Source organism: Micromonospora cabrerizensis (genome assembly GCF_022230955.1).
GTDB classification, from domain to species: Bacteria; Actinomycetota; Actinomycetes; order Mycobacteriales; family Micromonosporaceae; genus Micromonospora; species Micromonospora cabrerizensis.
On record NZ_JAKKFI010000069.1, the window covers coordinates 1 to 56805 of the forward strand.

Below are 56805 nucleotides of genomic sequence, written 5' to 3' on the forward strand. Positions count from 1 at the left end.
CAACTCGCCGACTACCGCAACGTCGACCCGATGTTCGGCACCCTCGCCGACTTCGACGCCATGAGCACCGACGCGCACGCCCTGGGCCTGCGGATCATCGTCGACCTGGTGCCCAACCACACCTCCAGCGCGCACCGCTGGTTCACCGCCGCCCTCGCCGCCGGCCCCGGCTCCCCGGAACGGGCCCGCTACCTCTTCGCCGACGGCCAGGGCCCGCACGGCGAGCTGCCCCCGAACGACTGGGAGAGCATCTTCGGCGGCGCGGCCTGGACCCGGATCGCCGACGGTCAGTGGTACCTGCACCTGTTCGACCCGTCGCAACCGGACCTGAACTGGCGCCACCCGGAGGTCCGCGCCGAGTTCGAGGACGTGCTGCGGTTCTGGCTGGACCGGGGCGTGGACGGGTTCCGCGTCGACGTCGCACACGGCATGATCAAGGCCGACGGGCTGCCGGACGTCGGCTTCAGCACGATCACCACCGGCCAGCGGCAGGTCGAACTGCTCGGCAAGGGCCGGCTGCCCTACTTCGACCAGGACGAGGTGCACGAGATCTACCGTGCCTGGCGGCCCATCCTGGACAGCTACCCCGGCGGTCGGATGGCGGTCGCCGAGGCGTGGGCCGAGACCCCGCAGCGGCTCGCCCGCTACGTCGGCCCGGACGAGCTGCACCAGGCGTTCAGCTTCGACTTCCTCGACGCCACCTGGACGGCCGACTCGTTCCGCAAGGTGATCGACACCGCGTTGAGCGAGTCCACGGTGGTCGGCGCACCGACCACCTGGGTGCTGTCCAACCACGACAAGCAACGACACGTCACCCGCTACGGCGACGGCGTCGAGGGGTTGCGCCGGGCCCGCGCCGCCAGCCTGCTGATGCTCGCCCTGCCCGGCAGCGCCTACCTCTATCAGGGTGAGGAGCTGGGTCTGCCCGAGGTCCTCGACCTTCCCGACGAGCTGCGCCAGGACCCGGCGTTCCTGCGCACCGGCGAGAGCCGCGACGGCTGCCGGGTGCCACTCCCGTGGAGCGGCGAGCTGGCCCCGTACGGCTTCGGGCCGGCCGGCAGCGAGTCGAGCTGGCTGCCCGCCCCCGCCACCTGGCGGGCCCTCTCCGTCGACGCGCAGAGCGGCGTACCCGGCTCGACGCTGGAGCTGTACCGGGCCGCGCTGCGAATCCGCCACGACCACCCGGCGCTGGCGCTCGACGCCGGTGGGGTCACCTGGCTGGAGAGCGGGCCGGACGTGCTGGCCTTCTCCCGCACCGCCGGCGAAACCGTGCTGACCTGCGTGGTCAACCTCAGCGGCGCGCCCGTCCTGATCGACGGGTACGGCCAGCCGCTCGTCGCCAGCGACACGCTCACCGGGCAGGGCTCCGGCCACCTGCTGCCGGTCGACGCAGCCGCCTGGTTGGAACGGCGCTGAGCGGGTAACTCGTTTTCGACCTGGTCGTCCGTCGTGCCCCGCGCCAACGGGCGACTGGGCTACCAGCCCCTTGTGGTGGGGGGTGAGGTGGCGCTGGCGCCACGCGGAGCACGCTCCGCGTGGCGCCGGTGTCCGTTCCTGCCCGGTGTGTTTACTGCCGCCGCCGTGGGTACCGAAAACCCATGGGCGTACGGATTGCGCAGTGCACACTCGACGTCGAGGATATCGACCTGATGGTGTCGTTCTGGTCGGCGGCCCTCGGCTACGGCATCGAGCAGGGCGACGACGGCAGCGCCAAGCTGTGGCCGCCGGGCGGACCGTCCGCCACGGCACCCACCCTCTGGTTGCAGGGCTCCGGCACTGCCAAGCGGGGCAAGAACCGTCTGCACCTCGACCTGGTCGCCGACACAGACCCGCAGACCGAGGTACGACGGCTGATCGACCTCGGCGCGCGGCATGTGGACGTCGGTCAGACCGGCACCGAACAGTTCACGGTGCTCGCCGACCCCGAGGGCAACGAGTTCTGCGTGCTGGACTCGGCACCGACCCGCTGACCGTCTCCCGGGGTCGCCGCGACCCGCTGACCGTCTCCCGGGGTCGCCGCGATCCGCTGACCGTTCCCGGGTCACTTCGCGGTGAGCAGCGCCGCGATCCGGGTGAACCCGGCGCGTACCTCGGCCTCGTCCGGCGGCTCGGCCGGTTCACCGTGCCCAGCCTCGTCGGCGGCGGCGTCCAGCTCCTCGTCGATCACGTCCTCGAAGTCACCGTAGAGGTCGGCCCCCTCCACCTGGCGGGCCTCGTCCTCGGCGGCGACCTGCGCGGCGGCGATCTCACTGCGGATCTCGTCGGCCGACAGCGCGGGCAGCAACGGTTCCACCACCGCCATCAGCTGCTCCTCGGCCACCACCGCCTCGGCCAGTGCCAACGCGTGCGGCCGCTCGTACGGCCCGCAGACCACCGGCTCCCACTCGTCGAGGTCACCGAGCGGACCGAAGGTGATGATCCACGGCAGGCCGAGAAGCGGTGAGTCCGCCGGCAGGTCCAGTGTCATGAGTGCGCCCACCGGCTCATCATGGTCCGCAAACGCGAGCCACGACGCCTTTCGGCTCAGTTACCGCCCATCCGGCGGGCGATCAGCGGCCGGTCAGCCGGGGCGGGCGGCGTCCAGGGCGGCACGCACCAGGGCGAGCGCGGTGGCCGGTGCCACGCCGAGCCGAGCCGCCTCGGCCGCGTACCCGGCCGCCGCCCGCTGCAACCGGTCGACGGCGTCGTCCCGGCCGGGGGCGACGAAGGTGCCGTTGCGCCCCCGGGTCTCCAGCAGCCCGGCAAGCTCCAACTCCCGGTACGCCCGGGCCACCGTGTTCGCGGCCAGGCGCAGGTCGGCGGCGAGCTGCCGGACGGTGGGCAGTCGGCTGCCCACCGGCAACCGGCCGTCGCCGATCAGCTCGGCGAGCTGCCCGCGCACCTGCTCGTACGGGGGTACCGACGAGTCCGCGTCGACCGAGATCAGCACCTGGGCACCTTCCGTCATCAGCCCGCACCGCCCGGCGTACCGGGGTCGGTGTCCTCGTCGGCCAGTCCGGGCGGGGCGGGGGTCTCCGCCAGGTCCACCACCCGCCCGTTCGAACTGGTCGCGAGCAGCGCCGCACCGAACAACACCAGCTGGTTGAGCAGGTAGAGGTAGAGCAGCAGACCGACGGCGCCAGCCACCACGGTGTACGCCGGATTCCGCTCGGTACGCACCACGTAGTAGCGCCCGACCGTGTTCAACAACGTGATGCCGACCGCGACCAGCAGCACCACCGGACGGAGCCGGGAACGGCTCATCCGCAGCCGGGGCACCGCGAGGAGCAACGCGGTGGCGAGCACGGCGTTGACCAGCACACTGAGCACCGCACTGATCGTGGTCAGGCCGACCGACCCGGTGCTGCGCAGCAGGAACCGCAGCAGCGACTCCAACGCGTCCACCGCCGCGACCGAGACGCCGAGCAGCACGAAGACGCCGATCATCACACCCAGGTCGACCAGCCGCCGGATCACCAGGTTGCCCGGCTGCTGGTTGAGGGAGTACATCAACCGCTGCGAGGACCGGATCGCCTCCACCCAGCCGATCCCGGTGAAGACCAGGATGACCAGGCCGACCACCCCGACCGTGCCGCTGGAGTTGGCGATCTGCTGTGCGTCCAGGAACGGCAGGTTCTCCTTGAGGAAGTCGGCCGCCGCCGCGCTGACGTCGTCGTTGTCCTCGAGGATCGCGCCGAAGATGGAGTACGCGACCAGGGCGAGAGCGAACACCGCGAAGAAGCCGTAGTAGGCGATCGCGGCGGCCAACCGCCCGGCCAGCACCTCGGCATACAGGGCACCGGCCCGCCAGACATGGTCGAAGAGCCCCGAACGGTGGCGCGCGGCGCTCACCCAGCGGTCGATGCCCGCCTCGATGCGGCCGATCACGTTCACGCGATCATCCTCGCCGATCTCCCACCGCCGTCGTGGCAACCGGCTCCCGAAGCTCACCGAACGGCGCGTCGCCGACGGCTCAGTCGCCGAGGCGGAAGTCCCGACGCGGCTGCCACCGGGCCTCCCCGCTGTGCGAGAAGAGGGTGAACGCGTCGACCTCGAACATCGCGGAGAAGTCCGCCAGATCCTCGTACACCTTGTCCAGGGCCTCCGGCGCCACGTCCTGCGCCACGGTGACGTGCGGATGGTACGGGAAGCGCGTCTGACGGTGCAGACCCGGCGCGGCGGCGATCGCGGCGGCCAACAATTCACACTCGCTGATCCCGGCGGCCACCGCGACGAACACCACCTGGGTGACCGGACGGAACGTACCGGTGCCCCGCAGGTGCAGCGCGAACGGCAGGTGCCCGGCGGCGACGGCCGCCAGGTGCCGCTCGACAGCGGGCAGGTTGGCCGTCTGGATCTCGGTGGGCCCGAGCAACGTCACGTGCGCCGGCACCGCGAGCGGGTCGCCGGCCTCGATCCGCCGCCGGGTGAGCTGAGCACCCCACGGCTCGGGAATGTCCACCGCGATGCCGATCTGGATGGTGTCGCCGGCCGGCGACACCCCGCCACTGCGATCCACGCTGCGCGCCGCCCCTCCGGCCACCGACCCGTCCACCTGTCCCGCGAGCTACTCGCCGCGGACGGGCGGGAAGAACCCGACCCGCTCGTACGCGGACCGCAGGGTCGTCGCGGCCACCGCGCGGGCCTTCTCCGCGCCGCTGGCAAGCAGCTTGTCCAACTGCGCCGGGTCGTCGAGGTAGCCGCGGGTGCGCTCCTGGATGGGGCGGACGAAGTCCGTGACGACCTCGGCCAGCTCCTTCTTCAGGTCGCCGTAGCCGCGGCCCGCGAAAGCGGCCACCAGCTCGTCGATGCTCCGACCGCTCAGCGCCGAGTGGATGGTCAGCAGGTTGGACACACCCGGCTTGGTCTCGGCGTCGAAGACGATCTCGCGACCGGTGTCGGTGACCGCCGACCGGATCTTCTTCGCCGACCGGGCCGGGTCCTCCAGGAGGTCGATGATGCCGGCCGGCGAGGACGACGACTTGGACATCTTCGCCGTCGGGTCCTGAAGGTCGGTGATCTTGGCAGTGTCCTTCACGATGTGCGGCGCCGGGACCGTGAACGTCGCGCCGAACAGCGAGTTGAACCGCTGGGCCAGGTCCCGGGAGAGCTCCAGGTGCTGCCGCTGGTCCTCACCGACCGGCACCGCGTTGGCCTGGTAGAGCAGGATGTCGGCCGCCTGCAGGATCGGGTAGGTGAACAGCCCGACGCTGGACCGGTCGTTGCCGTGCTTCTGCGACTTGTCCTTGAACTGGGTCATCCGGCTGGCCTCACCGAAGCCGGTGATGCAGCCGAGCACCCAGGCCAGCTGCGGGTGCTCGGGCACCTGCGACTGCACGAACAGGGTGCTGCGATCCGGGTCGAGCCCGACCGCGAAGAGCTGGGCAGCGGCCACCCGGGTGCGTTGACGCAGCAGCGCCGGGTCGTGCCCCGCGGTGATGGCGTGCAGGTCAACCACGCAGTAGAACGCGTCGTGGGTCTCCTGGAGCGCCACCCAGTGCCGTACCGCGCCCAGGTAGTTGCCGAGGTGGAACGAGTCGGCCGTCGGCTGGATACCGGAGAAGACGCGGGGGCGGGCGGGAACGTCGGACATGGCGATAATTCTGTCAGCAAGCAACCCGGTCCGTCATGACGGGCCGGCGGGTCGGCCGCGGCCCGCCGATGTCGGGCTGCTGACCTCGCGTGGTTCACCCGTGCCGACCCGGCGCGTCGGCCCGACAGCGACCCGGCGGTGCTGTCCGCCCACGGCCTCCCGCGCCGACCCGGGGCCGCCGACCCCAGCCGCCACGCCGTCCGGCTCGTGGCGCAGCCCGGGGTCCGGCTCGTGGCGCTGCCCGCTGTCCGGGCGGGCGGCGGAGACCGCGAGCCGGGCCACCCTGCGACCGTCCAGCGCGAGCACCCGCAGCAGGCAGCCGCCCGGCGTGCCGACCGGGTCGGGCAGCTCGGCCCCGCCGGGTCCACCGGGCACCGGCACCTCGTCGCCGTCCACCGGAAGCCGGCCCAGCGCCGCCATCACGAACCCACCAACCGTCTCGTACGGGCCGGCGGGTAACGCCACCCCGGTGCGTTCCGCGAAGTCGGCGAGGTTGAGGCGACCGTCCACCACGGCGGGCAGGCCGGCACGCACCGGGTCCGGGGCGGCGTCGTACTCGTCGTGGATCTCGCCGATCAGCTCCTCGATGAGGTCCTCCAGGGTGACGATCCCTGCGGTGCCGCCGTACTCGTCGACCACCACGGCCAGGTGCTGGCCCTCCCGACGCATCTCGGTCAGCGCGGGCAGCACCCGCTTGCTGCCCGGCAGCCGCTTCACCTCCCGGGCCAGCTCACCGACGGTGACGCACGGTTCGGCGTCCGGCCGCAGCAGCACGTCGCGGAGGTGCACGAAGCCGATCACGTCGTCGTGGGTGCCGTCGGTGACCGGGTAACGGGTGTGCGTTTCGGCGCGGACCAACCGGGCGGCCTCGGCGATGGTCAGCCGCGCCGGAAGGAAGACCACCTCGGTACGCGGCATCATCACCTCGCGGATCAGGCTGGCACCCGCGACCAGGACCTCGTCGATGATGTGCCGCTCGTCCGGGTCGAGCACCGTGTTCGCCGCGACCAGGTCCCGCAGGTCGGCCTCGGAGATGCGCTCCCGGCCAGCTGCCGGGCCCGCCCCGAGCAGATCGGTGACGAGTCGGGTGGCACCATCGGCGGCGCGGACCAGCACCCGGGCGACGGCCCGGGCGAGCGGACCCGGATCGCGGCGGGACGGCACCCGCACGCGTCGCCGGAGCCCGGTACGGGCCGCTTCCCGCATGACAGAGATGGTAGACACCGTTGGCCCGTCGCACCGGGGATCGCGCGGCGCGGACCACAGATGTTCGGCTCTGTTTAATCGTGAGAGATTATGATGGAATAAGGATGGCGGCGGCGTCGGCGGGAGTGCCGGCCGCCGCCTTAGGGTGATCACCGAAGGGCCACGTCCCGGGCGGGCCAGGCAGGAGGCAACGACGTGAAACTGCTCGTCACCGGGGGCGCCGGCTTCATCGGCAGCGTGGTGACCCGGATGCTGCTCGACGCGGGCCACCAGGTCGTCGTCCTGGACGACCTGCGCACCGGTCACCGCGAGGCGCTCGCGCCGGACGCGACCCACGTGCAGGCGTCCATCCACGACGCCGCCCGCATCGTCACCCCGGACGCCGGCTTCGACGGGGTGCTGCACTTCGCCGCCCTGATCGCCGCCGGGGAGTCGATGGTCAAGCCGGAGCTGTACTGGCAGAACAACACCGTCGGCACGCTCGCCCTGATCGACGCGGTCCGGGCCGCCGGGGTGCCCCGGATGGTCTTCTCCTCCACCGCCGCCGTCTACGGCAACCCCACCGAGCTGCCCATTGGCGAGACCGCGGTCAAGGCGCCCACCAACACGTACGGCGCCACCAAGCTCGCCGCCGACATGGCGCTCACCTCCGAGGCCATCGCACACGGGCTGGCCGCCGTCTCGCTGCGCTACTTCAACGTGGCCGGCGCCCACCTCGACGGTGACGTTGCGCTCGGCGAACGGCACGACCCGGAGACACACCTCATCCCGATCGCGTTGGACGTCGCCGCCGGCCGGCGGGAAAAGCTCCAGCTCTTCGGCGACGACTACCCCACCGTCGACGGCACCTGCGTCCGCGACTACATCCACGTCGCCGACCTCGCCCGGGCACACCTGCTGGCGTTGGGCGCCGCCACCGCGGGCCAGCACCGCATCTACAACCTCGGCAACGGCAACGGCTTCAGCAACCGCCAGGTGGTCGACGTGGTCCGCGAGGTCACCGGGCAACCCGTGCCGGTCGAGGTCGCGCCGCGCCGCGAGGGCGACCCCGCCGAGCTGGTCGCCTCCTCGGCGCTGGCCCGCGACGAGCTGGGCTGGGTGCCCGAGAAGCCGACCCTGCACGACATGGTCGGCGACGCCTGGGCGTTCTACCGCGCACACGTCCTGGAGCAGTCATGACCGACCCCACCGGCGACGTCGCCGAGCGGGCCGCCGAGGGTTTCACCAACCAGTACGGCGGCAGGGCCACCGGCCGCTGGGCGGCTCCCGGCCGGGTCAACCTGATCGGTGAGCACACCGACTACAACGAAGGTTTCGTGCTGCCCTTCGCACTGCCGCTGCGGACCGTGGTCGCCGCCGACCGACAGGACGGCGACCAGTGGACCGTCTGGTCCGAGCTGTCCGGCGAGACGATCACCTTCGGCGCGGACGACGTCGCCGAGCCGGGTCGGGTCACCGGCTGGGGCGCGTACGTCGCCGGGGTGGTCTGGGCGCTGCGCGAGGCCGGCCACCCGGTGCCGGGCGCCCGCCTGGCGATCGCCTCCGACGTGCCGCTGGGCTCCGGTCTCTCCTCCTCCGCCGCGCTGGAGTCGGCCGTGCTGGCCGCCCTGCTCGACCTCGGAGGGCTGGAGCTGTCCCCGGAGCTGCAACCCCGGCTGGCCCAGCGGGCGGAGAACGTCTACGTGGGCGCGCCGACCGGCATCATGGACCAGTCGGCGGTGATCCGCTGCCGCGCCGGGCACGCCCTCTTCCTGGACTGCCGCGACGAGTCGGTCGAGCAGATCCCCTTCGACCTGGACGCGGCCGGGCTGGCAGTGCTGGTCATCGACAGTCGAGCGCCGCACCGGCACGCCGACGGTGAGTACGCTGCCCGCCGCCGCTCCTGCGAGGCGGGAGCCAGCGCACTCGGGGTGACCGCACTGCGGGACGTCGGTGTCGACCAGCTCGACACCGCGCTGGCCCAGCTCGACGACGAGGAGACCCGGCGACGGGTCCGGCACGTGGTCACCGAGGACCAACGCGTACTGGACACGGTGGCGCTGCTCCGCGCCGCCCGGGTCCGCGACATCGGCCCGCTGCTCACGGCCTCACACGTCTCGATGCGCGAGGACTTCGAGATCACCGTTCCGGAGATCGACACCGCGGTCGAGGCCGCGTTGGCGGCCGGCGCGCTGGGTGCCCGGATGACCGGCGGCGGCTTCGGCGGCTGCGTTCTCGCCCTGGTCGAGGCCGACCGCGCCGACGAGGTCGCCGCCGCCGTCACGGCCGCGTACGCCGAGCGCGGTTTCACCGCCCCCGGCACCGTAACGGTCGTCCCCGCCCCCGGCGCAACCCGCCTCCCCTAACCCCACCCCAACCCCACCCGACCCACCCCCACCCGACCCACCCCCACCTCCGACCCCGCCCACCCGGGTTGATCAAGAGGTTTGCGTCAAGATTCCGGCTCGAACTGACGCAAACCTCTTGATCACCGGGCAAGGAGCAGGGCAAGGGGTGGCGGGCGGGCGGGCGGGCGGCCGGGGAGATCGTGCTCTTACATGGAAGTAGTGGCCTCACCCGGTGGGTGAGGCCACTACTTCGTGGATCTGGCGTGATCTTGGGGGACGCCCGGGTCGGGGCCGGGCTTGGGTCAGCTGGCTTCGACGATCATGGCGGCGCCCACCGTGCGGTTGGTGGTCTCGTCGATGATGACGAAGCCCCCGGTGGTGCGGTTGCGCCGGTATTCGTCGGCCAGCAGCGGCACCGTCGTCCGCAGCCGCACCCGGCCGATCTCGTTGAGCCGCAGCTCGTCGGCCGACTCGTCACGGTGCAGCGAGTTGATGTCCAACCGGTAGTGCAGCCCGCGCACGATGGCCCGTGCCGACCGGGTGGTGTGCTTGATCGCGTACCGGGCGCCGACGCGCAGCGGGGCCGTCTCGTCCATCCAGCAGACCATCGCCTCGATGTCCTGGGCCACCGCCGGCGCGTTGTTCGGGCGGCAGATCAGGTCACCCCGCGAGATGTCGATCTCGTCGGCCAGTCGTACGGTCACCGACATCGGCGGGAAGGCCTCCGCGACCGGCCCGTCGGCGGTCTCCACGGCGGCGATCCGGCTGGTGAAGCCGGACGGCAGCACCATCACCTCGTCACCCGGCTTGAGCACGCCGGAGGCGACCTGACCGGCGTAGCCGCGGTAGTCGGTGACCGTGGTCGACTGCGGGCGGATCACGTACTGCACGGGGAACCGGACGTCGACCAGGTTGCGGTCGCTCGCGATGTGCACCCGCTCCAAGTGGTGCAGCAGCGAGGGGCCTTCGTACCAGGGCATGTTCTCCGAGCGGGCGACGATGTTGTCGCCGCGCAGCGCGGAGATCGGCACCACGGTCAGGTCCGGTACGTCGAGCTTCGCGGCGAACGCGGTGAACTCGTCGGCGATCTGCTCGTAGACCTCCTGCGACCAGTCCACCAGGTCCATCTTGTTGACACAGAGGACCAGGTGCGGCACCCGCAGCAGCGAGCACAGGAACGCGTGACGCCGGGACTGCTCGACCAGGCCCTTGCGCGCGTCCACCAGGATCAACGCCAGGTCGGCGGTGGACGCCCCGGTGACCATGTTGCGGGTGTACTGGATGTGCCCCGGGGTGTCGGCGATGATGAACTTGCGGCGCGGGGTGGCGAAGTAGCGGTACGCCACGTCGATCGTGATGCCCTGCTCCCGCTCGGCGCGCAGGCCGTCGGTGAGCAGGGCCAGGTTGGTGTATTCGTCACCGCGGGCCGCGCTGACCGCCTCCACCGCCGCCAGCTGGTCGGTGAAGAGCGACTTGGTGTCGTAGAGCAGCCGGCCGATCAGGGTCGACTTCCCGTCGTCCACGCTGCCGGCGGTGGCGAACCGCAGCAGGTCCATAGGCCGGGCCTCCGGCCCGGCCCCGGCAACAGCCCGGGCCTCCGCATTCGCGGACGCCATGATCTCGGTGCTCATCAGAAGTAGCCCTCCCGCTTGCGGTCCTCCATGGCGGCCTCGCTGACCCGGTCGTCACCACGGGTCGCGCCGCGCTCGGTGATCCGGGTGGCCGCCACCTCCTCGATGACCTTCTCCACGGTGTCCGCGTCGGACCGGACCGCGGCGGTGCAGGAGGCGTCGCCCACCGTGCGGTAGCGCACCTGCGCCTTGAACCGCTCCTCGCCCGCCCGGGGACGGAAGAACTCGTTGACCGCGTAGAACATGCCGTCCCGCTCGATCACCTCACGCTCGTGCGCGTAGTAGATCGACGGCAACGGGATGCGTTCCCGGGCGATGTAGTGCCAGACGTCCAGCTCGGTCCAGTTGGACAGCGGGAAGATCCGGATCGACTCGCCGGGGTGGTGGCGGCCGTTGTACAGCGACCACAGCTCCGGTCGCTGGTTCTTCGGGTCCCACTGGCCGAACTCGTCGCGGAAGCTGAAGACCCGCTCCTTCGCGCGGGCCTTCTCCTCGTCGCGGCGGGCGCCACCGAACAGCGCGTCGAAGCGGTGCTTCTCCACAGCGTCGAGCAGCACCGGCGTCTGGATCCGGTTGCGTGTGCCGTCGCTGGCCTCACGGACCATGCCGTTGGCCAGGGCCTCCGGCACGCTCGCGACGACGAGCTGCAACCCCAGCTCGGCGACCCGCTGGTCGCGGTATTCGAGGACCTCGGGAAAGTTGTGCCCGGTGTCGACGTGCATGACGGGGAAGGGGATGTTGGCCGGGGCGAACGCCTTCTGCGCCAGCCGCAGCATGACTATCGAGTCCTTGCCGCCGGAGAAGAGCAGCACCGGGCGTTCCATCTCGGCGACGACCTCACGCATCACGAAGATGCTCTCCGCCTCCAGGGCGTCCAGGTGGGAGACCCGGTACGCCGCGGGGGTGGTCATGACGCCGGCTCGATTCGCTCGCTCATCCGATTTCCAGACCTTTCCGGTCGGGCATGTCAAGAAAGTGGGCTCAGGCTACCCGGAATGTCTCTGCAGCGCTGCAAGCAACCGGTCGGCGAGATCCTTGCGGCAGACCAACAGGTCCGGCAGGCGTGGATCCGCCTCGTTGTATCTCAGCGCAGATCCGTCGATCCGGGAAGCGTGCAGTCCGGTGGTCGTCGCCACAGCCACCGGGGCGGCCGAGTCCCACTCGTACTGCCCACCGGCGTGGATGTACGCGTCCACCTCGCCGGTGACCACGGCGGCGATCTTCGCTCCGGCCGAGCCCATCGGCACCAGGTGCGCCCCGACGTCCTCGGCCAGGTCGGTGAGGAAGACCGGCGGCCGGCTCCGACTCGCCGCGAGGCGGATCTTCCGCTCGCCGGCGGTCGCCGCCTCCACCGTCATCGGCGGGTACGCGGGCGGGTAGTCGGTGCCCAGCACCCGCTGCTGCGCCGGCAGCCCCACCGCCCCGGCGACCAGCCCGTGCGGGCTCGGCGCGCTGCGCGCCCAGAGCGCCACGTGCACCGCCCAGTCCGAGCGGCCCTCCTCGGAGAACTCCCGGGTGCCGTCCAACGGGTCGATGATCCACACCCGATCCGCGGTCAGCCGCGACACCGCGCCGGTGTTCACCTCCGCCGCCCAGGCCAACCGCGAGCCCTCGTCCTCCTCGGAGAGCACCGCGTCGCCCGGCCGCCACTTCGCCAACTCCGTGCGGATCAGGTCGTGCGACACCTTGTCCCCGGCCGACTTGAGCGCGCCGCCGTCGGCGAAACCCATCTCCGTCCGCAGGTCGAGCAACGCCTGTCCGGCCCGGGACGCCAACCATCGGGCGAACGCGCCATCGATCATCGGAGGACTGCTCATCTGTCCGCTCCCGTCGCCTCGCCGCGACCCGTGCCCGCACGGACCGATTCGCCGCGACCCGCGTCGCCGGTCGCGGCACGCCGAAAGGCGCAGACTACCGGCCCGCCGTTTCCGATCCGGTACGCCCCGCCCGGCCAGAGACTGTCGGGAAGCCTCTAACTGCCGTGGTAGAGGTTCTGCGTCGGCTCCACGCCCTTGACGATCACCGACTCCACCACGTCGGCGGCCCGGTCCACCAGGAAATCCAGTTCCTTGCGCTCTGCCGCGCCAAAATCCGACAGTACGTAATCCGCCGGGTCCTGCCGCCCGGGCGGTCGGCCGACGCCGAACCGCACCCGGGCGTAGTCCTTCGTGCCCAACGACTTCGACATCGACCGCAGGCCGTTGTGCCCGCCCTCGCCACCGCCGAACTTGATCCGTACCTGACCGAACTCGATGTCCAGCTCGTCGTGCACGGCGATCACCTGCGTCGTCGGCACCTTGTAGAACTGGGCCAGAGCCGCCACCGGTCCACCAGAGAGGTTCATGTACGTCAGTGGCTTGACCAGCACCAGCTTCGGTCCACCGAACCCCAGCCGCGCCTCGGCCACCTCGGCCACGGCCCGCTTGTGCCGCCCGAACCGCGCCCCGACCCGACCGGCCAGCAGGTCAGCCACCATGAACCCGACGTTGTGCCGGTTACCGGCGTACTCCCGACCGGGGTTGCCCAGGCCGACCACCAACCACGGCCATGCCTCGTCCGTCACGACCTGTCCCTTCCGACGTCCATCACAGCGACTCCCGATACGCCGACAGGCGCCCCCGAACATTCGGGGACGCCTGTCGCACAGTACGAATACGAACCGATCAGGCCTCGGTGCGCGCCTCGGCGGTCTCGCCCTCGGCGGCGGCGGTGTCCGCGCCCTCGGAGCCCTCGGTGGTCTCGCCGACCTCGGCCTCGGCCTCGTCGGTGGCCACCTCGACCTCGGGCAGCGTCGCCTCGAGCTGCTCGGCGGTGGGGGCAGCGGTGATCGACGCGACGGTCAGGTCCGAGTCGACGGCCAGCTCGACGCCGGTCGGCAGCTCGACGTCACCGGCGGTCACCAGGGTGCCCGCCTCCATGCCCTCGATCGACGCGTCGAGGTGGTCCGGAACCTTGGTGGCGTCGGCGGTCACCGAGAGGGTGTCGTGGTCGTGCACGATCAGGGTGTCGCGTGCGGCCTCGCCGGTCAGCTGGACCGGGACGTCGACGGTGACCTTCTCGCCCCGGCGAACCAGGATCAGGTCGACGTGCTCGAAGGTGTCCCGGATCGGGTCCCGCTGGATCGCCTTCGGCAGCGCGAGCACCTGGGTGCCGTCGGTGATGTCGATCGCGAAGAGCTGGTTGGCACCGCCCTTGCGGATCGCCGCGGCGAACTCCCGGGACGGCAGCGCGATGTGCTTGGGCTTCTCGCCGTGGCCGTACAGCACGGCGGGCACCTTGCCGGCCCGGCGGGTACGGCGGGCACCACCCTTGCCGAACTCGGTGCGGGGCTCGGCGCTGATCTTTACCTCGGACACGGGGAAACTCCTGATGCTTTTCGCTGCGGCGGCTTGTCGTCTGGCGGTGCTGGGGCGAGGGGCTCGCTGGGGCTCATGCGTCATGAACGACTGCCCGGAGCACCGCGTCGATGACGGTGCCTCCGTGCGGCGCTTTTCAGCGGCCCGCCGGGCACCCTCGCCGTGGCAACCGCACCAGTCTACCCGAGCTGTTTCCAGGGTTTCCGGCAGTCCCCGTTCACGGCTCCAGACCGGCGCGTCGGTGGTGCTCCCACCAGCGTGCCGGCCCCGTTTCCACCAGTTTGCCAGCCCCGCCCCCGCCAGCGTGTCGAGTGGCGGAAACGGGGCTCAGGCTCAGCTCAGGCCACCGAAGAGGGTGGTCACCGAGCCGTCGTCGAAGACCTCCCGGATCGCGCGCGCCAGCAGCGGCGCGATCGACAGCACGGTCAGCTTGTCCAACTGCTTCTCCGGCGGGAGCGGCAGGGTGTTGGTCACCACGATCTCGCTGATCGAGCTGTTCTTCAGCCGCTCCGTCGCCGGGTCGGACAGCAGCGCGTGGGTGGACGCGACCACGATCTCCGCCGCCCCCGACTCCTTGAGGATGTCAGCGGCCTTGGCGATCGTGCCACCGGTGTCGATCATGTCGTCGACGATCAGGCAGACCCGGCCCTCCACCTCGCCGACCACCCGGTTCGCCACGACCTGGTTCGGCTTCATCGGGTCACGGGTCTTGTGGATGAACGCCAGCGGGCAACCGCCCAGCCGGTCGGTCCACCGCTCGGCCACCCGCACCCGGCCCGAGTCGGGGGCCACCACGGTCATCGGCCGGCCGGCGTACTTGCGCTCCACGTACTCGGCCAGGATGTCCATGGCGAAGAGGTGGTCCACCGGGCCGTCGAAGAAGCCCTGGATCTGCGCGGTGTGCAGGTCGACGGTGAGGATGCGGTTCGCACCCGCGGTCTTCAGCAGGTCCGCCACCAGCCGGGCCGAGATCGGCTCCCGGCCCCGGTGCTTCTTGTCCTGCCGCGCGTACGGGTAGAACGGCAGCACGACGGTGATCCGCTTGGCCGACCCCCGCTTCAGCGCGTCAACCATGATCAGGGTCTCCATGACCCAGGTGTTCACCCCGTGCGTGACGGACTGCACCACGAAGGCGTCCGAACCACGTACCGAGTCCTTGAACCGTACGAAGATCTCGCCGTTGGCGAACTCGTACGCGTCGGCCGGGGTCGGCGCGACGCCGAGCACCTCGCCGATCTCCTTGGCCAACTCCGGAAAGCCACGTCCGGAAAAGAGCATCAGGCTTTTGCGGTTTTCGGCGACGATGCTGCCCATGGGCCCGTCTGCTCCCGTTATGTCGGCGGTACCCGACCCGGTGGTGGTGGGTCGGGGACTATTCGGTTGCAGTATCTCCCGTGCCGGATGCGCCGCCCACCGTCTCGGTCGCCCCGTGGATTGCCTCACTGTCGCTTGCGGTCGCGGGCAACACCGACGCACCCTTCGCGTCCTGCGCACGCTGTGCCGCCTCGGCCGCGGCCGTGCCGGCGCGACGCTTCACGACCCAGCCCTCGATGTTGCGCTGACGTGCGCGGGCTACACCCATCGCGCCGGCCGGTACGTCGTCGACGATCACCGAGCCGGCAGCGGTGTACGCCCCGTCACCCACCTCGACCGGCGCCACGAACATGTTGTCGGCACCGGTGCGCGCGTGGCTGCCGATGACCGTGCGGTACTTGTTGACCCCGTCGTAGTTCACGAAGACCGACGCGGCACCGATGTTGGTCTGCTCGCCGATCGTCGCGTCGCCGACGTAGGTCAGGTGCGGCACCTTCGAGCCGGTGCCGATCTGCGAGTTCTTCACCTCGACGAACGTGCCGACCTTCGCCTTCTCGGCCAGCCGGGCCGCCGGCCGCAGATACGCGTACGGGCCGACGCTGGCGCCCGCGCCGATCTCGGCGCCGACGGCGTGGCTGCGGACCACCGACGCGTCGGGACCCACGATCGTGTCGACCAGCGTGACGTCCGGACCGATCAACGCGCCCGTGCCGACGACCGTGCCACCACGCAGCTGGGTGTTCTGGTCGACCACCGCGTCGCGGTCCAGCGCCACCGTCACGTCGATCCAGGTGGTCGCGGGGTCGAGGAGGCTCACCCCGGTGCGCATCCACGCCTCGTTGACCCGGTCGCGCAGCAGCCGGCGCAGCGTCGCCAGCTCCACCCGGTCGTTGCAGCCCAACGTCTCCACGTGGTCGACGGCCATGTGCACCGCGACCGGCTCACCGGCCGAGCGGAGCAGGCCGAAGACGTCGGTCAGGTACTCCTCGCCCTGGTCGTTGTCGGTGGAGAGCTTGCTCAGGGCCTCGCGCAGCCGTACCGCGTCGAACGCGTAGATGCCGGCGTTGATCTCCCGGATCGCGCGCTGCGTCGCGTCGGCGTCGCGCTCCTCGACGATCTGCTCCAGGCGACCGTCGGCGTCCCGGACGATGCGACCGAGCCCGGTCGGGTCGGGCACCTCGGCGGCCAGCACGGTGGCCGCCGCAGCGGCCTGCTCGTGCGCGGTCACCAGCGCGCCCACCGTCTCGGGGCGCAGCAGTGGCACGTCCCCGTTGATCACCACGACGGTGCCGGCGCCGTCCGGGACGGCGTCCAGGGCGATCCGCACGGCGTGCCCGGTGCCGAGCTGCTCGGCCTGGAGCACGGGCGTGGCGTCCGGGGCGACCTCGGTCAGGTGGGCCCGGACCTGGTCGGCACCGTGCCCCACCACGACGACGGTGCGGTCCGCGGCCAGCGGTGCGGCGGCGCTCAGGACGTGACCGAGCAGCGTCCGACCGAGCAGCGGGTGCAGCACCTTGGGCAGGGTCGACTTCATCCGCTTGCCCTCACCGGCGGCGAGCACGACGACGGTACGAAGGTGGGGCTGGGGCACGACGTGGCTCCCGTCGGGACGGCGGACACTCTCGCGGTCATGCTAACCGCGAGGCCCTACCTGTCTTCCTCTTACCCCCACCGGGCCCTAAAACGGACGTAGATGGGCAGCTCGGCCGCCAGGGTTCGAACCTGAAATACGGGTACCAAAGACCCGGGTGTTGCCAATTACACCACGGCCGATCAACGACACGAGCGCGTCGCGTCAGGGGGATGAACATCCCGCCGCTACACCTTAGCGTCCCCGCCGTCGTACGCCATCGCTCATCCCGCCGCAGAGCGGAAGCGGGGCGACAGCGCGAGGTGAGAGCGCCAACCCGAGTCGATCAGTCGACCACGCTGCCCAGCCCCGACGCGGCACCTGACCTGCGGCTACGAGCGGTTATGTGAGGGCCTTTCGAAACTTCCCCGTGCGATCTACGGTGCCGTAAGTTACGGTGACGTAGGCGTAGCTTCGTGATCGTAACCATCCCCCTGCGAGGTCCCATGTCCACCGCTCTGCTCGATCCCAACACCGCCGGACCCGGCCCCAAGCCACTCACCGACGGCAGCCAGTCCCCCGGCATCCTGGCCGCCCTCTGGGCCTTCGTGGTGATCCCCTTCGTCGCCCTGCTGGTCGCCGTGCCGGTGGCCTGGGGCGGCTGGCTGGGCTGGACCGACGTCATCATCGGCCTGGTCTGGTATGTCGTCTCCGGGCTCGGCATCACCGTCGGCTTCCACCGCTACTTCACGCACGGCTCGTTCAAGGCCAAGCGGTGGCTGCGGGTGACCCTGGCGGTCGCGGGCTCCCTGGCGGTGCAGGGCGAGATCATCCAGTGGGTCGCCGACCACCGCCGCCACCACGCGTTCTCCGACCTGGAGGGCGACCCGCACTCGCCGTGGCGCTTCGGCACCAGTTTCTGGGCGTTGACCCGAGGCCTGTTCCACGCGCACGTGGGCTGGCTGTTCCGCCGGGAGCTGTCCAACCGTGCGCGCTTCGCGCCGGACCTCATCGCCGACCGCGACATCAGCCGGGTCGACCGGCTCTTCCCCGCACTGGTGGCCGTCTCGCTGCTCGGCCCCGCGCTGATCGGCGGCCTGGTGACCTGGTCGTGGCAGGGCGCGCTGACCGCGTTCTTCTGGGCCGGGCTGGTCCGGATCGGTCTGCTGCACCACGTCACGTGGGCGATCAACTCGGTCTGCCACGTCTACGGCGAGCGACCGTTCGCGATGCGCCAGGGCGACCGCGCGTCCAACTTCTGGCCGCTGGCGATCCTGTCGTTCGGCGAGAGCTGGCACAACCTGCACCACGCCGACCCGACCAGCGCCCGGCACGGCGTCCTGCGCGGTCAGGTGGACATCTCCGCCCGGGTGATCTGGCTGTTCGAGAAGATCGGCGCGGCGACGCAGGTGCGCTGGCCAAAGCCGGAGCGCCTCGCCGCGAAGCTGGTGAAGCCGGTCGCACCCCGATAAAACCGGGCGGTGCGCCGAGATGCCGCCTGGCAGGATGGCCGGGTGACCGAGCCACGCGGGGGGACCGGACGGCTCGGCAGACCGGGAGCCGGGCCCGATCCGGGTACGGTCGGACGGCGCGGCAGGGCGGTCGCACCGCCCAACAGTGAGGCGACGACGTGAACGGGCACAGCGGAGGCACCATTCCACGGCAGGGCGTCACCGAGCGCCAGCGAGGCGGCGACATGCCCGAGGTCAGTGACGGCGACGCTGCCGGCGTCGGCGGCCGACGGGTGACACCGCCCGCCCCGGCCCCGGTGCCGAAGGCCAAACCCGCCTCCCGGGTTCGCATGTCGGCGGCCCAACGCCGGGAGCAGTTGATCGCGACCGGCCGGCAGCTCTTCGCCGAGCGCGGTTTCGACGCCACCTCGATCGAGGAGGTGGCGGCCCGCGCCAAGGTCTCCAAGCCCGTGGTGTACGAGCACTTCGGTGGCAAGGAAGGGCTCTACGCGGTGGTCGTGGACCGGGAGGTCCGAGCCCTGCTGGACCGGATCACCACGGCGTTGACCGCCGGCCATCCGCGGGAGCTGCTGGAACAGGCGGCGCTCGCCCTGCTGACCTACATCGAGGAGGAGACCAGCGGTTTCCGGGTGCTGGTCCGCGAGTCGCCGCTGATGTCCGGCACGGCCAACTTCAGCAGCGTCATGAACGACGTGGCGCACCAGGTCGAGCACATCCTGGGCGCCGAGTACAAGAGCCGCGGGTACGACCCGAAGCTCGCCGAGCTGTACTCGCAGGCGCTGGTCGGCATGGTGGCGCTGACCGGGCGCTGGTGGCTGGAGGTCCGCAAGCCGCGCAAGGAGACGGTGGCGGCGCACCTGGTCAACCTGGCCTGGAACGGGTTGTCGCACCTGGAGGCGAAGCCGACGCTGATCACCGGCCGGCGCCGCTGAGCCCGATGAACGGCCGGCGCCGCTGAGCCCGATCAGCGGCGGTGCGCGTCGGCCACCGGGTGTTTACGGCGCTCCAACTCCTGCTCCGCGTGCTCCGGTGGGCCGACCTTGTCGTAGAGACCGGTGCCGAGCAGGATCAGGCCGAACAACATCGACACCACCACTGTCGACATCGAGAAGTTGAGGAAGTTCGCCTCGGTCTGCAGCACGGACATCATCAGGATGCTGGTCACCAGGAACACCACACCGGCGATGAGGTTCATGTAGTGGCCGAGGTTGCTGCGCCGGGACGCCCCGATGATCAGGACGATTCCGAAGATCACCGAGGCGAGTGAGAAGGCCAGGTTGGTCCGGAGCCCGAGGGCCCAGGTGCTGCTCCGGTCGAAGAGCGGGTCACCGATCGTCTCGGCGACGCCCCAGACGCCGAAGACCAGGATGTAGACGCCGATCAGACCGGACAGGACCCGGTAGAGCGGCCGTGCCGGATGGTTCACCGGAAAGTGCGGCATGCCGAGACCCCCTGAATCAACCGCTTCAGGAGGATTGTCACCCCAGGCAGAGCCAACTGTCCGAAGAACCACAAAGCCGGAAAGGGTCCGCCGCAGGCTGGACCAGGTCGGGTTTTCGCCGGAGCCCGAGCTGCGCAGGGATCAAGCCTGACCGCCCGGAGCAGCTCGGGCTCCGGCGAAAACCACCACCGCAACAACCAAGAAAAGCTCAGAGAATCAGACGAGCCTTGTGGAAGGCCTCCGCCTCCTCCTCGGACCCGACCTTGCCGTACATGCCGACCATCAGCAGCACCAGGGACGCCGACAGCACCACGACCACGGTGGTGATGCTGAAGTTGAAGATGTTGGCGTCGGTCCGGATGAACGCGAGACCCGCCAGGCCGATCACCATCAGGGCGTACGCCAGCCACTGGTTGATCGCCACGTCGATGTTGCGACCGAGGGCCGTGCCGACCAGCACGACGATCCCGAGCAACACGCTGAGCAGCGAGAAGCCGAGGTTGGTGCCCTGACCGAGGACCCGCGTGTCGTCCTGGGCGAGGATCTCGTTGCCGGTGCTCGCGATGATGCCGAGCACCCCGAAGACCACCAGGTACAGACCGGTCAGCCCGCCGATCGCCCGGTAGATCGGCCGCGCGGGGTGGTTGACGGGGGTGTGTGCCATGTCTGTGTCTCCAACGCCGTGGGGTGAGGTGTCACCGACGATTGTCTCGCATGTGGCGGTGTGACGCCGCACACGGTCCTCGCCGGGCGTGCCTGGCCCGGTCAGCTCTCGGGCAGGTCCTCGGCGAGGGTCATCCAGCTCTCCTCGATCCGCTCCCGCTCGGCGCGCAGATCCTTGAGCTGGGTGTCCAACTCGGCCACCCGGGCGTAGTCGGTGGCGTCCGCCGCGAGCTGACCGAGCAGCGTGGTCTCGCGCTGGTCGAGTTTGCCGAGTTGCCGTTCCAGCCGACTCAGCTCCTTACGGGCCTGCCGGACCTCGGCCGCGGACATGCCACCCGCGCTCGGGCCGGTGGGCGCGGCGGTCGGGTTCGCGCCGCCGACCCGGGGGGCGAACCCGGCCCGCTCCGCGGTGCGGGCAAGGTACTCGTCCACCCCGCCCGGCAGGTGCACCAGGCGACCGTCGCCGAACATCCCGTACGCCGTGTCGGTGACCCGCTCGATCAGGTAACGGTCGTGGCTCGCCACGATGATCGTGCCGGGCCACGAGTCGAGCAGGTCCTCCAGCGAGGCGAGGGTGTCGGTGTCCAGGTCGTTGGTGGGCTCGTCGAAGAGCAGCACGTTGGGCTCGCCGGCGAGCAGCCGCAGCATCTGCAACCGGCGGCGTTCCCCACCGGAGAGGTCACTGACCGGGGTCCAGAGCCGGCGGTCGTCGAAGCCGAACACCTCGGCGAGCTGCGCGGCGGAGACCTCCCGGTCGCCGAGCTGGACGCGGCGGGCGACCTCCTCGACGGCTTCCAGCACCCGCAGGTGCCCGGGCAGCTCGGTGAGTTCTTGGGAGAGGAACGCGGGTCGCACGGTGGAGCCGGTGCCGAGGCGGCCACCGTCGGGTCGGGTGATGCCGGCGAGCATCCGCAACAGCGTGGTCTTGCCAGCCCCGTTGGCACCGAGGATGGCGATCCGGTCACCGGGGCCGACCAGCCAGGTGACGTCGCGGAGGATCTCCTTGGGGCCGGCGTGCAGCTCGACGTTCTCCAGGTCGTACACCTGCTTGCCGAGCCGGGAGGTGGCCATGCGTTGCAGGGACATGGTGTCCCGCGCCGGCGGCACGTCGGCGATCAACGCGTTCGCGGCGTCGATGCGGAACTGGGGCTTGGACGTCCGGGCCGGCGGCCCACGGCGCAGCCAGGCGATCTCCTTGCGGAGCAGGTTCTGCCGGCGGGCCTCGGTGGCGGCGGCGACGCGCTCACGCTCGGCGCGGGCGAGGGTCCAGGCGGCGAACCCACCCTCGTAGGCGCGAACGGTCTGGTCGGCGACCTCCCAGGTGGTGGTGCAGACCGCGTCGAGGAACCACCGGTCGTGGGTGACCACGACCAGGGCGCCCCTGCGGCCGACCAGGTGCCGGGCCAGCCAGTCGACACCGCCGACGTCGAGGTGGTTGGTGGGCTCGTCGAGGATGAGCAGGTCGCACTCGCGGACGAGCAGCGCGGCGAGCGCCACCCGGCGGCGTTCGCCACCGGACATCGGGCCGACCGGCTGGTCGAGGCCGAGGTGCGGCATACCGAGGCCGTCGAGGATGCCGCGGACACCGGCGTCGCCGGCCCACTCGTGCTCGGCGCCCATGCCCTCGTCGAGCCAGGCGGTGCCGAGGACGACGTCCCGGACGGTGGCGTCGGGGGCCAGCGTGAGCTGCTGCGGCAGCCAGAGCGCGCGCAGGTCGCGGCGGTGGGTCACCCGGCCGTCGTCGGGGTCCTCCTGCTTGGTGAGCAGCCGCAGCAGGGTGGACTTGCCGGCGCCGTTGAGGCCGACCACGCCGATCCGGTCGGCGTCGTCCAGACCGAGCGAGACGTCCGTGAGCAACCGCCCAGCGGCGCCGTACCCCTTGGACACCCGGTCCAGATTGACGATGTTCGCCACGTTCCACCCTTCATGATCAAGGCGTCCGGGTGCCGGCGGGCACCTGGACGCCTGCCTCAAGGGTACGCGGACGCCCCGGACACCCGCGCCGCGCGCCCGCAGGCCGGGTGGGACGAGCCGTCAGCCGACGCGGGCGCCGGCGACCGGGCCGTGCGCGACCCGCGCCTCCCGGCACACACCGGCGGCGGTCAGCTCGGCGGCGATCCGCTCCGCGTCGGCCGCGTCGGTGGTGAGGAACACGCAGGTCGGGCCGGAGCCGGAGACGATACCGGTGAGTGCGCCGGCCGCCTCGCCGGCCTTGAGGGTGTCGGCCAGCGCCGGGCGCATGGCCAGCGCGGCGTCCTGAAGATCGTTGCCGAGCGTCCGGGCGAGCACCCGGGGATCGCGCTGACGCAGCGCGCCCAGCAACGCGTCGGTGGAGCCGAGCGGGTCGCTGGCGGCGCCGGAGTCGCGCAGCCGGTCCAACTCGCGGTACGCGGCCGGGGTGGAGAGGCCACCGTCGGCGATCGCCACCACCCAGTGCCAGGAGGTCGGGCGGGCCAGCACCGGGCTGATCGCCTCGCCCCGGCCGGTGCCCAGCGCGGTGCCACCGTAGATCAGGAACGGCACGTCGGAACCGAGGTCGGCGGCGATCCCGGCCAGCTCGTCGCGGGACAGCCCGGTGCCCCAGAGCGCGTCGCAGGCCACCAGCGCGGCGGCCGCGTCGGCGCTGCCGCCGGCCAGCCCACCGGCGAGCGGGATCTGCTTGCGCAGGTGCAGCCGGGCGTGCGGCAGCACCCCCGCGTACCCGGCGAGGGCGTGCGCCGCACGGATCACCAGGTTGGTGTCGTCCAGGGCCAGCTCACCGGTGCCCTCGCCCTCCATGGTCAGGGCGAGGGTGTCGCCCCGGCGGGCCGTCAGCTCGTCGTAGATCGAGATGGCGTGGTAGATCGTGTTCAACTCGTGGTAGCCGTCACGGCGCAGCGGGCCCACCCCGAGGTGCAGATTGACCTTCGCGGGCACCCGGACCTTCACCGGCCCGGTGGCCCCGCGCCGCTCGTCCTCGCCGTCCGGTCGCCAGGCCTCGGTCACGGGGTGTTGTCCCGCACGTGCAGGCGGATGTCGAACGGCTTGGCCACGATCTGCTCCTCGGCGTCCTGGGCGGGCACGGGCGTCAGCCTACTTCGCGGCCGGCGTACCGACCGGAGCCGACGCGGCGATGGCGGCGAACTGCTCGACGGTCAGTGACTCCCCCCGGGCGCCGGGGTCGACGCCGGCTGCGGTGAGCGCGGCGGCGGCCCGGTCCGCGCTGCCGGCCCAACCGGCCAGCGCGGCGCGCAGCGTCTTGCGCCGCTGCGCGAACGCCGCGTCGACCACGGCGAAGACCCGTTCCCGGGGTACGTCGGTGCGGGGCGGTGCGTGACAGGCGAAGGCGACCAGACCGGAGTCGACGTTGGGCACCGGCCAGAACACGTTCGGCGGCACCTTGCCGGCGCCCCGGGCGTGGGCGTACCAGGCGAGCTTGACCGACGGAATGCCGTACACCTTGGAGCCGGGACCGGCGACCAGCCGGTCGGCGACCTCCTTCTGCACCATGACCAGGCCGTGCCGCAGGGTGGGCAGCACGGCGAGCAGGTGCAGCACCACGGGCACGGCCACGTTGTAGGGCAGGTTCGCGACCAGCGCGGTCGGCGGTGGGTCGGCCAGCTCGGCGGCGTCGATGCGCAGGGCGTCCGCGCGGTGCACGGTGAGCCGGTCGGCGTCCGCCCCGGCATGCCGCGCGGCGGTCTCCGGCAGGGCACCGGCGAGCACCGGGTCGATCTCCACGGCGTGTACGTGCCCGGCGACCGGCAGCAGCCCCAGGGTCAGTGAGCCGAGCCCGGGGCCGACCTCCAGGGCCACGTCGTCGGGGGTCAGCCCGGCGGCGGTGACGATCCGGCGCACGGTGTTCGGGTCGTGCACGAAGTTCTGGCCCAGCTTCTTGGTGGGCGCGACGCCCAGCCGGGCGGCGAGTTCCCGGATCTCCGCCGGGCCGAGGAGACCGGTCATGCCTGGCAGCGTAGCGGCGACGTCGGGGACGACCGCCGGCCCGGGCTCACCACGGCCCGAAGGCACTGTCGCCGGTGGCGGAGATGGCCGCGCACAGCTCGTCCAGGTCACTGCCGGTGGTCGCGGCGAGCGCGCGGACGGTCAGCGGGATCAGGTACGACGCGTTCGGGCGGCCGCGGTACGGCGTCGGCGTGAGGTACGGGGCGTCGGTCTCCACCAGGATCTGGTCGACCGGGGTGAGCGCGGCGGCCTCGCGCAGCGCGGTGGCGCTGCCGAAGGTGACCGTGCCGGCGAAGCTGAGCAGGTAGCCCCGGCGGACGCACTCGCGGGCGAAGTCGGCGTCACCGGAGAAGCAGTGCAGCACCACCCGGTCGGGAGCGCCCTCGTCGTCGAGGATCCGCAGCACGTCCGCGTGCGCGTCCCGGTCGTGGATGACCAACGCCTTGCCGTACCGCTTGGCGATGGCGATGTGCGCCCGGAAGCTCTGCTCCTGCGCGGCCCGCCCCTCGTCGCCGGTCCGGAAGAAGTCCATCCCGGTCTCGCCGATCCCCCGGACCCGGTCGCGGGCGGCCAGCGACTCGATCTGCCGCAGCGCCTCGTCGAGGTCGGTGAGGCGGGGCGCCTCGTTGGGGTGCAGCGCGACGGTGGCCAGCACCGCGGGATACCGCTCGGCGGTGTCCGCGCCCCACTGTGAGGAGGCGACGTCCACGCCCACCTGGACCAGCCGGTCCACGCCGACCTTGGTGGCCAGCGCGATCGCCGTACCGACCGGGTCGTCGGCTGGCCCGCCGCCGGGCACACCGGCCTCGCTGACGGTGATGTCCAGGTGGGTGTGGCTGTCCAGCACCGGCCGGGGCAGCGGCTCGGGGGCGGGCGGAAACTCTCCGGCCCGCCGGCGGGCACGCTCTCGGCGGGATTCAGTGGGCTCGCTCATCAGCGACAGCATCACACACCGGGCCCGGCCATCTGCCCGCCACCCGACGTTCACCTCGACTACGCCGCGCGACTCTACCGTCGCGGCGTGAGCGAGCGCAGCGAGCGAACCATGGGGCACAGCAGCGTGGCGCCTCGCGCCGCTGCCGAGCGAAGCGAGGCGGCGGCGTGAGCGTCACACCCCACGCGAGCGGCGCGGCCGGAGAACGTACCGGGCTGCGCGTGGCGTTCGGCGGCGGCGTGTACCCGGCCGAGGAGATCGCCCGGGGCGCCGCGTACGAGCTGTTCAGCGCCGAGGAGGTGGCCGGCTTCGAGCGGGCGTCCCGACCGGGCAGCGCCCTGCCGTGGCGCCGGTTCGTGCACGTCACCGAGGCCAGCGCGGTGCACGGGGCGACCGAGCCGGCCGAGGAGCCGGAGACGCCGCTGATGATGCCGGCGCACCGGGAACGCGGCTGGACGCACGTGCACCAGCTCAGTCAGCAGCCGTCCGCGGCGGGCGACCCCGTCCTGGCCGCGGTGCGTGCCTCGGCGGTGGTGCGGCGGGGCACCCGGATGGTGAAGGTGCTCTCGCCCCGGCAGCTCGCCGGGTACGTGCGGGGCTGGCTGCCGCACGGCTTCTGCTACCGCGAGCACGACGTGGCGCACCTGCGTACGCCGACGGCCACCACGGTGCTCCGCACCGACGGTGACGTCGGGCGGGACGGCTCGGACGTCGCGTACGCGCTGCGGTGGCGGGCCGCCGACCCGGGCGACTACGACGTGCCGGTGGGCGAGACGCACCGGGGCCTGACCGCGCTGGCCTCCCGGGACCGGCTGGGCCCACCGGTGCTGGGTACCGGCTTCGTGCCGAGCAACGGCCAGCTCATTCCCGAGTTCGTCACCCGGGACTTCGCCGACCTGCCGATGCCGGCGAACGCCACCCTGCTGGCCTATCCCGCCGAGAGGGTGGAGGTCGTGCTCTACACCTACCAGGCCGAGCAGCGCGGATGGCTGCGGATGGTGGGCCCGCAGTGGCGGCACCTGCTGGCCGCGGTGCCGGGCCTCTCCCCCGACCAGGAGTACGTGCCGACCGGGGACGCTCCACGCTCCACGCAGTTGGTGGGCCTCTACGGCGACACCGAGTACGAGGCGGTGGCCGACCTGCCCGGCGGGTTCCGGGTGCTGGCGATGACCCGGGCGGCCCGTTATCCGGTGGACGCGGTGGCCCGCCGGCTCCGGTTCGCCCAGTGGCGGGGCGTGCCGTGCCTGGTGCTGCGGGAGGAGGCCGGCTGGTTGCGGCTGCGGCTGCGCTTCCCGGACCCGGACGCCGTGGTCGCCACCGGCGCGCAGTGTCACGACCGCGGCATCTACGAGACCTGGGCGCCGGGCGCCGAGGTGAGCGACGACCAGGTGATGGACACCCGGTACGCGATGTGACGCCCCCCGGCGGCCGGTTGCCCTGCCGCCGGGGGTGTCGCGCGTTCAGTCGGCCAGTCGGGCCAGCTCCTCGTCGACGATCGACGGGTCGAGCTTGCGGAACACCGGCTTCGGCGTCGCCAGTGGCCGGCCCGCCTCGATCGACACCGACTCCCAGCGCGCGCCGACGGTGTAGTCCCCGGTGAGCACCGGGTACGACGGGCCGCCGTCCAGGTCGTCGACCTGCTCGATGACGGGCATCGGCGCGTGCACACCGGTGCCGCCGAGCAGCTCGTGCACCTGCTGTGCGGAGTGCGGGAGGAACGGGGTGAGCAGCGTGTTCGCGTCGCTGATCACCTGGAGGGCGACGTGCAGGATGGTGCCCATACGGGGCTTGTCCGCCTCGCCCTTGAGCTTCCACGGGGCCTGCTCGGAGAGGTACCTGTTGGCCTCGGCGACCACCCGCATGGCCTCGCCGATCGCCTGCTTCTGGCGGTGCCGACCGATCAGGTCGCCCACGGTGGTGAAGCCGGTCCGGGAGGTCGCCAGCAGGGCTTCGTCGGCTTCGGTGAGCCCGGCCGGGTCGACCGGTGGGATCGCCCCGAAGTTCTTCGCCGCCATCGAGACGCACCGGTTGACCAGGTTGCCCCAGCCGGCGACCAGCTCGTCGTTGTTGCGGCGGAGGAACTCGGCCCAGGTGAAGTCGGTGTCGTTGCTCTCCGGGCCGGCGGCGGCGATGAAGTACCGCAGCGCGTCGGCGTCGTAGCGCTCCAGGAAGTCGCGAACGTAGATGACCACCTTGCGGGACGAGGAGAACTTGCGTCCTTCCATGGTCAGGTATTCGCTCGACACCACCTCGGTGGGCAGGTTGAGCCGACCCAGCTCGCCCGGCGCACCGTCGCGGGAGCCCTCGCCGGAGTATCCGGAGAGCAGCGCCGGCCAGATGACCGAGTGGAAGACGATGTTGTCCTTGCCCATGAAGTAGTAGGACCGGGCGTCTCCGCCGACTCCGTCGGCCGACGGGACGCTGCCCTCGCCGTCCTTGGAGTTCCAGTACACCCGCCACGCCTCCGGGTCGCCGGAGCGGCGGGCCCACTCGATCGACGCGGACAGGTAGCCGATCACCGCGTCGAACCAGACGTAGATCCGCTTGTCCGGCCGGTCCCGCCAGCCGTCCAGCGGGATCGGCACGCCCCACTCCAGGTCGCGGGTGATCGCCCGGGGCTGGAGGTCGTCGAGCAGGTTGCGGGAGAACCGCAGCACGTTGGGCCGCCACCCCTCCCGGGTGTCCAACCACTGCCGCAGCACCTCGGCCAGCGCGGGCAGGTCCAGGAAGAAGTGCTCGGTCTCGACGAACTTCGGGGTCTCCCCGTTGATCCGTGACTTCGGGTCGATCAGGTCGATCGGGTCGAGCTGGTTGCCGCAGTTGTCGCACTGGTCGCCCCGGGCGCTGTCGTACCCGCAGATCGGGCAGGTGCCCTCGATGTAGCGGTCGGGCAGGGTGCGGCCGGTGGACGGGGAGATGGCGCCCATGGTGGTCTTCGGCACGATGTAGCCGTTGCGGTACATCCCCTCGAACAACTCCTGCACCACCGCGTAGTGGTTGCGGGTGGTGGTGCGGGTGAACAGGTCGTAGGAGAGGCCAAGGCCGTGCAGGTCCTCGACGATCACCCTGTTGTACCGGTCGGCCAGCTCGCGCGGGGTCACCCCGTCGGCGTCGGCCTGCACCTGGATCGGGGTGCCGTGCTCGTCGGTGCCGGAGACCATGAGCACGTCGTGGCCGGCCATCCGCATGTACCGGGCGAAGACGTCGGAGGGAACGCCGAAACCGGAGACGTGGCCGATGTGGCGGGGGCCGTTGGCGTACGGCCAGGCCACTGCCGCGAGAACGTGACTCATGAGCAGCAAGCCTAGTGACCCGTCCGGGGCGTCCGCGAACCAATGGGGGGTGCCGGGCCGGCGGACCGGGCCGACCACGTCCACCATTGGTCCGATTTGTCGCCGACACGCGGTCGAGCTGCCCGTTCCGCCTCCCGGACCGGTGTGCAATGAACCTCGTGACTGGCAGACGAACGGAACGGGAGCACGAGGACCGTCACACCGGCCCGGCGGTCGGCGACGACCCCGGCCCCGAGCCGGCCTCGCCCCGGAGTGCCGGGGTGGCGCCCCAGCCCCGGGTGGTGCCCGGCGGCGACCCGGGTTCCACGTCGCGACCCGGCCCCAGCCCTCGACCGAGCCCCGTCCCACGGCCCGGGGAGCAGCAGGCCACGCCGTCGGGACAGGCGGTCACGTCGAGCCGGGAGGAGGCTGGGCAACGTGCCGCCACCCCGGTCCGGCCCACGCCGGCCGCGCCGACACCCACCCCGGCCCGGCCAACCCCGGCGGCACCCGTACCGAGCCCGGCCCGCCCCGGCGCGCCAGGCTCACCGGTCGGCTCGGCACCCGCCGCCACGGAGGCCGTCGAGCTGGAGGCCGTCGAGCTGGAACCCACCACCGGCGCGCCGGTGGACGCGGTGCCGCGTCGGGTGCCCGTCCGCCAGCAGGGCCGCCTGCAACGGGAGGGCCGGCCCGACGGTGACACGCCGAGCGACGACGGCGTCTTCTGGGCGCCGATCGAGGAGGTGCACTGGGACGGCACCCCGGTGCGGGAGGACCATGGGCCGTCGGGGGACCGCGGCTCCCGGCCGGTGCGCCGCCGGGCACCGAGCCGTACGACCCCACCGCCCGACCCGCTGCCCGGGCTCGCCGCGCTGGTGACGCTGAGTCTGGTGGCGGCCTTCTTCGCCTGGGTCAGCGCCGGCCCGTTCTGGCTCGCCGTCGGGCACGCCCGGGTGGGCACGGTGGTGCTCGACGGCTGCACCGGTGGCGGGCTCACCCAACGCTGTCGGGGCACGTTCACGGCCGAGGACGGGCGGTTCGTCGCGCACGGTGTGCGGGTCAGCGGCGTACCCGCCGGGGAGAACGCGAGCGGTACGCCGGTGCCGGCGCGGATGACCGGCCCGGACGCCGGCACCGCGTACGCGGACAGCGGCGTGGGCCGACACCTGCGCTGGCTGCCCGGCCTGCTGGTGGTGCTGGCCTGCACGGCCGGCATCGTCCGGTGGACCGGGTCGGCGCGGCTGCCCGGCCGTCGGCACCGCCGCTGGGCGGTGACCGCCGCCATCGCCGGCCCGGTGCTGATCACCGTCGGCTTCCTGGCCTCCGCCTGGTGAGCACAACGCCCGGCGAACCCCGCCGCGGCCGGGAGCGTGGGTCAGCTGTGCACGATGGTGTAGACGTCGCGCCGACGCAGCGCGTACTCGGTGGCGACGTCGGTGATGGCATCCCGGCGGGACCGCCCGGCGGCCTCCCGCTCGGCGACCGCCGCGCGCAGGGTGTCGTCGTCGGGGCGTTCCGGGGCGATCACCGGCGCACCGGCCACCACCAGGGTGATCTCGCCGCGCGGGTCTCCCTCGGCGGCCCACCGGGCCAGCTCGCCGAGGGGGCGGCGGAGCACCTCCTCGTAGGTCTTGGTCAACTCTCGGCAGAGCGCGGCCGGCCGGTCCGCGCCGAACGTGTCGGCGAGGTCGGTGAGGGCCGCGCCGATCCGGTGCGGGGCCTCGAAGAAGACCAGCGTGCGTTCCTCGGCGGCGAGCGCGCGCAGCCGGGTTCGGCGGGCACCAGGGGTGCGGGGCAGGAAGCCCTCGAAGCAGAACCGGTCACAGGGCAACCCGGAGACCGCCAGCGCGGTGGTGACCGCGCTGGGCCCGGGGGCGACGGTGACCGGCGCCCCGACGTCCAGTGCGGCCCGGACCAGCCGGTAGCCGGGGTCGGAGACGCTCGGCATCCCCCCGTCGGTGACCAGTGCCACCACGTACCCGCCGAGGATGACCTCGACCAGCTCGGGGGTGCGCCGCTCCTCGTTGCCCTCGAAGTAGGAGACGATCCGGCCGCCGACCGTGATGTCGAGGTCGCGGGCCAGCCGGGTCAGCCGCCGGGTGTCCTCGGCCGCGACCACGTCGGCGGTGCTCAGCACCTCCCGGAGTCGGGCCGAGGCGTCGGCCGGGTTGCCGAGCGGGGCACCGAGCAGGATCAGGCGCCCAGCTTCGGACTTTTCACCCACGAATTCGTCTCCTTCATCGACAGCGAGTACCGGTATCGGGGACGACGGGCGCCACCGGGCACCTTGGCAGCCTACGATCGCCGGGTGACGAGTGCGTCGACAGCGCAGAGCCCGAGCGCCGAGCCTGCCAAGATGGTCGAGGTGACGGGCGAGCCCAGCCCCAACCAGGAGCCGACGGCACCGAGTGCCGGTGGCGGTGGCGCGTCCGCCGCGCTCCGGCGGAGGTTCGCCACCGTCGACACCCAGCTGGACCGGTTCTCCTGGCTGGCCACGGCGGTGGTGGTGGCCGTCGCGGCGATCCTGCGCTTCGTCGGGCTGTCCAGCCCGAAGGAAAAGATCTTCGACGAGACCTACTACGCCAAGGACGCCTACGGGCTGATCTCCCGCGGCGTCGAGTGGAACTACAAGGACAACGTCCCGTCGTACGTGGTGCACCCGCCACTGGGCAAGTGGCTGATCGGCCTCGGCGAGTGGGCCTTCGGCTACCAGGACGCCGACTCGAAGGTCTCCGTCCCCGGGCACCTGCTGACCACCGCGCCGGCGTTCGGCTGGCGGTTCTCGGCGGCCGTGATCGGCACCCTGTCGGTGTTGCTGCTGGTCCGCATCGGTCGGCGGATGTTCCGCTCGACGGTGCTCGGCTGCGCGGCCGGTCTGCTGCTCGCCCTCGACGGCTTCCACCTGGTGCTGTCCCGCGCGGCGCTGCTCGACATCTTCCTGCTCTTCTTCGTGCTGGCCGCGTTCGGCGCGTTGGTGCTCGATCGGGACGCCCGCCGCAGGCGCTGGGCGCGGGCCCTGGACGACGGGCTCGACCCGAGCCGACCGGGCCGTGCCGGCCGGCCACCGACCGGTTGGCGCACCTGGCCGTGGTGGCGGTTGGCGGCCGGGGTGCTGATCGGCTGTGCCTGCGCGGTGAAGTGGAGCGCACTGTATTTCGTGCCGGTCTTCGCGCTGCTGGTGCTCTTCTGGGAGGTCGGCGTCCGCCGCTCGGCGGGGGTCCGCCGGCCCTGGCGCGACACCCTGCTCGACGAGCTGCCCTGGCTGGTGCTCGCGGGCGTGCTGATGCTGGGCACCTATGTCGCCACCTGGTCGGGCTGGCTGCTCACCGACGACGGCTACTACCGGCTCGCGTCGGCCTACCCGAGCGCCCCGCTCAGCGACCGCCCGGTGATCGGGCCGCTGATCAACCTCTTCGAGTACCACCGGGCGGCGTACGGCTTCCACGCCCAGCTCGACGACGCGCACAAATACCAGTCGTGGCCGTGGCAGTGGCTGCTGCTGGGCCGGCCGGTGGCGTTCCACTGGTCCGGTGACGGCACATGCGGCGCAGCGACCTGCGCCTCCGAGATCCTGCTGCTCGGCACTCCCCTGCTGTGGTGGTCGTTCCTGCCCGCCCTGGTGGCGCTGGCCTGGCTGGGTCTGGCCCGCCGGGACTGGCGGGCGGGCGCGATCCTGCTCACCGTGGCGGCCGGGCTGCTCCCCTGGTTCTGGTTCGCCCTCGACGGCCGCACGATGTTCTCGTTCTACGCCGCGCCGGCGCTGCCGTTCCTGGTGCTTGCCGTGGTGTACGTGCTCGGCGCGCTGATCGCGCCCGCCGGGGGTGACGTGGGTGAGGTGGCGCCGCTGCTGCCCGGCGACCCGAGCTACGAACGTCGACTGGTCGGCAGCATCGCGGCCGGGGCGTACGTGCTGCTGGTCGGGCTCTGCTTCGCGTACTTCTATCCGATCTTCGTCGGCAAGGTGATCCCGTACTCGGACTGGCTTTCCCGGATGTGGCTCGACGGTCGGTGGATATAAGCACCGACAGGCGACGCGCCGCACAGCGCGACGAAGAAGGGCCCGCACGCCGAAGCGTGCGGGCCCTTTCCGACCCTGCGGGCACTGTGCTCCCTTGCGGGGCCTGTGACCGTGCAGGGCCTTTCGACAAAGACGCGCGCCCCGATCGCCTGCCACGGGGGAAGCGGGCGATTGGGGCGCGCATGAAGAGCTTAACCACCGCGCACCACCGGCACAACGGGTCGACTTGGGTCAGATTTCCGACGGATGGCGGCCGGGCCGACACCTACCCTTCGGCAGTTGACCGAGGGTGACCTGGCGTGGACCCAGAGCGCGGAGACGCCCGGTCGGAGGCGGTTGTCGACCTGGCCGGAGGTGCCGGGGTCCACTCCCCGCCACCCAGACGATCATCCAAAGTGGATCTCACTACACTGCGGGCCGTGATCAACTTCAGACGATCGACGGCGGTCCTTCTCGGGCTGCTGGCGACCACCGCACTGGCCGGGCCCGTCCCGGCGCAGGCCGACGAGGAGCCGGTGCCCGAGCCGCCCCGGGTCGAGCTGGTGCTCGACGTCAGTGGCTCGATGCGCGCCGCCGACATCGACGGGCGCAGCCGGATCTCCGTTGCCCAGCAGGCCTTCAACGAGGTGGTCGACGCCCTGCCGGAGGAGACCCAGCTCGGCATCCGGGTGCTCGGCGCGACCTACCGCGGCAAGGACAAGAAGGTCGGCTGCCAGGACACTCAGCAGATCGTGCCGGTCGGCCCGGTGGACCGGTCGGCCGCCAAGGCCGCGGTGGCGACCCTGCGACCCACCGGGTTCACGCCGGTCGGCCTCGCACTGCGCTCCGCCGCGGAGGACCTGGGTCGCGGGGCCACCACCCGGCGGATCGTGCTGATCACCGACGGCGAGGACACCTGCGCCCCGCCGGACCCGTGCGAGGTGGCCCGGGAGCTGGCCGCCCAGGGCACCAGCCTGGTCGTCGACACCCTCGGTCTGGCCCCCGACGAGAAGGTCCGCAAGCAGTTGCTCTGCATCGCCAGCGCGACCGGCGGCACCTACACCGCGGCGCAGAGCGCCGAGGAGCTGACCGACCGGATCAAACAGCTCGTCGAGCGGGCCGGCGACACGCACACCCGCGCCCCGACGGTGGTCGGCGGCACGAACGTCTGCGACTCGGCGCCGCTGCTCGCCCCCGGCGTCTACGCCGACCGGGAGGCGTTCTCCGAGCACCGCTACTACCGGGTGCCGGTACGCCCCGGGCAGGAGCTGCGCGCGTCGGTGAGCATGGCGCTGGACCGGGCGGTGAATCGGGACTACGGGGTGCTGCTCAGGGCGACCGCAACGGACGGCCGGGAACTGGTTCGCGGTGCGGACGCCGGCAGCGGGCGGGCCGACGTGCTCTCCGCCGGGCTGCGCTGGTCGGCCACCGCCGACGACGAGGATGCCGCGAAGACCGAGGAGAGTTCCGCGCCGGTCGTCGAACCCACCACCGTCTGCCTGGTGGTGAGCAACTCGTTCGCACCGCGCCCCGGCACCGCGGCCACCCCGGGGATGCCGGTGGAGTTGACCATCGACGTGGTCGCCGCCACGCCCGCACCGGACGGGCCGGACCTCGGCCGAGGCTGGGTGCTGCTCGCCCTGCTCACCGTCGCCGGGCTGCTCACCGGCCTGATCGCCGGACTGCTCACCCGCTGGTGGGTTGCCACCTGGAGGGAGAACTGATGCGTACCGCCCTGTTCCGACCGCTGGCGGCGCTGCTCGCCGCCGGCGGGGCCGCGCTGCTGCCCGCCACGGCCGTCGCCGCCCCCACCCCTTCCCCGGGCGCCACGCCGGTGAACCGGGCCGGCACGTCGTTCCTCAGCGCCACCCCGATCTCCGCGGGGCAACCGGTACGGGTGGACGCGTCGATCGGCGACCACCTCTACTGGGCGTTCCCGGCCAGCGCGGGCCAGGTGCACGAGATCACCGCCACCGTCACCTTCCCGAAGGGGCGCAGCGGCGCCTCCACCTGGACGGTCGACGTCTTCGACGGGCTACGGCGGCGGCAGGCGTGCACCGCCGGGGCGCAGACCCCGACCGTGGACGCGAAGGCGTCGAGCGTGGCGCTGGGCTGCACGTTGCGCGAGGTGCGGCCGTGGGCGGAGCCCTGGTCGGCCGATCCGCTGCCCGGCACGTACGTCGTCCGGCTCTCCGTGATCGACCTGCCCGAGCCGGATCTGGGCGCGCCGATCGACGTGGACCTGCTGGTCGGCACGGTCGCCGACCGGGGTGCCTCGGCCGACGACGGTGAGCTGGCCGCGCCGCTGGTGCCGAACACCGAGGCGGGCACGGTGCTCAACGCCGTACCCGTGGCGGACCCGGAGGCGGGCGACGACGGTGACTCGCCGGCGGACTGGTTGCCGGATCTCGGCTCGCGGTGGGTCTGGACCGGTGTCGGCGGCGTGCTCGCCGCGGTGGCCGGCGTGGTCGGATTCGCGGTGACCCGGCGGCCCCGGCGTCGCTGAGCCACCCGCCGCTGGTGGCCCCGCCCGAAGGTGGGGCCACCAGCGGTTCAAACCCGGCGGGAGCCGCGCGGCAACCAGCCGATGAACCGGTCTTGGAGGGACATCACCGGGGCGGCGCGCAGATCCTCCGTGGCGGCGGCGAGACAGGAACCCAGGTAGACGCTGAGCATCGCGCGGTCAGTCCCGTACTCCGCCAGCAGCCGGCTGCGCTTCGTCGCGCACGGCCACTCGTCACCGCAGGAGACGCAGCTCCAGCAGGGGGTCTTCGGGGCGTGGTCGTCCACCCGCACCCCCGCCCGTTCCGCACCATCGGTCATCGCACGTCCTTCCAGATGTCCACGGGACTGGCGGCTGCCCTGCCCGACCAGTTCTTGATGGTGGTCCCCCCGGAGCCATCAGGGAGGGCGCTGCACGTCCCTCCGGTGTTACATCTTTGCGGTACCTTCTCCCGTCGTGGGAGTCGGAAATTTGACGGTTGACAGAATCCGCCGTTCCTACCGACCAGTAGGCCGCCGCGATGCGTGACCTGCTGCCGTCGACGGTCGCCGTGGCCGTGGCCGGGCCGGACGACTGGGTCGGCGAGCTGCTCCCCGCCGAGCAGGCGTGCCTCAGCGAGCGGGCCGTACAGACCCGCCGGCGGGACTTCGCCGCTGGGAGGGCCTGCGCCCGCCGGGCCATGACCGGTCTCGGCCTGCCGCCGACCGCCGTGCCGGCCGCCCCCGACCGCGCACCCGTCTGGCCGGCCGGGGTCGTCGGCACCATCACCCACACCACCGGCTACTGCGCCGCCGCGGCGGCGCTCACCACCGATGTCCGGTCCGTCGGAATGGACGCCGAGCAGCACCACGAGGTCGATCCGGGAGTACGCAGAATGGTGCTGCTGCCCGAGGAGGAGGCCCTCTGCGCACGGCTGCCCGGCGGCACCTCCTGGCCGGTCGTCCTGTTCAGCGCCAAGGAGACCGTCTACAAGGTGTGGTACCCGGTGGTCGGGACCTGGCTCGGCTTCCGTGACGCCCAGCTCGACGTGGACCCGGGTGCCGGCACGTTCACGGCCCGCATCGCACCGGCCCGGGTGGACGCGGCGGCGGTCGAGGCACCACCGACGACCATCGCCGGCCGGTTCGTGGTCGCCGACGGGCTGGTCCGTACCGCCGCCGTGCTCCCGCTGCGCTGATCTCCCCCGTCACCCAGCGCCACCGTGTCCACTGTGGCGCCGGATGGCCGACCGCACATCGTCCAGGCTGGGTGGACCGGAGCGAGCGTCGCCGCCGACGGTGGGACGGGATCCGGCGCGGCGACCGGGCGATCGACCACACACGGTAGCGTCGGCGGGTTCCCGAACCGCACGTACCGAGGCGTCAAGGAGTACGGTGACCCACCCCCAGCCCCCCGCCGGGCCGCAGGACCCCCAGCACCCGAACACGGAGCCACCGACGCAGTCGTCCCCCACGACACCGCCGCAGTCCACCGTCGACCCGACGGTCGCGCAGACACCGCTGCCGCCCAGCCCGTGGTCCGCAGCGGGGAGCGCGTCGCAGCCGCCGTTCTCGGGCACCGCGTACCCGTCGGCCGGCGGTGGCTTCGCGGGCGCTGGCGGTGGTTATCCGGCACCCGGCGGGCCGCTCGTCGCACCCGCACCGGTGCCGACGCAGGGTTCCAAGAAGACAGTCGTGGCCGTCGCGATCACCGCGGCCGTCCTCACCCTTCTCACCTGCGCCGGCGGCATCGTGGCGGTCGTCATCGGCGCCAACCGGGCCGCGCACGAGGTGACCGAGGCCCTCCCCACCCCCGGGGTGACCCGGGGCGCCGCCCTGCCGTCGGCCAAAGCTCCCTCGTCGACGGCCAGCGGCGACACCCGCAACATGTCACCCGGAGACACCCTGGTCATCGATGGTGACGGCGGCACCATCGAGATCACCGTGACGAAGTTCAGCACCGCCACCAAGCCGTGCGCTCCCTACGGCCTCAAGCCCGACGAGGGCATGTACGTGATCGCCGACGTGACGTTGACCGTCACCAGGGGCACCGCTTCGGCGAACCCGCTGTTCTTCGAGTGGGTCGCCGCCGACGGCACCGAGGCCAACGCGGTCGCCGGGGCCTTCTCCGGATGCGGCGAGCCGATGCCCTCCGCCGACGACCTGACCGCCGGGACCCGGCGCACCGGCAGCGTGGTGTTCGACGTACACGACACCTCCGGGGTGCTGGAGTACCAGCACAGGTTCGAGACCGCCGGCTCCTGGAAGCCGTGACGCGCTGACACGACGTGGGGCCGGCCCCGACGGGCCGGCCCCACTCTGGTGAGAGTCGGTGGGTCAGCAGCCCGTCCAGCGCACCGGGGTCAACCGGGTGGCCTGCTCGTTGCGGAACCCGACGATGACGCCCGTGTCGGAGATGGACCGGGCACCGATGCTCACCCCGGTGCCGCCGCCCGGCAGGACCCGCGAGGTGTTACCCCTGGCAACGCGGTCGTCGCCCACTACGACACCCTTGGCGTTGACGTCGGTCAGTGCCGGGATCTGCGGGTCGAGCAACGTGTACGAGCCGTCCCGGATGTTCCACCGGACCCTGGTCGAGCCGGTGTCCTCCCGCCACGCCATGCCGATCGCCCAGCGGCCCGCCACCGCGGTGACTGTGGTCGACCCGCCGCCCGGGATCGTGAGCGCGTCGATCCGGCCGTTCGGTCGACGGACCCAGCCGTTCCATTCTCCGAAGGGTCCGGCGGAGCCGACGATGGTCCCGTTGTCGGTGATCCCGCTCGGCTGGGCGTTGGCCGGGGCGTCGAGCACCTCGACCGTGCCGGGACGTGCAGCCGGCCAGCGCAGCCCGACGTACTCCCCGGCCACGATGTCCGAGCCGTAGCCGACGATGTCGCCGGCGTCGTTGATGGCGGAGACGAAGATCCCGGTGGAGGGCACCACCGGCAACTGCTCGAGCTTGCCGCCGCGGTAGATCCACGGCTGCCCGATGCCGGTGTCCGGCGCCGAACCGTTGCCGATCACGACGCCGTCGGAGTTGATGTCGACGGGAGTGGTCATCACCGGCACCTCGACTTCGGTGACCTGCTGCCCGTCCCAGAACAGCAGCAGGTACTGGTTGTCGATCTCACCACGCCGAAGGGCGGTGCCCGCGACGTAGCGACCGGTCGGGTCGACCGCGTTCGCGTCGGCGCGATAGGTGTCGGTCGGGTACGGCAGCGTGCTGATCGTGCAGGTGTTCAGGACCGGCCTGCCGGACGCGGCGGTCGCCGTCCCCGAGACCGCGACGCCGAGAGAGGCGGCCAGCAGACCGGTGGCGGTGGCTCCGAGCATCCTGCGTCGAGTGCTTCGATTCATCCTTGCTCCCCGCGTGACGTCCGGGTGCTCCCGGACATTGGTTGATACCCGGATTCACACACGAGCGGACTTCACGGTTGCGCACTGTCAGCCGAACGACAGAGATCAGCTTCACCGAACAGGGTTCGCCCATTCCTGCCCGGCGGTGACGACGGGCTGGCCGGTGCGTACCGATTCCTCGATGGCGAGGCTGATCAGATGGTCCTGGCAGGCCTCGGCGAGGGGATACGGCGCCGGGCCCTCCTCCCGCGCCCACGCGCCGGTGCGGGCGACGATGTCAGCCACCGCGATGTCGTCGTCGGACATCCCACTGCCGACGAACGGATTGCGATAGACCACGTCGCCGTCGAAGCTGATGTGCTTCAGGTCAAGCCCTTCCAGGTTCAGGTCCAGACCGGTCTGGCGACGGCTGAGGGTCGACTCCACCGGGGTGGTGGGGTCGACCAGCCGGACGACCCGGTCGTCAACCAGCTCGCCGAGCGAACCCCGCACCACCAACCGGCGGGTCCGCAGCGGGTTCCACCACTGGTTGTCGGTGAAGTCGTACAAACCCATCCGGCCGCCGAAGTCGATGGTCGCGAGGGTCGTGGAGAGCTGCTGTGGGGTGTCGTCACCGCTCCAGCCGGCGGGTGACAGCGGGTTGGCCAGCGGCGCGACGAATGCGCGCGCGCTGACCTCGGCGCTCTCGTGCCCGACCCCGAGCAGGCCACGGATCAGCGACACCGCGTGGTAGAGGTGGGTCGAGGAGATCTGGACCGACGTCGGCTCGCCGATCACCCCGGCGCGGACCACCGCCAGGCGGGCCGCGTGCCCCGGCATCAACAGATACTGCTCGGCGACCTGCACCAGACCGCTGCCGCCGACGTCGGCCCAGAGCGAGCGCAGGCCGGCAAGGTCGGGGGCAGGCGGCGTCTCGGCGAGCACCGGTACGCCGGCCGCGACCAGCTCCCGGGTCACGTCGGGAGTCACCGGCCAGGGCACCGACACGATGACGAAGTCCGGTCGCTCGTGGGCCAGCATCTCGGCCGTCGTGCGGAAGGTCGGAACGCCCCACTCGGCCGCCACCTCGGCACCACGCGATGCGGTACGCGTCACCACCCCGGTCACCCGCAACCGCTCGGGCAGCAGTCGAGCCAGTCGGAGGAAGAACTCACCCCGCCAGCCGCTGCCGACGATGCCGAACCGGGTCTGGGTCACCGATGCCATCTGGGCTCCTCCCATCGAGATCCGGATGCTAACCGCCGCGGCAGGCCGATGGCTGGGCCGGGCGTAGGCCGGCCAGCACCTCCGAGCGCGCTAGCTGTTCCAGCGCACGAAGAAGACTGTCTGGTGTTCCACGTCGAGGAACGCGACCCTCGTCTGGTTCCCCGCCGTGTACGAGGCGCTGTACCGCCACACCGGCTGCGTCGGCAGATACGGCGCGAGTGCCGGCCAGACGTCCGTGGGTGCGGCGGAGTCCGGCAACTCGTCGGGGTCGAGCGTCGCGTAGGGCACGAAGTCGTACTGCTCCGCCAGCGCCTGCGCGTCCTCCGGACGCAGTCTCACCACGCCCTGGTACGCCCAGTCCGTCGGACCCGGCAACAACGAGCAGGGATTGCCCAACGGGCGCCCCTGCCAGTGGATCTCCGGGTAGGCACCGAGGCCCGGCAGCTCGTCCGGCGGGTCCCACCGATCCGTGCGCACCGTCGACTGCGCGGCGTCCACCGCCACCTGGCAGGTCCGCCGATCGGCCGCGTCGCCGCGGAGCAGCAGGAATCCGGCACCGACGCTCAGGACGGCCAACGCCGGGATGGTCCAGACCGCCACGAGCAACAGCTTGCGCAGGTTCACCGGCCCGACAGTAGACGTGGCCGCCCACCTGCCGCTTGAGGGCACCCGGGAGCACCGGGTGCTCACGTACGATCCGTTTCCGCGTGTTCCGGCAGGGGGTACGGAAGCTGTGCAGATCGACGGACGGCCCGCCAAGAGCAGTGGCAGCGAGGATCACGCCGGCCGTCGCCGGAGGATCGGTGGCGCAGCGGTGGGCGTCGCCGTCGCCCTCGCGCTCGTTGGCGGCGTCCTCCTCAGCCGCCGTGCGCCCGACCAGGCCACGACCCAACGCACGGCCGCCAGGACGGTGCCGGCCGCACTGCCACCCGCAGTGTCGGCCATCAGCTGGAATGCCGCGCTGGTTGCCCGCGACGACACCACCATCACCGTGTACGCCAGCATCGGCGACGTGCCCTGCAAGGAGCTCGTGGGACCACAGGCCACGGTCACCGAGCAGACGGACACCCAGGTCGTCGTCGTGGTGCGCGGTCAGATCGTCGACGCCACCGACTGCTCGACCAGTGGTACCCGGGCACCCCTCGTCGTGTCGCTGCAGAAGCCCCTCGGCAATCGGCTCCTCCGCGACGCCGCCGGCGCGCTGCCACCACCGGCCCTTTCCGAGCGTGAACTCCCGGACCTGGCCTCCGGCAGGAAGTGGAGCCCACACTCGACGCACTGCGACGACGGCTGGTGTCAGGGCTACAACGGCCCGAACGGCTCCACGCTGCTGGCGAGTGCGGGCCGCACGGTCGGAAGGGAATCTCCGGCAGCCGTCGGCACCGTCGCCATCGGCTCACACGAGGGCGTCATCACCGGCAGGGCGGACAGGTTCTGGCAGGTGCGGTGGAACGTCGGGGACGTGACGTACTCGCTGATGTTGACGCCCACCGAGGGCGCGACTTTCAGCCTGAAGCAGTTCCGGGCAGAACTCGCCAGCCTGAAGTGGAAGTAACCGCGCGGCCCGCCCACCCCGTCGATCATGGAGTTGTGGTGCCAGCTTGATGCCATGGTGGCCGCTTTGTCACCCACCACCACCCCTCCTTGATCGACGAGGCGAGGGGGCGGTGGGCGCGCCGCGCATCGGCCCGCCCACCGCCTACCATCAGACGGGGTAGCCCCAGTCCGGTGAGGTGCTCATGAGGAGCAGGCGGCGACTGCCGCCGCACCGGACGAGACCGCAGTTACGCCCGCTGCGGCGATGGTCAGGGAGCTCCCGAGGGTCGGCGCTGCGGCGGCAACTGCTGCGGCCGTGCCCAGCGCTGCACCCACAGTCAACCCCAGGGCTGCCAAGCAGGCGAGGCTGGGCGCGAGACCGGTCGGGTCGACGTAGTTCACCGGGTTGCCGGCGGCGTACGCGTACCGGTTACCGATGGCCGGGTTCGCCAGGAAGCTCAGGCTGTCCTGTTGGGTGAAGCGGCCGGTGTTCGGGTCGTACCAGCGCCGACCGAACTTGGTCAGGTCGTCGTGACGGGTGCCGCTGGCGAAACCGAGCGCGTTGTCGATGATCTCGTTGCTGCTGCCAACCGTCTTCACCACCTTGCCGTACGGGTCGTAGGTGTAGGAGCCGGACAGTGAGCCGTCGTACTTGATCAGGGCGACCACCGAGCCCAGTCCGTCGAACACGTAGAAGTAGTGGTGGAAGGTGCTACCGGTCTTGCCCCGGAAACCGACCGGCGTGCCGAGCTGGTCGCGCTCGACGAAGTGCCGGCCGTAGGTGCCCGGCACGGTGTAGCTCTGCACCACGCTCTGGCCGTTCTGGTCGTTGCGACCGAAGAAGTACTCGTACTCGAACCGGGGCGTGCCCTTCCAGCCCAGCTCGATCTGGTCGGCCCCGTTGTACGCCCAACCGAGCTCGGCGCCGCCTGCGGTGAAGCCCCGCATCAGCTGCCCGGCGGAGTTGTACTCGAAGTCGCGCAGCGCCGAGCCGCCGAGCTGGTTGCCGGCCCCGTCGTGGGAGTAACCCGAGCTGGTGATCTGGTTGCCGGCGTTGTACGTCAGCGTCTGCCTGGTGACCCCGTTCACCTTCTCCGAGGTGCGGTTGCCGTTGCTGTCGTACGCGTAGTCGTAGGTCTTGCCGTCGATGTCGGTGGCCTTGGTGAGCCGGTTGCCCTTGTCGTAGGTGTAGAGGCTGACCGCACCGCCGCGGTGGTGGTCGGTCTGCCACTGCCGCAGGCCGGTGTCGTCGGCCTTGGCAGTGGAGCAGGCCGAGGTGCCGACCCGCTTGGCATAGCAGTAGGAGACGTCGAAGACGGTGCTGGCCGTGCCGCCCTGCCAGCGCTTGCTGGTGGTCCGGCTGATCCGACCGGACTGGTCGAGGGTGTTGACGGTCTCGGCCACCGTCACCGAGGAGACGGCCAACTTCGTTGAGGTGCGACGCCCCTCGTCGTCGTAGGTGAAGGTGTAGGTGCCGTTGGCGGCCACCAGCTTGGTGAGCAGGTTGCGGGCGTTGTAGGTGTGGTACGAGCTGCCGCGCTCGTCCTGCTGCTCGATGAGGTTGCCGACCGGGTCGTAGACGTACCACAGTCCGCCGACGCTGCCGGTCCGCCGGCCGGTGAGCCGGTTCAGCCGGTCGTAGAAGAAGTTCTGGTACGCGTTGCCGTCGATGCGGGCGTAGACGTTGCCGCCGCCGTCGTACTCGTAGGCGACGTCGGGGATGTCCGGGTACTTGATCCGGGTGACCCGGTCGTCCAGGTCGTACTCGTACTCCTGGGTCCGTCCGGTGCCGTCCGTCGCCGTACGCACCCGTCCGAACTCGTCGTAGCTGAACTGCCGTGCCCCGAGCGTCGTCCCCGTCGGTGGGTTGATCGAGGTCAGCTGCTGGTTGGCGTCGTACTGGTAGGTGGTCCTGTTCGTGCCGTTGCCGGGGTCGGTCGACGAGGCGATCGTGCCGTCGGTGTTGTACTCGACCTTGGCCTCGGCGGCCAGGGCGTCCGTCGTGGACAACTGGTTGCCCGCCCCGTTGTACGTGTACGAGGTGCTGTTGCCCTGGCTGTCCGAGCCGGACGACGGCTGGAAGTTCGCCGTCGGGTTGGTGGGCGTCGCCACGTTCGCGTAGGCGAGGGAGGCCTTCGCCCCGGTCGGCGTGACGACCTGGGTCGGCGACTGCCCACCGTTCGCCTCGTACGAGGTCGTGGTGATCGCACCCGTGCCGCTCTGCGTCGACGCCAGGTCCAGGTTCGGGGTGTAGGAGAAGTTGCGGACCTTGCCGTCGGGGTCGACCAAACCCGTCACCCGCTTGTCGGCGTTGACGGTGTACGTGCTGCGCGGCACCGAGGTGACCGGCTGCGACTGGTTGGTGTTGGCGTCGGCGACGAGCGTCTGGGTGGCCGACGGGTACGCCCACCGGGTGGTGGCGCCCACCGTCGGGTTCTCCGGCTGGAAGGCCCGGGTCAACGAGGTCACCCGGTGTGCCGAGTCATAGGTGATCGAGGTGGCGTTCCCGAGATTGGAACCCTGGATGCCGCCCGAGATCCTGGTGACCCGCCGCGACGAGTCGTACTCGAAACGGGTGTCTCTCCCGGTGGCGGAGCGGATCTGCGTCAGGTTGCCGTTGCTGGCGTAGCTGTACTTCACGCTGCGGTTCTGCCCGCCGGCGACGGTCTGCTCGATCGCCGAGAGGTAGCCGTTCGAGCCGTAGATCACCTTCGCGGTGCGGACGCCCGTGGCGCCTCGGTTGGAGGTCACCGTGGTCAACCGGCCGCTACCGTCGTAGCTGTAGTCGGTGACGCCTTCGTTGCGGTCCTGGCTGCGGTCCAGCTGCCCGGCGGAGGTGAAGAAGAGCTTCCGGCCGCTGTCATGCTCGACCAGCTTCCACCCGGAGCCGTCGGTGGTGAGCGTCGCCTTGAACTCCTTGGCGGCGGTGTAGCCGGACCCGCTCGGGGTGAACCGCCCGATGACGCCGTCGGCCGCGACGTACGTGACCGAGTTGTCGTCCGCCTTGATCAGCCTGACGTCCACACCGGCCCGCGTACGCCAGCTGTAGCCGAGCGAGCCGGTCGGCACCTCGCTGCCGGTGAGAAGGCTGTTGTAGGCCGCACCCAGCACGAGGCTGTCCGCGATGCCCGGCAGGGTCAGGTCGGTGCTGCGGATGAGCAGGTTTCCCGAGCCGGTGTTGACCTGGGCGGTCAACCGGTCGGTCAGTTGGAACGTGCTGAACGTTCCGTTGCGGACCGGCCCGGTGCCGAGCGGCACGGAGATCGGTCCGGCGAGCTGGCTGACCGGAGCGTTCGACGGCCCCAGCACCCGCTTCTCCGGCGAACCGGGCGACGCGGGCTGGGCCGGTGGTGCCTGGGCGGGCTTCGCAGCCGCCTGCGGCGGTGCGGCGTGCGCCGGTACGACCAGCGCACCGGACGTCGACGCCAGCAGGACAGCGAGCGCGACTCCGGTGGCACGTCGTCGGCCACCCGCCCTTGGTAGGAACCTGAGCATTCATCTCCCCCTTGGCGATCCTCGAGACATGGGAAGCTCCGCGGACGCGCTGGGACGCAGCGTGTCGGCGGCAGCTGCGGCGGTCGCTCGTGGCCAGGAACGTGGGGACGTCCCGGCTGTCCTGTGAGGACGGTGGCGCCTGCCGCGAGATCGAGTAGAGCATCGATGATCGCCGCTGCGGACCGAACGGCTGTTCGGGACCGTTCGGGCCAGTTCGAGACAGGCCGATGGCCGGTTCCGCACCCCTGGCCAGCGGGTCGGGAGGCAGGGCAGCCAGCTACTCGAGCGCTGCGGGCCGCCTCGACAGCATGAACGCCAGGTAGGGATGGTCAAGCCGACGGAAGTGGTCGATGCCGTTCAGCGGATCCGGCGGGCGGGCGCCGAAGAGCGCAGGCAGCTCATCCACCCGCCCATCGGCGAGAAGCACGTCAAGGTGTGTGTAGTGCGCGAGCCATGCATCGAAGGTCGGCACTACCTGCTCCGACAGTTCCCGACTGACGACAGCGCCGCATGCCTCGGCTTCCTCGACCGACCGGATCGCCCACCGGTCGAAATTGTCGGAGTGCCCGGGAGCAGCGTCGAGCCGGGTCCACCACTGAGCGATCGACGCCGTGGGCCGGTCGCGGCAGTTCCCGCCCGGATACAGGTGTTCCTTCCAGGCGAGCCAAGAGACGGTGGCGACACCGAGGTTGACGTAGAAGAGCGAGGTGTCGCCACCGCCGCCCGTGGACCCTTGGAACTCGACGACCGCGGCATGGCCGGCATCGGAGATCCGGCGGAAGGTCCCGTGTGACCGTTTGAAACCGTGCCCTCGCAGCACCGGCCCGACCTGCTTGGCGATCATGTTCAGGTATGCCTGCCGTACCGGACGCTCCATGCACAAGATCGTATTGGCGGGTACGACAACGAAGCCGAGCCGAGCGGGACTGCCGCGCCCCAATGCCGCGCAAGATCGAAAAAGGCCGTCTCCGACGAGCGGAAACGGCCTTTGACCTGGGGTGGAGCTGAGGGGATTTGAACCCCTGACCCCCTCGATGCGAACGAGGTGCGCTACCAGTCTGCGCCACAGCCCCCCGCCGGCGAACCGGCTTCGGTCCCACCCGGCTTACACCGGGCGGGCCGGCAGCAAGGCTAACAGGTCGCTGGGCCCCACCGCGAATCCGCCCCCGGCGCGGCGCTCCAGCCCTCGGCTTGATCCACTCGACTTCCTGAAAATCGGTGCATTCGGGACGCCACGACACCCCGACTTCCAGAAACCCGAGTCGACCAAGCCGGGCGCCAGGCAGCGCCGGCGCGGTCAGGCGCCTCGGCCGGCCTCGTAGGGGCGTCCGCGCAGGCCACCTGAGCGCCGGTACGAGACCGACCCGCCGTTGACCGCCGCCGGCAGGTCTCCCGGGCGGTCCAGGCCCATCGCGGCTCGGCGTACCCCCTCGCGCTGGGCGGCCAGTCGGCGCTGAGCCTCCCGGCGGGCCGCTGCCCGGCGGGCCTGCTCCCGGCGCACCTCGGCCTGCCGGGCAGCCAGCCAGGCCGCCTCGCGGGCCCGGGCGCGGCGGCGGCGACGCCCGGCGAGGGCGCGACCGCGCAGGTGGACCACGTACATGGCCAGGAGCAGGAAGGTGACCGAGAAGCCGATCCAGAAGCCGGGGCTGACGAAGAGCACGCCGATCAGCTCGACGACGTTGAGGAGCAGCAGGGCGGCGAGCACCCGGCGGCGGCGGTACACGGCGGGGGTGTGCTGTCGGCGCGGCGGCGGGCGGCGGCGGGACCGCTTGGGTGCGGGTGGCACGGCGCGCAGCCGACCGGAGCGGCGGGCGGCCGGGGGCGCAGAGACGGGCGCGGACAATACTCCTGTAGTCGCGTTCTCACTGAGGGTGACGATCAGTGAGCGCGGAGGGTGGACGGGTCGCCGTCCGGGCACAGTGCGGCGCCGCCGACGGCGTTGGAGCACCCGCGCCGTCGACTGCGCCCGCTCCGCCACCAGCCGCTCGGTGGCGTCGTACCGGCGGACCAGCGCCGGGGCCAGGGCGAGCAGGCCGGCGGCGGCGAGGACGGCGAGGAGCACCGAGGTCGGCACCCTCACCCCTCCCGTCACCGAATTCGTCGCAACCGCCACCCGACCGCAGGATCTTCCACCGATCGCGCCTGGGTGCGTGGATCGTCCGGCCGGGGAGCGCTTGCCGCAGCTTGCAGTTACTTGAGGTTACGGCGCGCCGACCGGGATGCCACCGCGCCGCGCCGATCCCGTCTGTGGGACGGCGCTGAGGAAGTGCGGAAATCCTCCTACCGGGCGTCGGCGCGTACCCGGTGCCAGCGGGCCAACAGGCCGCCCTCGGCGGCGATCTCCTCGCTGGTCATCGCGTATCCGATGTGGTCACGCCACGCACCGTCGATGTGCATGTAGCGCACGTGGTACGACTCCTCGCGGAAGCCCAGTTTCTCCACCACCCGCCGGGACGGCCGGTTCTCCGGACGGATGTTGACCTCCACCCGGTGCAGCCCCCCGGGGCCGAACGCGTGGTCCACGGCGAGCGCGAGCGCCGTCGGGATCACACCTCGACCGGCGACCCGGGCGTCCACCCAGTAGCCGACATAGCCGGAGCAGAGGGCCCGTCGCACGATGCTGCCCACGTTGATGTGCCCGACCAACCGGTCCCGGTCGGCCTCGCGCAGACAGACCGCGAACGGCATCCCCTCACCCTCGCGGGCGGAACGCCGCTGGTCACGGTGCACCCAACGGAACGCGGCCGGCGAGTTGAGGTCGTCCCACGCGCCGGGCAGCGATGACTCCCAGGGTGCCAGCCAGGCCCGGTTGGCCCGCCGTATCTCCGACCACGCCACCGCGTCCGAGCGCCGGTAGGGCCGCAGGAACACCGCGCCGTCGGCCAACTCCACCGGCCAGCCCGGTGCCCGCGGGGGGCCGAAGAGACTCACCCGCACAGTCTCCCGCGCGGGACCGTGTCGCGCGCAAGTGGACCCACCGCGTGGACCCGATGATCACGCGGCGCCCGAGTGGCCAGCCGGCGGATCGACCGGGTCACCGTCACCGGCGACGGTCCAACAGCAGGACGTCCACGGTGGAACCAGCGGCAGCCGTGGTGACCCGCTCGCCGAGCACCAGCAGGCCGTTCGCCTCGGCCAGCCCGGAGAGCGTGAACGGCCCGCCGCTGAGAGGCTGGACCGTGTATCCACCGCCGCGTCGCTCGGCGACGTGAGCCGGCCGGAACTCGCGCAGCCCGGTCGGCGACGACACGGTCTCCAGCAGGTGCGCCCGCACGCTGGGGCGGAACACCGGCTCGGCACCGGCGAGCAACTGGATGGCGGGGCGGGCCAGCACCTCGAAACCGATCAGCGCGGCGCCCGGGTCGCCGGGCAGGCAGACCACCGGCACCTCCTCGGCGCCGACGGTGCCGAACCCGAGCGCGGTGCCGGGATAGAGCGCCACGTCGGTGAACGTGACCGGCCCGACCCGGCCGCCCTCGCGGCGGGACAGGATCCGGCGCACCATGTCACCGGGGCCGGTGCCGGTGCCCCCCGTGGTGATGATCAGGTCGGCGCGCAGGGTCTGGTCCTCCAGCAGCCCGCGCAGCCCCTCCGGGTCGTCGTCGCAGATCCCCACCCGGTACGCCAGTGCCCCCACCTCGGCCGCGGCGGCGGTCAACGCGTGCGAGTTCGCGTCCACCACCTGCCCCGGCTGACTGCCTCGGCCCACGTCGACCAACTCGTCGCCGGTGGCCACGATGACCACCCGTGGGCTGGGCCGGACCACCACGTGCCCGATACCGGTGGCCGCGAAGACCGCGACCAGGGCCGGCGAGACGTACGTGCCGGCGCGGGCCAGCAGGGTGCCGACGGGTAGTTCCTCACCGGCTCGGCGTACCCCGTACCCCCGTTTGGGGGTGCGGAAGATCTCCACCGCGGCCATGCCCTGGTCGGTCCACTCCACCGGGACCACCACGTCCGCGGCGACCGGCAGCGGCGCCCCGGCGGCCACCGAGAAGCACGAACCCGGGGTCAGCCGGACCGGCCGCCAGCTCGCGGCACCCAGGTCGCCCACCACGTTGAGCCGGATGGTCCGGCCGCCGGGCGTGCCGGAGGGGGCCGGGACGTAACTCGGGCCCCGACCCCCTCCGGAAATGTCCTCCCAGCGGGCCGCGTAGCCGTCCACGGCCGCCTGGTCGAAGGCCGGGAAGGCGTGCGGCGCGACGACGTCCTCGGCGAGGACGTTGCCGTGCGCCTGGGTGAGGTCGAGGTCGAGTGGCGGCAGCGCGCGTAACCTGCGCAGCACGCTGCCCAGGTAGTCGGCGAGCGGCGTCAACTCGTTCGCGGCCGCCTCGGCGTCGGCCGTCGCGGTCATGTACCAGATCCGCCTGCCGCGTCGGCCTTGACGAAGTCGGCCAGCCAGGAGCGGAACTCGCCGCCCAGGTCCTCGCGCTCGGAGGCGATCTGCACCACCGTCTGGAGGTAGCCCAGCGGCATCCCGGTGTCGTAGCGGGTGCCCCGGTAGACGATCGCGTGCACCGGCGTGCCCTCGGTGCGCAGCAGCTCCATCGCGTCGGTCAGCTGGATCTCGCCGCCGCTGCCGGGCTTGGTCCGCCGGATCGCGTCGAAGATCTTGCCGGGGAGTACGTAGCGGCCGAGCACCGCGAGGTTGCTGGGCGCGTCCTCCGGCTGCGGCTTCTCCACCATCCCGGTCACCTTGACGACCTCACCGATGTCGGTCAGCTCCGACTCGGCGGGTTCGACGGAGGCGATGCCGTACCGCTTGGTCTCGGCCGGGTCGACCTCGAAGAACGCGAGCACCACACCGCCGGTGCGGGCCTGTAGCTCCAGCATCGCCGGCAGCAGCGGCTCCGACGGCTTGACGAACTCGTCGCCCAGCAGCACCGCGAAGGGCTGGTCACCGACGTGCGACTCGGCGTACCCGATGGCGTGGCCGAGCCCGAGCTGCTCGGGCTGCCGGACGGTGTAGATCTCGGCCAGCTCGCTGGGCCGACGCACGGCGGCCAGCCGCTCGGCGTCACCCTTCTCCTCCAGCCTGGTCTCCAGGTCTGGGCGGCGATCGAAGTGGTCCACCATCGACGTCTTACCCCGACCGGTGATCAGCAACACGTCACCGATGCCGGCCTGGGTGGCCTCCTCGACGATGTACTGCAGGACCGGCCGATCCACCACCGGCAGCAGCTCCTTGGGCACCGCCTTGGTGGCGGGCAGGAACCGGGTGGCCAGTCCGGCGGCCGGGATGACGGCCTTGACCGCCAGGGGACGGCCAGTTGCGGCGGCCGCCGATGAGGGGTTCGCTGAGTGCTCCGACATGCCGCGAGACTATCGGCCACGGCTCTGTCGCGGCGGGTGTGGCCCAGAAGACGCGCCGCCACCCGGCCCCGGCCGCGCGGCGTCCGGGCCGGCCCGCGCCCCGCCGGTCGCGCTGTCCGGGCCGTCGCCGGCGGGTTCCGGCCGGGCGTGCGCCGGCGATGACTCCGGTACGCCCACAGCCGGCTCCGACCGGGCGGGCCCGTCCGGCTCCCGGGTGACCTGCGCGGGCTGACCGGCGCGCGGCAGCCCGTCGGGTGGGCTGACCGCGCAGGCGAGCACCGGCATCTCCCGCGTCGGCACGTCCGGGCGTACCTCGGCGACCCGGTACGTGTCGCGGCCGGCTGCCTTGGCCGCGTAGAGCGCGTCGTCGGCGGCCTCCAGCACCTCCCGCCCGGTGCCGCCGTTGTCCGGGTAGACGGCGATGCCCACCGACACGGTCACCAGGACCGGCCCGGCGTACGCCTCGACGGCGATCGGCGTCTCGCGTACCGCAGCGCCCAGTCGCTCGGCCACGATCGCCGCGCCCCGCGCGTCGGTCTCCGGCAGCAGCAACACGAACTCCTCGCCGCCCTGCCGGAAGGCCAGGTCGACCTCGCGGATCTCGCCGCGCACCCGCCGGGCGAACTCGGCCAGCACGGTGTCCCCCGCGGCGTGCCCGTACGTGTCGTTGACGTCCTTGAAGCGGTCGAGGTCCAGTGCGAGGACGCTGAGCATCCGCCCGAACCGGCTGGCCCGTTCCACCTCCCGCCGGATCGACTCGCGCAGGTAGCGGTAGTTCCACAGCCCGGTCAGCGGGTCGGTGAGTGAGAGCCGCTGCGCCTCCTCGTGCACCCGCACGTTGTCCACCGCCACGGCCGCGTGACCGGCGAAGGTCCGCAGGGTGACCAGGTCGTCGTCGTCGAACTCGTCGGCGCCCAACCGGTCGTACAGGGCCAGCACGCCGAGTGCCGCCGCGGCGCCGGCCTCGTCGGCGGACCCGCCGAGGGTGGCCGCGGTGCCTCCGCCGGGGTCGGCGAACGGGACCGCGACGTACGTGCGGCAGCGCGGCTCACCCGACGGAACCTCGGTCGGCTCCACCCTGCCCCGCTGCGGTTCCCCGGTGGCGGCGACGGCGCCGACCACACCGACCCCCACCGGCACCCGAAGCGTCGACGGCCCGTCCGTGTCGCCCTCCGGCCACCGCCCGTCCAACCCCTCGGTGCACTGTGCGACGAGCACTCCGCCCGCCTCCACCAGCAGCACCGCGCCGGCGCGCGCGCCGGTCGCGCCGATGGCGCTGTGCAGGATCACCCGCAGGATGCGTTGCAGGTCGTGCGTGCTGGCCAGGGTGTCGCCGAGCACGGCGAGGTGCCCGCGGAGCTGGTCGCGGTTGCTGGTCAACGCCGCGACGTAGGAGCCGGTCTCCCGGGTCATCCGGTTGAACGCGGCGGCCAGCCGGCCCAGCTCGTCGCGGCTGCGCACCGGCACGCGGGCGGTCAGGTCGCCCTGCGCCACCCGGTCCACCGCACCGGCCAGCTCCACCAGCGGCCGGGTGGTCACCCGGGCCAGCCGCCAGGCGGTCAGCACGGCGAGCAACGCGCCCAGCACGACCACCCCCACCAGCGTGGCGTGCAGCCCGGGCGGCCGTTCACTGGCCACGGAGAGCACCAGGGGCAGCGGCTGCGCGTCGGACGGGCCGATCCTCCGCACGTACCGGCCCTCGGTGGTCTCGGTGACCCGCTCGCCGTCGACGGAGCTGGCGGCGGCCAGCACCGCGTCGCGTACCTCCCGGGACTCGGTGGTGTGGGTGACCCGCGCGGCGCTCGCCCCGCTGTCGAGCAGGGTGACCGCCACCCCGGTCACCGCCGCCAGCCGGGCCACGAAGGCCGGGTCGACCAGTTGCGCGGCGGTCACCGTGCCCCGCAGCGTGCCGGCGCGGTCGCGCAGGTCGACGTGGGCGGCCAGCGCCCGGACCGGGCTGGCCGAACCGGTGGTCGAGTCGGAGCAGTCCCGCCACGGGGTCGGCGGCGCGCCGGGCGAGACGTAGCTGACCTCGCCGGTCAGGTCGGTGATCCGCACCGCGGCGGCCAGGCCCCGACCGACCAGCTGGGCAGCGCCGACGGCCGGCTCGGCGGTGAGGGCCACCGCATCGGCCGTGGCCCGCAGCTGCTGGCAGAGCGCGTCGACCGAGGTACGCACGGTGGACGCCGCCACCGCCAGGCGCTCGGTGGAGCGGCTGCGGTCGACGGCCGCGACCGTGGACGCGACGAATAGCGCGCCGAGCAGGACCGGCCCGAGCACCACCACGAGGAAGGCTGCTGTCAACCGCCCGCGTAGCGTCACTCGGTCCCCCCGGAAGTTCCGCCTCCGTTGCTTGCGATGCTGACACAGAGCAACCGTGGGAGAGGCGTTGCGTCAGGAGTGTTGCGTGCCGGAATTTTCTTATGAAGCGGAAGCGACCCGTAACGCGAAGCGGGAAGCGCGTGCCGACCTGCTCGCCCGCCGCCGCTCGCTGCCCGCCGCCACCCGGGCCGCCGCCGCCGGGCGCGTGCAGGCCGAGCTGGTCGCGCTGGTACGCAGACTGCGCCCGCACCGGATGACGGCGTACGTGCCGGTCGGCTCCGAACCGGGCGGCGCGGACCTGCCGGACGTACTGCGGGCGGCGTTGCCCACCGACGCCCAGTTGCTGTTGCCCGTGCTCCTCGACGACCTCGATCTGGACTGGGCGGCCTACACCGGGCCGGAGGATCTGGTCGCCGCCGGCCGGGGTATGCGGGAGCCGACCGCCGCCCGCCTCGGGGTGGCCGCCGTGGCGGACGCGGAGCTGGTGGTCGTACCGGCCCTCGCGGTGGACCGCCACGGCCGGCGGCTCGGACGCGGCGGCGGCTCGTACGACCGCGCCCTCGCGCGGGTGCCCGGGTCGACGCTGACCGTGGTGCCTCTGCACGACGGCGAGCTGGTCGAGGCGTTGCCGGCGGAGGCGCACGACCGGCTTGTCCGCGCGGTCGTCACCCCCGCCGACGGAGTGCGTACGCTTGACGGCGGCCCGGGTGCGGCGCATGGTGTCGCGCCCCACACGTCCGCTGGACGAACCCGGGCCGAATGACGCACCATTGGCACTCGAATACGTCGAGTGCCAACTGGCTGAGCCCAGATCCGGAGGAGAACGTGCCCACGTACCAGTACGCCTGCACCACGTGCGGTGAGCAGCTCGAGGCGGTGCAGTCCTTCTCTGACGAGCCGCTGACCGAGTGCCCGGCGTGTCAGGGGCGGCTGCGCAAGGTCTTCAACTCCGTCGGCATCGTCTTCAAGGGCTCGGGCTTCTACCGCACCGACTCGCGGGCGTCCGGCTCCGAGACGACGGCCGGCGGCACGGCCACCAAGCCCGGCAAGTCCGAGTCGTCCTCCGGTGAGGGCTCGGGGTCGTCGTCGTCCGGTTCCTCCTCGTCGTCCGGGTCGGGGTCTGGTTCGGGGTCGTCCTCGGGTTCCGGGTCGTCTTCGGGTTCGGGTTCGTCCTCTGGCGGGTCCTCCGGTGGCTCGTCGTCGGGTGGGTCGAGCGGCGGCAAGTCCCCGGCGGCCAGCTCCGCGTCCTGACCCCGTCGGCCTGAGTTCGGCGGCTTGACCCCGGCGGCCTGAGTCCGGCGGCCTGAGCCGGCGGCCTGAGCTGGCGGCCTGGCCCGTGATCCACTCGGGTTTACGGGAACCGGCCTATCCGGGCTGCCCTGACACCCCGACTTCCTTGAAGTCGAGTCGATCAAGGCCGCTGCCATAGCAAATCGGGCCGGCCGGTGGGCGTTGTCCACAGGCCGGCCGGTTATCCACAGGCCGGCCGGTTATCCACAGGCGCCGGCCGAGGGCCGACCAACTGCGGTTGGAACGGCCTAACCTGCCGCCGAGGGTGTCGCTACGACGTCCTCGGACGGGAGGCGGCAGCAACGATGGGCGATCCAGACTCCGCGCGGGCGTTGCGTCCGCTGCGCCGGCTCACCCTGCCCGGCGGGCGCACCCTGCTCCGGGCCGGTCTGGTCGCCGCGCTGCTCGGCCTGGCCGCTGCCGTCCTGCACACGCCGACCAGTTGCCCGCCGACCGCCGAGCCATCCCGTGCGCCGACGGGAGCCGACCGCGCGGCCGGGCGGTCCGACGAGGGCGAGTCGATCGACCCCGGTGGGGCCGGGCCCACCGACGAGAGCGATCGGGCCGGGCCAGCGCCGACCCGCGCCACCGCCGGAGACAGCTCGACCACCGGAAGCGGCACCGCCGGAAACGGCAGCACTGGCCGGGACGGCACGACCACCGGGGGCGGGAGGACCAGCGCGCTGCCGCTGCCCAGTGGGGCTGTCGGGGTGCCGGTCCGGTTGGCCGAGCCGGCCGCGCTGGCGGTGGCCCACCCGGGCACCCGGGTCGACCTGCTGGCCGCGACACCGGCCGGGGCGGGCACCGAGGCAACGTTGCTGGCGCCGGCGGCGCTGGTGCTTGACGTACTGGGCGCCGACGCGACCGACGGGTCCGCGGCGCTCTACCTCGCGCTCCGCCCCGACCAGGCGAAACGCGCCGTCGGGCTCCCCGAGGGCACCCGGTTCGCCATCGTCGTACGCGGATGAGCGCTCACCGCACCACCGCTGAGCTGTCGGGTCAGTCCCAGTGCGGGGGGCGTTCGGCGAGCAGCCAGTCGTCGTTGCCGCCCGATCGCTCACCCCAGCCACGGTCGGTGTCGTCGGAGGTCTGCTCAGGCAGCACCACGAAGTCTTCGCTCAGGTCGACGGCGCGGTCGTCGTCGCCGCGTACGCCCTGCTTGCCGGGGTCCTCGGTGCTCACGAGCGGCAAGACTAGCGCAACCGGGTGCCTCCACCACGTCGTTGCCGGTCGGCTCGAAGGCCGAGAAACGACCCACCCGCCTCCCACGTTGGTAGCGTCGGACGGCGTGACGACCCCCAGCGGTGGCAGCACCCCGGACGACTACTGGCGCCGGCCCGACCCCGGTGCCGATGCGGTGCCGAACCATCCCCCCGCCGCACCCGCGAGCGGGCACGCCGGCCCACCTCAGAGCGGGCACGCCAGCCCCCCGCCGAGCGGGCACGCCGGCCCCCCGCCGAGCGGGTACGCCGGCCCCCCGCCGAGCGTGCCGCCGCCGAGTGGTTGGCGTCCGCCCGTACACCTGCAGCCGGCACCGCCACGGCGGCTGCCGCCGCAGGACATGGCCGACCTGGACGCGGCCGAGCAGCGCTCGCAGCGGGTCACCTACGGTTTCGGCGCGGCGGCCGGTGTGGTGCTGGTGGTGCTGGTCTGCCTGCTCTGCTCGCGGGTCATCTTCTAGGGCGGCGGGGCACCGAGCGGGGCAGCGAGGCGGGGCACAGAGCGGGTCAGAGGGTGGTGCCCCAGACGGCCGAGGCACCGCTGTGGCCGGTCAGGTAGACGTAGACCAGGGCGGCGATGGACAGCGCCACGACCGCCACCGCCAGCACCGGGGTGACCAGCGCCGGCAGCTGCGGCACCCGGGGGTGCCCGCTGGTGACGACCAGCAGCAGGATGGCCGCGATTCCCAGCGGTACGACGATGCGGAACAGGATGTCGCCGTAGCGGGAGTGCTCGAAGATCTGGTCGAGGATCTGCCCCTGGAAGCCCCGGGCGACCAGCGCGTCGGTGAACACCTCACCCGACTTGACGGCCACGAACGCGGTCACCGGTGCGGCCACGGCGAGGAGACCCAGAGCCCAGTCCAGCCGGTGTCGCCACCGTGGCAGACCCACGTACGCGATGGCCAGCACCGCCAGCAGCGGCACGAACACGACGACCGCGTGGACCACCAGCACGTGTGCCGGTAGACCCAGGATCTCCTCGAACATCGAACCCTCCAGGTGGATCACGGTCAGGGGGTGGTCAGCGTACGGTTCGCCGATCGTCCCGAGGCTCTCGACCGGAGACACGTGCGTCACGACGATCGGGTTCACCGTGCCGGGCCCCGGCCCCGATCCTCGCGGGCTGTGTCGGTGGCCACCCGGGCCGGGCGACGGTTGTCGATGCTGGTCGCCCGTGCTGTCATTGGCGAATGTCCGGTGCCGAGGAGCTGCTGCGATCGAAGGGCCTGCGTGTCACGCGGCCACGCCTCGCGGTGCTCGACGTGCTCGACGGCGGTGGCCACCTGGAGGTCGACGAGATCACCCGGCGGGTCCGTGAACGCCTTGACTCGGTCTCCACCCAGGCGGTCTACGACGTGCTGGGAGCGTTGTCCCGGGCCGGGCTGTCCCGCCGGATCGAGCCGGCCGGCAGTCCCGCACGGTACGAGGCACGCGTCGGCGACAACCACCACCACGTGGTCTGCCGGGGCTGCGGCGAGATCGCCGACATCGACTGCGCGGTGGGCAGCGCGCCGTGTCTGGAGCCGAACGTGTCGCACGACTTCGAGGTGGACGAGGCGGAGGTGACCTTCTGGGGTCTCTGCCCGGGCTGCCGGGCTCGTCGCTCCGCCGACGTCTGAGCCAGCGGCACCGACGGGACGTGCCCGGCGAGGTCGGGTCGACCGTGGCACTCTTGGATGGTGGACTCCGATGACCTCGGCCTCTTCGGTCCGGGTTCGGTCACGTGGAAGGTGCACGAGGAGCCGATCCTGATCGTCGCGGGCCTGCGCTCGCTCTACCTCCAGGCGTTGCATCCCCGGGCGATGGCCGGGGTCGCGCAGAACAGCAACTACCGCACCGACGCATGGGGCCGCCTCGTCCGCACCGCCACGTACGTCGCGACCAC

General features: G+C 72.0%; 53 protein-coding genes, 2 tRNA genes and 1 pseudogene (1 of these 56 only partly in view). 20 read left to right on the top strand and 36 right to left on the bottom strand.

Annotated features, from left to right (window positions below):
* Positions 1–1416: glycoside hydrolase family 13 protein (locus LADH09A_RS17370; RefSeq protein ID WP_238646379.1), on the top strand; the 1416-nt coding region annotated here is incomplete at its 5' end.
* A 182-nt stretch (positions 1417–1598) separates the two neighbouring features.
* Positions 1599–1970, top strand: coding sequence for a VOC family protein (locus LADH09A_RS17375; protein ID WP_238646380.1), 372 nt, complete (start codon positions 1599–1601; stop codon positions 1968–1970).
* 71 nt (positions 1971–2041) lie between these two features.
* Here the strand turns inward: LADH09A_RS17375 and LADH09A_RS17380 are convergent, their stop codons facing one another.
* The 6 genes and pseudogenes from LADH09A_RS17380 to LADH09A_RS17405 form a co-directional block, all read right to left on the bottom strand.
* A complete protein-coding gene (locus LADH09A_RS17380) occupies positions 2042–2479 on the bottom strand; it encodes a hypothetical protein (protein ID WP_091394593.1) in 438 nt (145 codons plus the stop codon).
* A gap of 81 nt (positions 2480–2560) precedes the next feature.
* Positions 2561–2947: a GntR family transcriptional regulator gene (locus LADH09A_RS17385; RefSeq protein ID WP_238646382.1), complete on the bottom strand. Its 387-nt coding sequence runs from the start codon at positions 2945–2947 to the stop codon at positions 2561–2563.
* Positions 2947–3873: a YhjD/YihY/BrkB family envelope integrity protein gene (locus LADH09A_RS17390; protein WP_238646383.1), complete on the bottom strand. Its 927-nt coding sequence runs from the start codon at positions 3871–3873 to the stop codon at positions 2947–2949. The genes LADH09A_RS17385 and LADH09A_RS17390 overlap by 1 nt, the downstream gene beginning before the upstream one ends.
* Before the next feature lie 79 nt (positions 3874–3952).
* Positions 3953–4534, bottom strand: coding sequence for a 2'-5' RNA ligase family protein (locus LADH09A_RS17395; protein ID WP_372492299.1), 582 nt, complete (start codon positions 4532–4534; stop codon positions 3953–3955).
* 12 nt (positions 4535–4546) lie between these two features.
* Positions 4547–5572, bottom strand: a complete 1026-nt coding sequence (trpS, locus tag LADH09A_RS17400; protein WP_238646387.1) for a tryptophan--tRNA ligase — start codon at positions 5570–5572, stop codon at positions 4547–4549.
* A gap of 234 nt (positions 5573–5806) precedes the next feature.
* Positions 5807–6778, bottom strand: a pseudogene (locus LADH09A_RS17405) (hemolysin family protein); the annotation flags it as partial.
* A gap of 249 nt (positions 6779–7027) precedes the next feature.
* On the opposite strand from LADH09A_RS17405, the gene galE reads away from it, so the two are divergent.
* Positions 7028–7957 (top strand): UDP-glucose 4-epimerase GalE, encoded by a 930-nt coding sequence (gene galE, locus LADH09A_RS17410; RefSeq protein WP_238646637.1) that lies wholly within the window; start codon positions 7028–7030, stop codon positions 7955–7957.
* Positions 7954–9123, top strand: coding sequence for a galactokinase (gene galK / locus LADH09A_RS17415; RefSeq protein ID WP_238646389.1), 1170 nt, complete (start codon positions 7954–7956; stop codon positions 9121–9123). Before galE ends, galK begins: the two co-directional genes overlap by 4 nt.
* 284 nt (positions 9124–9407) lie before the next feature.
* Here galK and LADH09A_RS17420 read toward each other — a convergent pair whose 3' ends face one another.
* The 8 genes from LADH09A_RS17420 to LADH09A_RS17455 form a co-directional block, all read right to left on the bottom strand.
* Positions 9408–10721 carry a sulfate adenylyltransferase subunit 1 gene (locus tag LADH09A_RS17420; protein WP_238646639.1) on the bottom strand — a complete coding sequence of 438 codons (1314 nt, stop codon included), beginning with the start codon at positions 10719–10721 and terminating at the stop codon, positions 9408–9410.
* Positions 10722–10735: 14 nt separating this feature from the next.
* A complete protein-coding gene (cysD, locus tag LADH09A_RS17425; protein ID WP_238646391.1) occupies positions 10736–11647 on the bottom strand; it encodes a sulfate adenylyltransferase subunit CysD in 912 nt (303 codons plus the stop codon).
* A 75-nt stretch (positions 11648–11722) separates the two neighbouring features.
* On the bottom strand, positions 11723–12553 hold the full coding sequence (locus LADH09A_RS17430; RefSeq protein ID WP_238646392.1) for a 3'(2'),5'-bisphosphate nucleotidase CysQ: 831 nt from the start codon (positions 12551–12553) through the stop codon (positions 11723–11725).
* A 155-nt stretch (positions 12554–12708) separates the two neighbouring features.
* On the bottom strand, positions 12709–13299 hold the full coding sequence (pth, locus tag LADH09A_RS17435; RefSeq protein WP_238646394.1) for an aminoacyl-tRNA hydrolase: 591 nt from the start codon (positions 13297–13299) through the stop codon (positions 12709–12711).
* A gap of 100 nt (positions 13300–13399) precedes the next feature.
* Positions 13400–14092, bottom strand: coding sequence for a 50S ribosomal protein L25/general stress protein Ctc (locus tag LADH09A_RS17440; RefSeq protein WP_238646396.1), 693 nt, complete (start codon positions 14090–14092; stop codon positions 13400–13402).
* A gap of 333 nt (positions 14093–14425) precedes the next feature.
* Positions 14426–15406 carry a ribose-phosphate diphosphokinase gene (locus tag LADH09A_RS17445; protein ID WP_238646397.1) on the bottom strand — a complete coding sequence of 327 codons (981 nt, stop codon included), beginning with the start codon at positions 15404–15406 and terminating at the stop codon, positions 14426–14428.
* Positions 15407–15464: 58 nt separating this feature from the next.
* Positions 15465–16997 (bottom strand): bifunctional UDP-N-acetylglucosamine diphosphorylase/glucosamine-1-phosphate N-acetyltransferase GlmU, encoded by a 1533-nt coding sequence (gene glmU, locus LADH09A_RS17450; protein ID WP_308194600.1) that lies wholly within the window; start codon positions 16995–16997, stop codon positions 15465–15467.
* Between the two features lie 110 nt (positions 16998–17107).
* Positions 17108–17179 (bottom strand) — tRNA-Gln (locus LADH09A_RS17455).
* A 303-nt stretch (positions 17180–17482) separates the two neighbouring features.
* Between LADH09A_RS17455 and LADH09A_RS17460 the strand changes: the two genes are divergently transcribed.
* Together LADH09A_RS17460 and LADH09A_RS17465 are read left to right on the top strand one after the other, a co-directional pair.
* Entirely contained in the window at positions 17483–18448 is a 966-nt protein-coding gene (locus tag LADH09A_RS17460; protein ID WP_238646399.1) for an acyl-CoA desaturase, read from the top strand.
* A gap of 224 nt (positions 18449–18672) precedes the next feature.
* Positions 18673–19380, top strand: a complete 708-nt coding sequence (locus tag LADH09A_RS17465; RefSeq protein ID WP_238646643.1) for a TetR/AcrR family transcriptional regulator — start codon at positions 18673–18675, stop codon at positions 19378–19380.
* A 32-nt stretch (positions 19381–19412) separates the two neighbouring features.
* Here the strand turns inward: LADH09A_RS17465 and LADH09A_RS17470 are convergent, their stop codons facing one another.
* The 6 genes from LADH09A_RS17470 to LADH09A_RS17495 all read right to left on the bottom strand — a co-directional run bounded on the left by LADH09A_RS17470 (position 19413) and on the right by LADH09A_RS17495 (position 25440).
* Positions 19413–19889, bottom strand: coding sequence for a DUF4383 domain-containing protein (locus LADH09A_RS17470; RefSeq protein WP_238646401.1), 477 nt, complete (start codon positions 19887–19889; stop codon positions 19413–19415).
* Between the two features lie 208 nt (positions 19890–20097).
* A complete protein-coding gene (locus LADH09A_RS17475; RefSeq protein WP_238646403.1) occupies positions 20098–20553 on the bottom strand; it encodes a DUF4383 domain-containing protein in 456 nt (151 codons plus the stop codon).
* A 101-nt stretch (positions 20554–20654) separates the two neighbouring features.
* Positions 20655–22466 carry an ABC-F family ATP-binding cassette domain-containing protein gene (locus LADH09A_RS17480; protein WP_238646405.1) on the bottom strand — a complete coding sequence of 604 codons (1812 nt, stop codon included), beginning with the start codon at positions 22464–22466 and terminating at the stop codon, positions 20655–20657.
* A 120-nt stretch (positions 22467–22586) separates the two neighbouring features.
* The gene (locus tag LADH09A_RS17485; protein WP_238646407.1) at positions 22587–23537 is read right to left on the bottom strand and encodes a 4-(cytidine 5'-diphospho)-2-C-methyl-D-erythritol kinase; all 951 of its coding nucleotides are present in this window, start codon (positions 23535–23537) and stop codon (positions 22587–22589) included.
* A gap of 87 nt (positions 23538–23624) precedes the next feature.
* The gene (gene rsmA / locus LADH09A_RS17490; protein WP_238646409.1) at positions 23625–24494 is read right to left on the bottom strand and encodes a 16S rRNA (adenine(1518)-N(6)/adenine(1519)-N(6))-dimethyltransferase RsmA; all 870 of its coding nucleotides are present in this window, start codon (positions 24492–24494) and stop codon (positions 23625–23627) included.
* A gap of 46 nt (positions 24495–24540) precedes the next feature.
* Positions 24541–25440: a TatD family hydrolase gene (locus tag LADH09A_RS17495; protein ID WP_238646410.1), complete on the bottom strand. Its 900-nt coding sequence runs from the start codon at positions 25438–25440 to the stop codon at positions 24541–24543.
* A gap of 155 nt (positions 25441–25595) precedes the next feature.
* Between LADH09A_RS17495 and LADH09A_RS17500 the strand changes: the two genes are divergently transcribed.
* On the top strand, positions 25596–26843 hold the full coding sequence (locus LADH09A_RS17500) for a hypothetical protein (RefSeq protein WP_238646412.1): 1248 nt from the start codon (positions 25596–25598) through the stop codon (positions 26841–26843).
* 45 nt (positions 26844–26888) lie between these two features.
* On the opposite strand, the gene metG is transcribed toward LADH09A_RS17500, so the two are convergent.
* Positions 26889–28721, bottom strand: coding sequence for a methionine--tRNA ligase (metG, locus tag LADH09A_RS17505; protein WP_238646414.1), 1833 nt, complete (start codon positions 28719–28721; stop codon positions 26889–26891).
* Between the two features lie 158 nt (positions 28722–28879).
* Here metG and LADH09A_RS17510 point away from each other — a divergent pair, with 158 nt between their 5' ends.
* Positions 28880–30034 (top strand): hypothetical protein, encoded by a 1155-nt coding sequence (locus LADH09A_RS17510; protein ID WP_238646416.1) that lies wholly within the window; start codon positions 28880–28882, stop codon positions 30032–30034.
* A gap of 41 nt (positions 30035–30075) precedes the next feature.
* On the opposite strand, the gene rsmI is transcribed toward LADH09A_RS17510, so the two are convergent.
* Entirely contained in the window at positions 30076–30924 is an 849-nt protein-coding gene (gene rsmI, locus LADH09A_RS17515; protein ID WP_238646418.1) for a 16S rRNA (cytidine(1402)-2'-O)-methyltransferase, read from the bottom strand.
* An 84-nt stretch (positions 30925–31008) separates the two neighbouring features.
* Between rsmI and LADH09A_RS17520 the strand changes: the two genes are divergently transcribed.
* The 3 genes from LADH09A_RS17520 to LADH09A_RS17530 all read left to right on the top strand — a co-directional run bounded on the left by LADH09A_RS17520 (position 31009) and on the right by LADH09A_RS17530 (position 35203).
* Entirely contained in the window at positions 31009–32718 is a 1710-nt protein-coding gene (locus tag LADH09A_RS17520; RefSeq protein WP_238646420.1) for a dolichyl-phosphate-mannose--protein mannosyltransferase, read from the top strand.
* A gap of 419 nt (positions 32719–33137) precedes the next feature.
* Positions 33138–34421 (top strand): VWA domain-containing protein, encoded by a 1284-nt coding sequence (locus tag LADH09A_RS17525; RefSeq protein ID WP_238646423.1) that lies wholly within the window; start codon positions 33138–33140, stop codon positions 34419–34421.
* Positions 34421–35203 carry a peptidase gene (locus LADH09A_RS17530; protein ID WP_238646425.1) on the top strand — a complete coding sequence of 261 codons (783 nt, stop codon included), beginning with the start codon at positions 34421–34423 and terminating at the stop codon, positions 35201–35203. Before LADH09A_RS17525 ends, LADH09A_RS17530 begins: the two co-directional genes overlap by 1 nt.
* 47 nt (positions 35204–35250) lie before the next feature.
* On the opposite strand, the gene LADH09A_RS17535 is transcribed toward LADH09A_RS17530, so the two are convergent.
* Positions 35251–35520 carry a hypothetical protein gene (locus tag LADH09A_RS17535; RefSeq protein WP_238646426.1) on the bottom strand — a complete coding sequence of 90 codons (270 nt, stop codon included), beginning with the start codon at positions 35518–35520 and terminating at the stop codon, positions 35251–35253.
* A 200-nt stretch (positions 35521–35720) separates the two neighbouring features.
* Between LADH09A_RS17535 and LADH09A_RS17540 the strand changes: the two genes are divergently transcribed.
* A complete protein-coding gene (locus tag LADH09A_RS17540) occupies positions 35721–36377 on the top strand; it encodes a 4'-phosphopantetheinyl transferase family protein (protein ID WP_238646427.1) in 657 nt (218 codons plus the stop codon).
* A gap of 196 nt (positions 36378–36573) precedes the next feature.
* Entirely contained in the window at positions 36574–37452 is an 879-nt protein-coding gene (locus LADH09A_RS17545; RefSeq protein ID WP_238646429.1) for a DUF4352 domain-containing protein, read from the top strand.
* Positions 37453–37515: 63 nt separating this feature from the next.
* Here the strand turns inward: LADH09A_RS17545 and LADH09A_RS17550 are convergent, their stop codons facing one another.
* From LADH09A_RS17550 to LADH09A_RS17560, 3 genes are all read right to left on the bottom strand, one after another.
* On the bottom strand, positions 37516–38535 hold the full coding sequence (locus LADH09A_RS17550; RefSeq protein WP_238646431.1) for a hypothetical protein: 1020 nt from the start codon (positions 38533–38535) through the stop codon (positions 37516–37518).
* Between the two features lie 111 nt (positions 38536–38646).
* The gene (locus LADH09A_RS17555) at positions 38647–39741 is read right to left on the bottom strand and encodes a Gfo/Idh/MocA family protein (protein WP_238646433.1); all 1095 of its coding nucleotides are present in this window, start codon (positions 39739–39741) and stop codon (positions 38647–38649) included.
* A 90-nt stretch (positions 39742–39831) separates the two neighbouring features.
* Positions 39832–40365 carry a hypothetical protein gene (locus LADH09A_RS17560; RefSeq protein ID WP_238646435.1) on the bottom strand — a complete coding sequence of 178 codons (534 nt, stop codon included), beginning with the start codon at positions 40363–40365 and terminating at the stop codon, positions 39832–39834.
* 109 nt (positions 40366–40474) lie between these two features.
* Between LADH09A_RS17560 and LADH09A_RS17565 the strand changes: the two genes are divergently transcribed.
* Positions 40475–41296, top strand: coding sequence for a hypothetical protein (locus tag LADH09A_RS17565; protein ID WP_238646436.1), 822 nt, complete (start codon positions 40475–40477; stop codon positions 41294–41296).
* Positions 41297–41478: 182 nt separating this feature from the next.
* Here the strand turns inward: LADH09A_RS17565 and LADH09A_RS17570 are convergent, their stop codons facing one another.
* The 8 genes from LADH09A_RS17570 to LADH09A_RS17605 all read right to left on the bottom strand — a co-directional run bounded on the left by LADH09A_RS17570 (position 41479) and on the right by LADH09A_RS17605 (position 52407).
* Positions 41479–44772, bottom strand: coding sequence for an RHS repeat-associated core domain-containing protein (locus LADH09A_RS17570; RefSeq protein ID WP_238646438.1), 3294 nt, complete (start codon positions 44770–44772; stop codon positions 41479–41481).
* Positions 44773–45049: 277 nt separating this feature from the next.
* Positions 45050–45649, bottom strand: a complete 600-nt coding sequence (locus LADH09A_RS17575; RefSeq protein ID WP_238646440.1) for a DUF4304 domain-containing protein — start codon at positions 45647–45649, stop codon at positions 45050–45052.
* A gap of 122 nt (positions 45650–45771) precedes the next feature.
* Positions 45772–45845 (bottom strand) — tRNA-Ala (locus LADH09A_RS17580).
* Positions 45846–46069: 224 nt separating this feature from the next.
* Positions 46070–46852, bottom strand: a complete 783-nt coding sequence (gene sepX, locus LADH09A_RS17585; protein WP_238646442.1) for a divisome protein SepX/GlpR — start codon at positions 46850–46852, stop codon at positions 46070–46072.
* Between the two features lie 200 nt (positions 46853–47052).
* Positions 47053–47703, bottom strand: coding sequence for a GNAT family N-acetyltransferase (locus LADH09A_RS17590; RefSeq protein WP_238646444.1), 651 nt, complete (start codon positions 47701–47703; stop codon positions 47053–47055).
* Between the two features lie 109 nt (positions 47704–47812).
* Complete coding sequence (locus tag LADH09A_RS17595) at positions 47813–49126, bottom strand: molybdopterin molybdotransferase MoeA (RefSeq protein ID WP_238646445.1); 1314 nt, start codon at positions 49124–49126, stop codon at positions 47813–47815.
* Positions 49123–50085 carry a UTP--glucose-1-phosphate uridylyltransferase gene (locus LADH09A_RS17600; protein ID WP_238646447.1) on the bottom strand — a complete coding sequence of 321 codons (963 nt, stop codon included), beginning with the start codon at positions 50083–50085 and terminating at the stop codon, positions 49123–49125. Before LADH09A_RS17600 ends, LADH09A_RS17595 begins: the two co-directional genes overlap by 4 nt.
* Positions 50086–50094: 9 nt before the next feature.
* Positions 50095–52407 carry a diguanylate cyclase gene (locus LADH09A_RS17605; protein ID WP_238646449.1) on the bottom strand — a complete coding sequence of 771 codons (2313 nt, stop codon included), beginning with the start codon at positions 52405–52407 and terminating at the stop codon, positions 50095–50097.
* An 85-nt stretch (positions 52408–52492) separates the two neighbouring features.
* Here LADH09A_RS17605 and LADH09A_RS17610 point away from each other — a divergent pair, with 85 nt between their 5' ends.
* The 3 genes from LADH09A_RS17610 to LADH09A_RS17620 all read left to right on the top strand — a co-directional run bounded on the left by LADH09A_RS17610 (position 52493) and on the right by LADH09A_RS17620 (position 54665).
* Complete coding sequence (locus LADH09A_RS17610) at positions 52493–53170, top strand: 5-formyltetrahydrofolate cyclo-ligase (protein WP_238646645.1); 678 nt, start codon at positions 52493–52495, stop codon at positions 53168–53170.
* 62 nt (positions 53171–53232) lie between these two features.
* A complete protein-coding gene (locus LADH09A_RS17615; protein ID WP_238646451.1) occupies positions 53233–53658 on the top strand; it encodes an FmdB family zinc ribbon protein in 426 nt (141 codons plus the stop codon).
* 344 nt (positions 53659–54002) lie between these two features.
* Positions 54003–54665, top strand: coding sequence for a flagellar biosynthesis protein FlgA (locus tag LADH09A_RS17620; RefSeq protein WP_238646453.1), 663 nt, complete (start codon positions 54003–54005; stop codon positions 54663–54665).
* A gap of 31 nt (positions 54666–54696) precedes the next feature.
* On the opposite strand, the gene LADH09A_RS17625 is transcribed toward LADH09A_RS17620, so the two are convergent.
* Entirely contained in the window at positions 54697–54879 is a 183-nt protein-coding gene (locus tag LADH09A_RS17625; protein WP_238646455.1) for a hypothetical protein, read from the bottom strand.
* 106 nt (positions 54880–54985) lie between these two features.
* Here LADH09A_RS17625 and LADH09A_RS17630 point away from each other — a divergent pair, with 106 nt between their 5' ends.
* A complete protein-coding gene (locus tag LADH09A_RS17630; protein WP_238646457.1) occupies positions 54986–55378 on the top strand; it encodes a hypothetical protein in 393 nt (130 codons plus the stop codon).
* A 46-nt stretch (positions 55379–55424) separates the two neighbouring features.
* Here LADH09A_RS17630 and LADH09A_RS17635 read toward each other — a convergent pair whose 3' ends face one another.
* Positions 55425–55907, bottom strand: coding sequence for a DUF2231 domain-containing protein (locus LADH09A_RS17635; protein WP_238646647.1), 483 nt, complete (start codon positions 55905–55907; stop codon positions 55425–55427).
* Between the two features lie 203 nt (positions 55908–56110).
* Here LADH09A_RS17635 and LADH09A_RS17640 point away from each other — a divergent pair, with 203 nt between their 5' ends.
* The gene (locus LADH09A_RS17640; RefSeq protein ID WP_238646458.1) at positions 56111–56539 is read left to right on the top strand and encodes a Fur family transcriptional regulator; all 429 of its coding nucleotides are present in this window, start codon (positions 56111–56113) and stop codon (positions 56537–56539) included.
* A gap of 60 nt (positions 56540–56599) precedes the next feature.
* On the top strand, positions 56600–56805 hold the 5' end (the start) of the coding sequence (locus LADH09A_RS17645) for an oxygenase MpaB family protein (RefSeq protein WP_238646460.1). The gene runs 658 nt beyond the window's last position; the window shows 206 of its 864 coding nt (coding positions 1–206); the start codon lies at positions 56600–56602; the stop codon falls past the right edge of the window.

Excerpts from the sequence above, each read along its gene's own strand:
- LADH09A_RS17375 (WP_238646380.1), top strand. The coding sequence starts at position 1,599 with ATGGGCGTACGGATTGCGCAGTGCACACTCGACGTCGAGGATATCGAC.
- LADH09A_RS17385 (WP_238646382.1), bottom strand. The coding sequence starts at position 2,947 with ATGACGGAAGGTGCCCAGGTGCTGATCTCGGTCGACGCGGACTCGTCG.
- trpS (WP_238646387.1), bottom strand. The coding sequence starts at position 5,572 with ATGTCCGACGTTCCCGCCCGCCCCCGCGTCTTCTCCGGTATCCAGCCG.
- galE (WP_238646637.1), top strand. The coding sequence starts at position 7,028 with ATGCTGCTCGACGCGGGCCACCAGGTCGTCGTCCTGGACGACCTGCGC.
- galK (WP_238646389.1), top strand. The coding sequence starts at position 7,954 with ATGACCGACCCCACCGGCGACGTCGCCGAGCGGGCCGCCGAGGGTTTC.
- LADH09A_RS17420 (WP_238646639.1), bottom strand. The coding sequence starts at position 10,721 with ATGGCGTCCGCGAATGCGGAGGCCCGGGCTGTTGCCGGGGCCGGGCCG.
- cysD (WP_238646391.1), bottom strand. The coding sequence starts at position 11,647 with ATGACCACCCCCGCGGCGTACCGGGTCTCCCACCTGGACGCCCTGGAG.
- LADH09A_RS17430 (WP_238646392.1), bottom strand. The coding sequence starts at position 12,553 with ATGAGCAGTCCTCCGATGATCGATGGCGCGTTCGCCCGATGGTTGGCG.
- LADH09A_RS17445 (WP_238646397.1), bottom strand. The coding sequence starts at position 15,406 with ATGGGCAGCATCGTCGCCGAAAACCGCAAAAGCCTGATGCTCTTTTCC.
- LADH09A_RS17460 (WP_238646399.1), top strand. The coding sequence starts at position 17,483 with ATGTCCACCGCTCTGCTCGATCCCAACACCGCCGGACCCGGCCCCAAG.
- LADH09A_RS17465 (WP_238646643.1), top strand. The coding sequence starts at position 18,673 with ATGCCCGAGGTCAGTGACGGCGACGCTGCCGGCGTCGGCGGCCGACGG.
- LADH09A_RS17470 (WP_238646401.1), bottom strand. The coding sequence starts at position 19,889 with ATGCCGCACTTTCCGGTGAACCATCCGGCACGGCCGCTCTACCGGGTC.
- LADH09A_RS17475 (WP_238646403.1), bottom strand. The coding sequence starts at position 20,553 with ATGGCACACACCCCCGTCAACCACCCCGCGCGGCCGATCTACCGGGCG.
- rsmA (WP_238646409.1), bottom strand. The coding sequence starts at position 24,494 with ATGACCGGTCTCCTCGGCCCGGCGGAGATCCGGGAACTCGCCGCCCGG.
- LADH09A_RS17495 (WP_238646410.1), bottom strand. The coding sequence starts at position 25,440 with ATGCTGTCGCTGATGAGCGAGCCCACTGAATCCCGCCGAGAGCGTGCC.
- metG (WP_238646414.1), bottom strand. The coding sequence starts at position 28,721 with ATGAGTCACGTTCTCGCGGCAGTGGCCTGGCCGTACGCCAACGGCCCC.
- LADH09A_RS17530 (WP_238646425.1), top strand. The coding sequence starts at position 34,421 with ATGCGTACCGCCCTGTTCCGACCGCTGGCGGCGCTGCTCGCCGCCGGC.
- LADH09A_RS17535 (WP_238646426.1), bottom strand. The coding sequence starts at position 35,520 with ATGACCGATGGTGCGGAACGGGCGGGGGTGCGGGTGGACGACCACGCC.
- LADH09A_RS17540 (WP_238646427.1), top strand. The coding sequence starts at position 35,721 with ATGCGTGACCTGCTGCCGTCGACGGTCGCCGTGGCCGTGGCCGGGCCG.
- LADH09A_RS17550 (WP_238646431.1), bottom strand. The coding sequence starts at position 38,535 with ATGAATCGAAGCACTCGACGCAGGATGCTCGGAGCCACCGCCACCGGT.
- LADH09A_RS17555 (WP_238646433.1), bottom strand. The coding sequence starts at position 39,741 with ATGGCATCGGTGACCCAGACCCGGTTCGGCATCGTCGGCAGCGGCTGG.
- LADH09A_RS17570 (WP_238646438.1), bottom strand. The coding sequence starts at position 44,772 with ATGCTCAGGTTCCTACCAAGGGCGGGTGGCCGACGACGTGCCACCGGA.
- LADH09A_RS17575 (WP_238646440.1), bottom strand. The coding sequence starts at position 45,649 with ATGGAGCGTCCGGTACGGCAGGCATACCTGAACATGATCGCCAAGCAG.
- LADH09A_RS17595 (WP_238646445.1), bottom strand. The coding sequence starts at position 49,126 with ATGACCGCGACGGCCGACGCCGAGGCGGCCGCGAACGAGTTGACGCCG.
- LADH09A_RS17600 (WP_238646447.1), bottom strand. The coding sequence starts at position 50,085 with ATGTCGGAGCACTCAGCGAACCCCTCATCGGCGGCCGCCGCAACTGGC.
- LADH09A_RS17620 (WP_238646453.1), top strand. The coding sequence starts at position 54,003 with ATGGGCGATCCAGACTCCGCGCGGGCGTTGCGTCCGCTGCGCCGGCTC.
- LADH09A_RS17635 (WP_238646647.1), bottom strand. The coding sequence starts at position 55,907 with ATGTTCGAGGAGATCCTGGGTCTACCGGCACACGTGCTGGTGGTCCAC.
- LADH09A_RS17640 (WP_238646458.1), top strand. The coding sequence starts at position 56,111 with ATGTCCGGTGCCGAGGAGCTGCTGCGATCGAAGGGCCTGCGTGTCACG.